General features: G+C 38.4%; 51 protein-coding genes (2 of these 51 cut by a window edge). 19 read left to right on the top strand and 32 right to left on the bottom strand.

Features of this window, described 5'->3' with window-relative positions:
• A protein-coding gene (locus I8T81_RS08930) for an MFS transporter (protein ID WP_198072654.1) crosses the window boundary here: on the top strand, positions 1–568 show its final stretch. The gene continues 773 nt to the left of window position 1, outside the view; 568 of the gene's 1,341 nt are visible here — the last part of the coding sequence; its start codon lies off the left edge, out of view; the stop codon is at positions 566–568.
• Between the two features lie 105 nt (positions 569–673).
• On the opposite strand, the gene I8T81_RS08925 is transcribed toward I8T81_RS08930, so the two are convergent.
• From I8T81_RS08925 to I8T81_RS08880, 10 genes are all read right to left on the bottom strand, one after another.
• Positions 674–1,807, bottom strand: coding sequence for an OmpW/AlkL family protein (locus tag I8T81_RS08925; RefSeq protein WP_198072653.1), 1,134 nt, complete (start codon positions 1,805–1,807; stop codon positions 674–676).
• 242 nt (positions 1,808–2,049) lie between these two features.
• On the bottom strand, positions 2,050–2,190 hold the full coding sequence (locus I8T81_RS08920) for a hypothetical protein (protein WP_002050829.1): 141 nt from the start codon (positions 2,188–2,190) through the stop codon (positions 2,050–2,052).
• Between the two features lie 590 nt (positions 2,191–2,780).
• Positions 2,781–3,476, bottom strand: coding sequence for a hypothetical protein (locus I8T81_RS08915; RefSeq protein WP_198072652.1), 696 nt, complete (start codon positions 3,474–3,476; stop codon positions 2,781–2,783).
• A complete protein-coding gene (locus I8T81_RS08910) occupies positions 3,473–9,778 on the bottom strand; it encodes a two-partner secretion domain-containing protein (protein WP_198072651.1) in 6,306 nt (2,101 codons plus the stop codon). Before I8T81_RS08910 ends, I8T81_RS08915 begins: the two co-directional genes overlap by 4 nt.
• 24 nt (positions 9,779–9,802) lie before the next feature.
• Positions 9,803–11,542, bottom strand: a complete 1,740-nt coding sequence (locus tag I8T81_RS08905; RefSeq protein WP_198072650.1) for a ShlB/FhaC/HecB family hemolysin secretion/activation protein — start codon at positions 11,540–11,542, stop codon at positions 9,803–9,805.
• Positions 11,543–11,799: 257 nt separating this feature from the next.
• Positions 11,800–12,342 (bottom strand): TetR/AcrR family transcriptional regulator, encoded by a 543-nt coding sequence (locus tag I8T81_RS08900; protein ID WP_198072649.1) that lies wholly within the window; start codon positions 12,340–12,342, stop codon positions 11,800–11,802.
• Positions 12,343–12,982: 640 nt separating this feature from the next.
• Entirely contained in the window at positions 12,983–14,206 is a 1,224-nt protein-coding gene (locus I8T81_RS08895) for an NADH:flavin oxidoreductase/NADH oxidase family protein (RefSeq protein ID WP_198072648.1), read from the bottom strand.
• A gap of 24 nt (positions 14,207–14,230) precedes the next feature.
• Positions 14,231–15,088 (bottom strand): metal-dependent hydrolase, encoded by an 858-nt coding sequence (locus I8T81_RS08890; protein ID WP_198072647.1) that lies wholly within the window; start codon positions 15,086–15,088, stop codon positions 14,231–14,233.
• A 13-nt stretch (positions 15,089–15,101) separates the two neighbouring features.
• Positions 15,102–15,848, bottom strand: a complete 747-nt coding sequence (locus I8T81_RS08885; protein ID WP_198072646.1) for an acetoacetate decarboxylase family protein — start codon at positions 15,846–15,848, stop codon at positions 15,102–15,104.
• The gene (locus I8T81_RS08880; protein ID WP_198072645.1) at positions 15,845–16,648 is read right to left on the bottom strand and encodes an SDR family NAD(P)-dependent oxidoreductase; all 804 of its coding nucleotides are present in this window, start codon (positions 16,646–16,648) and stop codon (positions 15,845–15,847) included. Before I8T81_RS08880 ends, I8T81_RS08885 begins: the two co-directional genes overlap by 4 nt.
• Positions 16,649–16,755: 107 nt before the next feature.
• Here I8T81_RS08880 and I8T81_RS08875 point away from each other — a divergent pair, with 107 nt between their 5' ends.
• The gene (locus I8T81_RS08875) at positions 16,756–17,805 is read left to right on the top strand and encodes an AraC family transcriptional regulator (RefSeq protein WP_198072644.1); all 1,050 of its coding nucleotides are present in this window, start codon (positions 16,756–16,758) and stop codon (positions 17,803–17,805) included.
• Between the two features lie 102 nt (positions 17,806–17,907).
• Here I8T81_RS08875 and I8T81_RS08870 read toward each other — a convergent pair whose 3' ends face one another.
• Together I8T81_RS08870 and I8T81_RS08865 are read right to left on the bottom strand one after the other, a co-directional pair.
• A complete protein-coding gene (locus I8T81_RS08870) occupies positions 17,908–20,004 on the bottom strand; it encodes a TonB-dependent receptor (RefSeq protein WP_191009960.1) in 2,097 nt (698 codons plus the stop codon).
• A gap of 52 nt (positions 20,005–20,056) precedes the next feature.
• The gene (locus I8T81_RS08865; protein ID WP_227602160.1) at positions 20,057–20,389 is read right to left on the bottom strand and encodes a DUF2946 domain-containing protein; all 333 of its coding nucleotides are present in this window, start codon (positions 20,387–20,389) and stop codon (positions 20,057–20,059) included.
• Positions 20,390–20,725: 336 nt separating this feature from the next.
• Between I8T81_RS08865 and I8T81_RS08860 the strand changes: the two genes are divergently transcribed.
• The 5 genes from I8T81_RS08860 (at position 20,726) to I8T81_RS08840 (ending at position 25,380) form a co-directional block, all read left to right on the top strand.
• Positions 20,726–21,454: a tetratricopeptide repeat protein gene (locus tag I8T81_RS08860; RefSeq protein WP_227602159.1), complete on the top strand. Its 729-nt coding sequence runs from the start codon at positions 20,726–20,728 to the stop codon at positions 21,452–21,454.
• An 83-nt stretch (positions 21,455–21,537) separates the two neighbouring features.
• Positions 21,538–22,107, top strand: a complete 570-nt coding sequence (locus I8T81_RS08855; RefSeq protein WP_198072642.1) for a TetR/AcrR family transcriptional regulator — start codon at positions 21,538–21,540, stop codon at positions 22,105–22,107.
• Positions 22,108–22,247: 140 nt separating this feature from the next.
• Positions 22,248–23,267: an MBL fold metallo-hydrolase gene (locus I8T81_RS08850; protein WP_151761210.1), complete on the top strand. Its 1,020-nt coding sequence runs from the start codon at positions 22,248–22,250 to the stop codon at positions 23,265–23,267.
• A 199-nt stretch (positions 23,268–23,466) separates the two neighbouring features.
• Positions 23,467–24,015, top strand: a complete 549-nt coding sequence (locus I8T81_RS08845) for an RrF2 family transcriptional regulator (RefSeq protein ID WP_198072641.1) — start codon at positions 23,467–23,469, stop codon at positions 24,013–24,015.
• A gap of 159 nt (positions 24,016–24,174) precedes the next feature.
• A complete protein-coding gene (locus I8T81_RS08840; RefSeq protein ID WP_198072640.1) occupies positions 24,175–25,380 on the top strand; it encodes an NAD(P)/FAD-dependent oxidoreductase in 1,206 nt (401 codons plus the stop codon).
• Between the two features lie 98 nt (positions 25,381–25,478).
• Here I8T81_RS08840 and I8T81_RS08835 read toward each other — a convergent pair whose 3' ends face one another.
• The gene (locus I8T81_RS08835; protein WP_198072639.1) at positions 25,479–26,171 is read right to left on the bottom strand and encodes a type 1 glutamine amidotransferase domain-containing protein; all 693 of its coding nucleotides are present in this window, start codon (positions 26,169–26,171) and stop codon (positions 25,479–25,481) included.
• 157 nt (positions 26,172–26,328) lie between these two features.
• Here I8T81_RS08835 and I8T81_RS08830 point away from each other — a divergent pair, with 157 nt between their 5' ends.
• Complete coding sequence (locus I8T81_RS08830) at positions 26,329–26,745, top strand: MerR family transcriptional regulator (RefSeq protein WP_198072638.1); 417 nt, start codon at positions 26,329–26,331, stop codon at positions 26,743–26,745.
• A gap of 77 nt (positions 26,746–26,822) precedes the next feature.
• The gene (locus I8T81_RS08825; protein ID WP_198072637.1) at positions 26,823–27,629 is read left to right on the top strand and encodes a type 1 glutamine amidotransferase domain-containing protein; all 807 of its coding nucleotides are present in this window, start codon (positions 26,823–26,825) and stop codon (positions 27,627–27,629) included.
• Between the two features lie 67 nt (positions 27,630–27,696).
• Here I8T81_RS08825 and I8T81_RS08820 read toward each other — a convergent pair whose 3' ends face one another.
• The 4 genes from I8T81_RS08820 to I8T81_RS08805 all read right to left on the bottom strand — a co-directional run bounded on the left by I8T81_RS08820 (position 27,697) and on the right by I8T81_RS08805 (position 31,790).
• A complete protein-coding gene (locus I8T81_RS08820; RefSeq protein WP_198072636.1) occupies positions 27,697–28,272 on the bottom strand; it encodes a dihydrofolate reductase family protein in 576 nt (191 codons plus the stop codon).
• A 203-nt stretch (positions 28,273–28,475) separates the two neighbouring features.
• Positions 28,476–29,543 carry a saccharopine dehydrogenase family protein gene (locus tag I8T81_RS08815; protein WP_198072635.1) on the bottom strand — a complete coding sequence of 356 codons (1,068 nt, stop codon included), beginning with the start codon at positions 29,541–29,543 and terminating at the stop codon, positions 28,476–28,478.
• Between the two features lie 15 nt (positions 29,544–29,558).
• Positions 29,559–30,797: an NADH:flavin oxidoreductase/NADH oxidase family protein gene (locus tag I8T81_RS08810; protein WP_198072634.1), complete on the bottom strand. Its 1,239-nt coding sequence runs from the start codon at positions 30,795–30,797 to the stop codon at positions 29,559–29,561.
• Between the two features lie 162 nt (positions 30,798–30,959).
• A complete protein-coding gene (locus I8T81_RS08805) occupies positions 30,960–31,790 on the bottom strand; it encodes an alpha/beta fold hydrolase (RefSeq protein WP_000542615.1) in 831 nt (276 codons plus the stop codon).
• Positions 31,791–32,109: 319 nt separating this feature from the next.
• Between I8T81_RS08805 and I8T81_RS08800 the strand changes: the two genes are divergently transcribed.
• Complete coding sequence (locus I8T81_RS08800) at positions 32,110–33,018, top strand: acetoacetate decarboxylase family protein (protein ID WP_198072633.1); 909 nt, start codon at positions 32,110–32,112, stop codon at positions 33,016–33,018.
• 90 nt (positions 33,019–33,108) lie between these two features.
• Here I8T81_RS08800 and I8T81_RS08795 read toward each other — a convergent pair whose 3' ends face one another.
• Together I8T81_RS08795 and I8T81_RS08790 are read right to left on the bottom strand one after the other, a co-directional pair.
• The gene (locus I8T81_RS08795) at positions 33,109–33,903 is read right to left on the bottom strand and encodes a TorF family putative porin (protein ID WP_198072632.1); all 795 of its coding nucleotides are present in this window, start codon (positions 33,901–33,903) and stop codon (positions 33,109–33,111) included.
• A gap of 81 nt (positions 33,904–33,984) precedes the next feature.
• Positions 33,985–34,899, bottom strand: coding sequence for a LysR family transcriptional regulator (locus I8T81_RS08790; RefSeq protein WP_019458833.1), 915 nt, complete (start codon positions 34,897–34,899; stop codon positions 33,985–33,987).
• Between the two features lie 100 nt (positions 34,900–34,999).
• On the opposite strand from I8T81_RS08790, the gene I8T81_RS08785 reads away from it, so the two are divergent.
• From I8T81_RS08785 to pcaD, 7 genes are all read left to right on the top strand, one after another.
• Positions 35,000–36,106: a muconate/chloromuconate family cycloisomerase gene (locus I8T81_RS08785; protein ID WP_039252198.1), complete on the top strand. Its 1,107-nt coding sequence runs from the start codon at positions 35,000–35,002 to the stop codon at positions 36,104–36,106.
• Positions 36,107–36,129: 23 nt separating this feature from the next.
• Positions 36,130–36,420, top strand: coding sequence for a muconolactone Delta-isomerase (gene catC, locus I8T81_RS08780; protein ID WP_060466463.1), 291 nt, complete (start codon positions 36,130–36,132; stop codon positions 36,418–36,420).
• A gap of 160 nt (positions 36,421–36,580) precedes the next feature.
• Positions 36,581–37,501, top strand: coding sequence for a catechol 1,2-dioxygenase (gene catA, locus I8T81_RS08775; protein ID WP_198072631.1), 921 nt, complete (start codon positions 36,581–36,583; stop codon positions 37,499–37,501).
• Between the two features lie 134 nt (positions 37,502–37,635).
• On the top strand, positions 37,636–38,307 hold the full coding sequence (locus I8T81_RS08770) for a 3-oxoacid CoA-transferase subunit A (RefSeq protein WP_198072630.1): 672 nt from the start codon (positions 37,636–37,638) through the stop codon (positions 38,305–38,307).
• 18 nt (positions 38,308–38,325) lie between these two features.
• Positions 38,326–38,979: a 3-oxoacid CoA-transferase subunit B gene (locus I8T81_RS08765; RefSeq protein ID WP_004792017.1), complete on the top strand. Its 654-nt coding sequence runs from the start codon at positions 38,326–38,328 to the stop codon at positions 38,977–38,979.
• A gap of 502 nt (positions 38,980–39,481) precedes the next feature.
• Positions 39,482–40,696, top strand: coding sequence for a 3-oxoadipyl-CoA thiolase (pcaF, locus tag I8T81_RS08760; RefSeq protein WP_198072629.1), 1,215 nt, complete (start codon positions 39,482–39,484; stop codon positions 40,694–40,696).
• A gap of 10 nt (positions 40,697–40,706) precedes the next feature.
• Positions 40,707–41,486, top strand: coding sequence for a 3-oxoadipate enol-lactonase (pcaD, locus tag I8T81_RS08755; protein WP_198072628.1), 780 nt, complete (start codon positions 40,707–40,709; stop codon positions 41,484–41,486).
• A gap of 63 nt (positions 41,487–41,549) precedes the next feature.
• Here pcaD and I8T81_RS08750 read toward each other — a convergent pair whose 3' ends face one another.
• The 13 genes from I8T81_RS08750 to I8T81_RS08690 form a co-directional block, all read right to left on the bottom strand.
• Entirely contained in the window at positions 41,550–43,037 is a 1,488-nt protein-coding gene (locus tag I8T81_RS08750) for an NAD-dependent phenylacetaldehyde dehydrogenase (protein ID WP_198072627.1), read from the bottom strand.
• 33 nt (positions 43,038–43,070) lie between these two features.
• Complete coding sequence (locus I8T81_RS08745; protein WP_198072754.1) at positions 43,071–44,288, bottom strand: hypothetical protein; 1,218 nt, start codon at positions 44,286–44,288, stop codon at positions 43,071–43,073.
• Between the two features lie 144 nt (positions 44,289–44,432).
• The gene (tynA, locus tag I8T81_RS08740) at positions 44,433–46,748 is read right to left on the bottom strand and encodes a primary-amine oxidase (protein ID WP_198072626.1); all 2,316 of its coding nucleotides are present in this window, start codon (positions 46,746–46,748) and stop codon (positions 44,433–44,435) included.
• Between the two features lie 208 nt (positions 46,749–46,956).
• Positions 46,957–47,871, bottom strand: a complete 915-nt coding sequence (feaR, locus tag I8T81_RS08735) for a transcriptional regulator FeaR (RefSeq protein WP_004701415.1) — start codon at positions 47,869–47,871, stop codon at positions 46,957–46,959.
• Positions 47,872–48,069: 198 nt separating this feature from the next.
• Complete coding sequence (locus I8T81_RS08730; RefSeq protein WP_198072625.1) at positions 48,070–49,026, bottom strand: p-hydroxyphenylacetate 3-hydroxylase reductase component; 957 nt, start codon at positions 49,024–49,026, stop codon at positions 48,070–48,072.
• Positions 49,027–49,071: 45 nt separating this feature from the next.
• Complete coding sequence (locus tag I8T81_RS08725; RefSeq protein ID WP_198072624.1) at positions 49,072–50,025, bottom strand: PDR/VanB family oxidoreductase; 954 nt, start codon at positions 50,023–50,025, stop codon at positions 49,072–49,074.
• A 34-nt stretch (positions 50,026–50,059) separates the two neighbouring features.
• Positions 50,060–50,797: an SDR family NAD(P)-dependent oxidoreductase gene (locus I8T81_RS08720; protein WP_198072623.1), complete on the bottom strand. Its 738-nt coding sequence runs from the start codon at positions 50,795–50,797 to the stop codon at positions 50,060–50,062.
• A 10-nt stretch (positions 50,798–50,807) separates the two neighbouring features.
• Complete coding sequence (locus tag I8T81_RS08715; protein ID WP_049066524.1) at positions 50,808–51,293, bottom strand: aromatic-ring-hydroxylating dioxygenase subunit beta; 486 nt, start codon at positions 51,291–51,293, stop codon at positions 50,808–50,810.
• A 10-nt stretch (positions 51,294–51,303) separates the two neighbouring features.
• On the bottom strand, positions 51,304–52,581 hold the full coding sequence (locus tag I8T81_RS08710; protein ID WP_033847177.1) for an aromatic ring-hydroxylating oxygenase subunit alpha: 1,278 nt from the start codon (positions 52,579–52,581) through the stop codon (positions 51,304–51,306).
• A 29-nt stretch (positions 52,582–52,610) separates the two neighbouring features.
• On the bottom strand, positions 52,611–53,144 hold the full coding sequence (locus tag I8T81_RS08705; RefSeq protein ID WP_198072622.1) for a nuclear transport factor 2 family protein: 534 nt from the start codon (positions 53,142–53,144) through the stop codon (positions 52,611–52,613).
• A 4-nt stretch (positions 53,145–53,148) separates the two neighbouring features.
• Complete coding sequence (locus I8T81_RS08700) at positions 53,149–53,508, bottom strand: IacB protein (protein ID WP_198072621.1); 360 nt, start codon at positions 53,506–53,508, stop codon at positions 53,149–53,151.
• Between the two features lie 28 nt (positions 53,509–53,536).
• Positions 53,537–54,685, bottom strand: a complete 1,149-nt coding sequence (locus I8T81_RS08695; RefSeq protein ID WP_198072753.1) for an acyl-CoA dehydrogenase family protein — start codon at positions 54,683–54,685, stop codon at positions 53,537–53,539.
• A 36-nt stretch (positions 54,686–54,721) separates the two neighbouring features.
• Positions 54,722–55,831, bottom strand: a complete 1,110-nt coding sequence (locus I8T81_RS08690) for an amidase (protein ID WP_198072620.1) — start codon at positions 55,829–55,831, stop codon at positions 54,722–54,724.
• Positions 55,832–55,980: 149 nt separating this feature from the next.
• Here I8T81_RS08690 and I8T81_RS08685 point away from each other — a divergent pair, with 149 nt between their 5' ends.
• Both I8T81_RS08685 and I8T81_RS08680 read left to right on the top strand, forming a co-directional pair.
• Positions 55,981–56,448, top strand: a complete 468-nt coding sequence (locus I8T81_RS08685; RefSeq protein WP_198072619.1) for a MarR family winged helix-turn-helix transcriptional regulator — start codon at positions 55,981–55,983, stop codon at positions 56,446–56,448.
• Between the two features lie 415 nt (positions 56,449–56,863).
• A protein-coding gene (locus tag I8T81_RS08680) for a spinster family MFS transporter (RefSeq protein ID WP_198072618.1) crosses the window boundary here: on the top strand, positions 56,864–57,671 show its 5' portion. 542 nt of this gene lie beyond the right edge of the window; 808 of the gene's 1,350 nt are visible here — the first part of the coding sequence; its start codon is at positions 56,864–56,866; its stop codon lies off the right edge, out of view.

Raw genomic sequence — 57,671 nt, 5'->3', positions numbered from 1 at the left:
CTTCGCGATTATTTATGCAGGAAGTTCAGCAACCAGCAATATTTTATCGTTATGGATGCCTCAGATTTTAAAAGCCTTCCATCTAACTGCCATGCAGACGGGTCTTTTAAATATGATTCCTTTTGGGTTAGCTGCCGCTTTCATGATTGTTTGGGGTGTGCATGCTGATAAAAGTGGTAATAAGAGCCTTAACACAGCTATTCCATTGTTTGTGACGAGTTTTGGTTTACTTCTTACTCTTTTCACATCATCTTTAACATTGAGCTTGCTTTTATTCTCACTCGTTTTGATGGGTAACTATGCCATTAAAGGTCCTTTCTGGGCGTTGGTTTCTGAGCGCTTACCACCTACTTTAGTTGCTGTAGGTATTGCAGCAGTAAATACGATTGCGCATATCGGTACAGGGCTTATGAACTCTATTATGGGTATAGTCAAAGATTATTCGGGTAGTTTCCCTGTGTCACTTTTACCGCTCTGCATTTTGACATTTATTGGTGCCGTGATTGCATTGTATTTGGGAAGAAAACCAACTTTACCGAAAGCACAAAAGGTTCAAAAAGCAGTTTAGGTAATCATTTATTTACTCTCATTCTTTAATCGAACCCTGCTAATAATCAATATTTAGCAGGGCTTTTTTTACCGTAATGAATACGGCTGATTTACAGAAAAAATATTAAAAGCGATAGCCTACACCCAAATAAGTAATTAAAGGATCAATATCAACTTTAGTTGATGCATGAATTAACTGCTTACCTGTTTTGCTATCAATCACATCAATATTTGCTCGGTTATTTAACTTTGCATAGGACACGGAACCAACAGCATACCAATTTGGTGTAATGTCATAAGTAGCACCCAAACTCACAATTGGAGCAATCGCATCAGTCGTTTTCACTCGAACATAAGGGTTTGCACTTGAAGTTTTACCATCTAATGCAGCGCCAGCATTATTGTCTAGCACATTCTGAATCATGTGGCCCGCAGCAATTAAGTCTGAGTTGATTTGGTCATTTAACTTAATATTGGAGAAGCGTGAATACATAACACCAGCACCAATATAGGGACGGAACTTATTTACACCCGACTTACCAAATTGATATTGGGCTTCTAATGCTGGGGTCCATGCACGTACCGTAGCAGCTTTCGATTTATTACCAAGATTGGTGATTGGAATATCTTGCAGTAAATCTAGTTTATCTCCAATGACTAAAGCTGCTAACCCTTCAGGATTTGCAAAACCAGATAATGGCGCGTTGATTTCTCCTTTCCCCTTAATATCAACTTTTGGAGGAATCCCACCGATTAACTGTAAAGACACGTTCTCGTTAATATAGTAATTGAACATTAAGCCCAATGTATCTACATCTTCTGCTTCAAGCCCTGTACCTTTTCCTTCCCATTGCTCTAGACCTTTGATAGTTGCCGTACCTGTTATATCAGATGAAACCATGTCATTTTCATCTACGAGTCCTAATAGTTGACCAACCGACTGCTCTTGATTGCCATTTTCATCGACTGGATGACTAAACACCATATCAAGAATTTCTTTAGCATTTTCACCCGTTGATAATTTTGCATTAGGGTCTATTGATTTCATAAATGCTGAAGTAGAAATAGTTCCAACTTTGGCAGTAGTTCCATTTGCTACAGCAGTATTTATGTTGAATGGATTTGCCTTTCCTTGTGGCATGACATGCAACCATCCAGCAGATACGGAAAACCGTTTAAATTCTGCATGTGCTGTCTGTGTTCCCGTTATAAAAGCCAAAGCGAGCAGATTCCCGCCGATTAATTTTAAAATATCCATTTTATTTCCTTTATTTTATTTAAGAGGTTTCCATTAACCTCATCATTTAAAATAAAGATTTTTTGAACTTTTGGTAAAATTTTCCGATAAAAAGTATTATAAAACAATATATTAATTTTAATTAATATATTTTAATTGATTGAAAAATATACAATATAAATGTCTTTTGTATGGAAATGATAGATTGAAAAAAAGCCCATCTTCCGATGAGCTTTTTATTTAACTAAATTTAAGAATATGCATTAGACTTTAAATTCTGCTAATACAAAGTTTTTTACGATTTCATCAAAATTTGGTTTCAGAAGAGTTGGCTTGCTATCTTTTATAGTTTTATACCAATAACTTGCTGCAACTCCCATGCTAATCAAAGCTAACAATTTCATTGCTCACCTCACTTATTGGGAAGAGTGGACTTCAAATTAGCATCCGCGTTTGTAGCGTTCCAACTCGTTTTAAAGAGGTTTGTGTATATATTTTAATCAACGTGTAATAAAAAAGCCTACAACTTTGAGAGCCGTCTTTAACACCAATAATAGTGCAATTTTCTTAGATTTCGATTTAGCATTTACTCTATATAGAATGAAATTCTCAATAAAGATAAAAAAGAATCTTCTAGAATAATGAAATATCTGATTATTCTTACCTCTACAAACGCATAAAACTTATTTTAAATATTAGAAGATCACTTTTTATTTGTTACTGATCTTATGAAATCGATTATGGGTATAGTGAAAGATTACTCAGGGAGCTTCCCTTTATCTTTTGTACCGTTATTCATTATGATATTTGTTGGTGCCGTGATTGCGTTGTATTTAGGAATAAAATAAACTTTACCGAAAGCACAAAATGTTTAAAAAATGATTTAAGTTTTCATTAAAAAAAGAGACCATTCAATGGTCTCTTTTTTTAATGCAGATCTTTGCTTTTTCATATTATGAACATGCTAGATGTTATATTTAATATGTTCATATCATTAAAAGAAAAAAAAGAACATAAACATAAAAAAACTACCGAATACTATTGCTACCCATGATATTAGCTTAGATATAAAACTATTTTCTTTAAAAAAGAATGGTAAAGTCCATTTTTTAATATCTATTTTTCTCAACCATGATAAATACCAAGGAAAAGTTAATGCGAATATAAGAGAACTTATTAACACACTGACAAAGGAAGTCCATTTATAAAATTCAGACGCGCTCATCTTAAAAAAAAATATCCAAAAAATCACTTCTAGAGCACATAGCAAAACGCATAAGTAGACATAAAATTTATTCTTCGGATTAGTGATAAAAATTGGTGTCAGCATCCAAATTGGATATATAAAACCGAACATAAGTCTAAAACCATATAAGTCATGCTTACCATCTAATAAATAATATCTAGGAAATACTATTACATAATAAATAAAAAATAGAATAAGACTTAAATATTTCACTCGATCGACATCATTACAATCAAGGTTTCCCATCATACTCTTAAATATAAAATACCCAATAAAATAAGTAATATAAAAATCAATTAGATAAATTATTGAAGAGTAATAGCTTTCAAAGTTAATAAGCCCATACCAAAGTAAAGATAATGTCCAAACCAACCCAAAAATAAAAAAACCTTTAACAATAATAGCAATTGGAGATTTTTTTATAATAATTGATGAATTAATCATGGTTTACAGCCTTGTGCTATTGTATATCCCATTTCTATACAACCATATTTTACACGGCTATTATAATCCAATAAGTTAACAGGATTATTACGAAATTTCGTAGGCACCCAAGTTTGAAGTACCCATAATTTAGAATTTTTAAAATACTTTTCATGTATAGGCTGCAATAGTTTTTGCTCTTGTTGCATTTGACCAATATTCCAAGCAACTATATCGGTTACTTTACCATCATAAAGCTGTTTGAAATTGTTGTAGCCAGCTTTCATCAATGCATAACCAGCCTCAGACCTCCAGTTATAAACATCACGTAAATTGACAGACCCCCCAGAAGTTATCGTGCCCAAAGCACCACCTAGTGCAAAGGTTACTCCTGAATATGCTCCTTCCGCTCCCAAGCCAACAACAGCGGCCCGTGAAGTTTCATTAGCAACCCTAAACCATTCAGCTCCTGTTTTAGCATACATGGCACTGAAAAAATCAGCTCTTAAATCAATATCATCTATCATGCTATACCAGTTATTAGTATCTTTAAATATATTTTTTAATACGAGCTCTCTACTTCTGATCTGATCAGCTTTTAAATTAGCCATTGCTGGAGAATTTATTCCATAAATTTGGTTAAAGTCACTACCTGCATAGTCTAACGCTGCTTGTAGCATATTATTGCAATCTCGACTTCGAGCCGCATTATTACAAACTGTTGCAAGTTCTATATCATTAGTTTTAGAAAGATTTTGATAATTTTGAATAATATTATCGCAGTTTGATGAAGATACTTTGCATTTTGCTAAATCTGCAACAAATTTCGCTTTACTATAATGAGTTAGATAATTGTTCTGTATAGCAATATCAGCAGAATTAGCTGCTGTATTTACATCATAACCAGCATATGCAGATACTGCACCAGCAACGACTTTCCCTACATTTTTAATTTTTACTTTTTCCTCATCATTATATTCAATTCCATTGATAGGTTTAGGCATTAAACTAGCAACAATTTCACCAATTCCAGCTCCTATTGCTCCTGCTTCACAACTAGATTTAGTTGCGGCTGCTGCAGCACACCCAGCTGCAGCATGAGCAATCTTATGTATTGTATATTGTAATATTGTTGGATCTGACTTATATAAACTATCTCCAATTTGGCTTGCTAATTCACCATGTAAAGCTCCTGCAAGACCAGAAAGTAGAGCAACTTTCAGATTTTCCTCTAAATCACCGCCCTTAATAGCTGTTTGTACTAGAGTCGAACCAACAGAACTGGTTATATTATTCAATAATCTATCAGGTAACATTGTACTATCTGGTTTTAAATTTAAAGTAGAACCAACTTGACTCATTAATCCAGCTGTCACCACTGCTGTCGCAAGATTTTTAACTGTATCTTTAGAACCTAAATCTTTTAAAGTCTGTGTAATATTACCTTGATTATTAATTAAACTTACACTTGCTTGGGTTGCTAAACTTGTAATAGCTGCGTTTGCCATCGCACCAAGTGTAGAAACACCTGTAATTGTTGTAACACCTCCAACGGTTGCTGTTGTAACACCAGCTGAGCCAATCATACTTGCACCAAGCCCAACAGTAGTACCACTTGCTGCTGTTCCACCAGCAGCGCCAGCTGCAGCTGCTGTACCTGAACCCATCGTAGCAATAGTTACAATGATAACAATAAGTGCAGCACCAGCCGCCGTTAACCCTTGTGACTTATAGTCCCAATCTTTTTGAGTAAGAAGGACCTGCTGCCAATCTACATCTTTACGATTAACTAATTCTTTTAAGTAAGCATTGCCAGGCTGATTTGCCAGTTTTAAAATTTCATCTCTTAATTCAGCTTTATTCGCATCTTTTTCACTAATAGGAACTTGGACTACTAAACCTCCTGCAGCATTAATGGTTGGTAAAACAGGCCCATTGAATCTTGGCAATTGAGCTGTTTCGGTAATTGACCCTTTATCTTGCATCGATTGCCAAACCACAGAATTTTTTTCTTTTTTCACGAGGTCTGTAATAGATGTTTTAGCAGCAATTAACTCTAACTTACCACCAGCTTCAATTGATGCACCTTTTAAATACTCAAACTCTGTTCCAACAAGTCTTGTATCAAAACCCGATTTAGTACCAATGTAATCAGCTTTTAAGGTTGCAGGTAACTCACTTACTTGAGTACGTGTTGCATTAGTTTTAGAGGTATTGTATTTAATACCAGCAAATGATGATTTTTTGGTAATATCTACATTACTGCTAGAACTTTCTTCTACTGTGTAGAAATTAAGATTACCACCAGAGTTAATCTTAATTTGTCCTCCCTCTGCGGTGAATCGACCTGAGTAAATATCAATATTATTATCTGGAGTATTCACATTTACAGATGGGTCTAATTTTTTCGTCTCAATGAAAATATTTTTACCAGAAATATCAACTGAGGCTGCATTAGTATTATTACTTTCGGCTATAGTAGTAATATACTTTTTCTTTAGGCCACCCCATGATTTTTTCTTTTCCGTAGTTAATGAACGGTCATAACTTTGTTCAACTGCAGCATCGAACAAAATACTTTTGTTCGATTCTATTTTTACATCGCCATTTTTTGAAGTAATACCTGTAGCTTGTAAAACTAAATTATCACTTTTGCTCTTACCTACAGTTCTTATATTAACCCCTTTATCACCATTAATAATAGTAGGACTAATTAATGTTCGCATACTATAATTTTGATCACTTTCATTACCTTTATCATAGAAGTCTGCATGACCATCAATAATAATACTTGCATTTAATACTTTAGGTTGTGCATTTGCACCTATAGTGGTTGCAGTTTTATATTGTTCATTTAAAGCACCACTTGCTTCCAAATTAACTTGGCCTAATTGAGAAGAAATATTACTTCCACTTATTGTTAAACCTTTGACAGATGTAATATTAATATTTCCAGATTTTGAAGTTAAATTAGTTTCCGCATGTTCGGTACCATTAATATTACTAGTAAGAAATTCCTTTGTTCTTAATTCTGTCTGTTTCTGAGACTGCAGCTTATTAAGCATATTCTCCAGATCTTTAATAGCCTTACTCTCATTTAAAGTTTTATATTTTTTTATTTCTGTTTTATAAGAATTTAATAGAGGCTCTATATAGCCTAATGAAGGTAAGAAACCTTGTATACTGTCATATGGACCAGTAGGAATCACTATAATATAAGTATCACTCGCTCCCTCTGATGAAATTGATTGGATATAAGCATTTTCATAGAACAAGATATTACTTACATTTACATTGGATAAAGCCCCAGCACCATACTCTCCATTTGAACCATTAAACAGATATGACATAGCTGATTCAAGATTATTTTTTGCCTTTTTGATATTATCAAGAAGTACTTTTCTTTCCTGAAACTCATTTCTATTAGACAAAATATTTATATTGTTATCAATTTCCTTAATATTATTTTCAATATTAAGTATATTCTTTGAATCAGCAGACCTATTTTTTAATGTATTTTTTATTCCATCAACTAGCACATCATCTTTACTTGAAACAATCTTAATATCTTTCTGTGCTGTTAACTGTGAACCTTGAATATCGACTTTGGCACCTTCTAAAGTAATACCGCCATTGGCTGTATCCAACTTAACAACTTGTTCAGATCCATTACCCGCAGTTCCTTCATAGCCTTTTAAAGTTAAAGTACCATTCTTGGAAACAAGTTCAATATTACTTGTTGCTTTTAAGTTGTGAACTTTAGGGTCAATCGTCAAGTTTGAATTCGTTTGAATACTTAAATTACCATTTAGATTATTTAATTTAGTATCATTCTTAAGTAAATCACTTCCTGTGGCGTTTAAGTCAACTGATTTTGCTGTATTTAAGGCATCACCTTCAATTAAGATTGCTCCACCTGTAAGTTTTGAATTCTGAAGATTTAAACCTTTATCACTGACTAATGACAGTACTCCTGTTGAATTCAGCTCACTGTTTTTAATGGAGCTAAAGTTTGCTGAATCATCAACATTAGCCTGACTATTGATATAAATATTCTTTTTAGAATTTAATGCAGTGTGCTGTTGCGATGTAGATTTAACACCATCTAGAGTAAGGTCATCTGTAGCAAATATTTCAATATTATTTTTAGCGTTCAATGTACTATCAGTTAATTTATTTTTGGCCCCACTAGTCGCAACAATATTGCCATTTTGGCTTTCTAAAATTGCATTCTGTACTGTTAAATTACCTATACCACTAGTGCCAATAGTAACACCTTGACTACCTTTTAATACTGTGTTGGTTGTTCCAGCATTAGTGAAGAGAGTATCTTTTGCACCTAATATTGAAAGTTTGCCTTGAGAAGACGTTGCATTTAACCCCGTTGCAGTAATTTTTCCATCTAAAGATGTAACGTCAATATTATTTTGTGCAGTTAGTGTTTTATTTAAATTTAGATCACTTTGAGTTGCATTAAGGCTTAAGTTTTTGCCAGCATTTAGATCTGTTCCTATATTTAGAGCCTTAGCTTGTAGTTTTAAATCTCCTGTACTCGATAGACTAGAGCCTTTCAAATCAATTATGTTGCCTGCTTCAACTTTTATATCGCCATTAATTTGTGGTAATGCTCTAGCGCTACTGTCCCAAACTAAATTATGGCTACTATAAGCATTAAAATTCTTGGAGCGAGTAATAGAGTTATCAAGTACAAATCCTAAATTCTTTAAAGTGAGATCTCCTGAACTATATATGTTAATATCTTTTCCTACATTAAAACCATTCCAATCTAATATAAGATTTGAATTAGCATTTGCAGTATTAAAGTTCAGATTTCCAAAATTAGCCCAAATATAAGTATTATTAAATGATAATAAGTTTCCAGCATATAAATTCAAATCATACATACTAGAAATATTTCTAACACGATCACCTTGTAAATTTTGCTTGGCCTGTAATGAAATTGCTCCATTTACACCTAAGTTTACATCATTACCAAGATTAATATTATTTGCATCTAAATAAAGGTCTCCACCCTCACCAAAGTTTTGAATGTTTGCACTATTTTTAATATTAATGTCATTTTTTGCGTTCAAAGAAACAATATTTTTATTATCAGCACCGTGTTTTTCTATTCTAGCATGATCGACTATTATATCTTTTCCAGAATCTAATATTAAATTACCATTTGTGATCATTGTTCCTGTATGAACAATATCATTTCCCTCACCTGAACTTAGGCTTAATAAGCTATTTTGAGGATTTTTATTGTAGAGCGCACCTGTATTTTCAATTTTACCTGCACTTGTCACAACAAGACTATTTAATGCTTCAAGAGTTCCAGCATTGCTAACACCTAAACCCTTTTCAGTGCCAACCAAATAAATATTATTGGCATACATTCCACCCAGCGCTTTAACGTCCACAGCTAATGTCGGTGTTGTTCCTGTACCAGTCTTAGCAGTTGTATCCTGTAAATCTGCACTAATATCATTTACGCCAGTAATTACCTGAATATCATTTTTAGCACGAAGCTCTGCACTGAGTTCTAATGCACGTGCATAGATATCTACATAATTTGCATCGTTATTATTTCCACCCAGTCCAAATTTAGAATTAGGGTTTGCTGAAACCGTAATTTTTCCTTGGTCTACAGTAAATTGCTTGATACTGCCATCAGCATTTAACTGAGGTTTACCTGTGGTAAAAATTGCCTTATTGGCATTAATAAAACCACCACCTTTAATATTGATACCAGACGGGTTGGCAATAATGACATCCGCCATTTGCCCTGCAACTTCCAAGTTCCCTTCAAAGCGTGAAGCGGCTGATGAATTTACTTCATTTAAAATAACTCTCGCTTCACCTGTAGCCAAAAATGGGTTGGCAGATACATTACCGACGGTTTGAGTAGCAGCACCTTGGCGACTGTTGTTCAATACAGCACCTTCAGCTAATACATCAAATTGTTTATAAATATTATGAGACACACCATTTTTTGGCGTTTGAATATTTACCACAGGAACAACTGTACCTGCCGAGTTCTTACCAGCACCAATCACTGCTCTATTCGCAGCATTTGCAGCACTGTCCGCTACAATATCGGCATATACAGGTGCTAAAGGCATCCATAGGCTAATGCTGGCAACCAACGCTTTTACTTGCCAGAGTTGATGAAATGCCTGAGATTCAGTATGCGCAATATTGTTCGGTGCACTTGCTTCACTTTGGCCCGAAGCCTTGGTTTGGCTTTTTACATTTTCAGCCACGGCAACAAACATTTGACGTGCTTTGCTATAAATAATGCGATAACTATTCTTGTTCATGAATTAAGTCTTTTCTAAAGTAAATTAATAAGAAAGGTTGATACTAAAACCGGTAATCCAGTCTTTTTTTATGCTGTCAGGTGCAATAAGCCCCCGACCTGTAAAGGCATCCAGATAAAAACTATTTTGATAGGTGCGTAGCCCTAAAACACTGCCGAGTAAATAACGCTGACCCGGTATGCTATTACGTCCATTTACCCAGCCCTGATCGACTGCCATATAAAACTGAGTGTTAGGCATAGGAGTATTTAGGCTAATTTCTTGCTGCAAATACTGTCCGTTATCCCCTGAAAGCATGAGTTCACCATCAAAACCACGCACGCTATAACGACCACCAATATAAAAACGATCGTTGGGTACTAAAATTTTCGGTGCATATTGTCCACGCCAATTAAGGCGATATTGCGCTGGGGTCTCCAGTAAAAGAAAAGGCATGGTAAAACGGAGGTCGGCATTCCAAAGTGGAGCACGAGAGTAACCTTCTACAGCAAGACGTTTACCATTAATATCGGTAATATTTTCTTCTGGTGCAGTCAGTGCATTTATTCCCATACCATGACGGTAATCAATACTGCCATCTAATACTGCATTTCCTAAATATTGACGGTGCTGGAGACCCAAAACCCAACCTGAAGTTTTACGGTGTAGGACATTAATCTCAATATCATCAATAAAACTTTGACTTTCTTTATGATAGAGTTTGCCATATACGCTGGTTTTATGTTGTCCACTACGGCTAATGACACGAGAGAGGTTTAGGTTGGCTTGTTGACTATTACCGTGATACAGCAATGGACCATTCGCCCCTATAACTGTTTGCTTATATTGATAATCGTTATAGCTAACACCTAAATCGTAATAAGCTAAAGGCACTTGATAACTAATGAAATAACTTCGGTTTAAGTTTTCATGGAAGTCATCTAATGAATGGCTCACGTTTAAAGATAAAATATCATTTAAATGAAATGGGTTATTAACTCCTACACCTATATTACCCATATAGGTTCCAGTTTCCTGATTACCAGAGTTATCTATACTTAAATTAAAATTAACCTTTTGCAGTGGTTGTAGTTTAAGTATTACGTCAGTAAAGCCCGTTAATTCTTTATCTGTAGAAACTGCTGGGGTAAGTTGCATATCTACAGCATAAACACGTTTTAAGTTTTCCAGTCCTTGATCTAATTTTTTTAGATTAATGATATCGCCTGTTTTAAATGGTAGTCCTGTTTTAAGCTGTAATGACGATATTTTTCCTTCTTGTATAACGACCTTATTCAATCGACCAATTTGTATACTTAAATATAAGTTACCCTGATTTAAATCTTGAGGGTTCACGACAATTTGACTGGTAATAAAACCCTTCTTTAAAAGCTCATTTTGGGCATAGTTCACAATGTTATGTAGGCTTTGCGTGCCAATACATTTTCCTAAAACAACCTGGGGGTATTTTTGAATGGCTTTTACTACAAAATCAAATTGCTGTAAGTCAGCAACAGACTGATCTTTTAACGATAAAAGACTAATTTTTGTAACCGCTACACAGGGACTCTCCTCAACAACCAGATGTTTAAAATCCTGTAAAGGCTTGCTGTTTTGATAAGGAGTTTGCTGAGTAAGTTGGTCTTGTAGTTGCTGACTCAGCTCTTTGAGTCGTTGCTCTTGTAGCACTTGCCCTGGTAAAGAGACATCTTCAATGGCATAAGCATATTGACTGAAACCTGCAAAAAAAATAATGGAAGAAGTTATAAAGTTTTTATTTAACATCTAATATACAGAATAGTACGTATAAAAACTTTATTTTACATAAAAATACAAACTATTCAATTTTTCCTACATTTACAGGTGCTGAACTTTTAAACAAACAGTCATTTTTTTATTTGATTGAATAGATATATATAATAATTACTCACGATTAATTAGTATAAAAAGATAATTAAACATTAACTTTCTTTTTAAATTCTAACTTAATAAAAGAGCGCGAGTTTAAGAAATAGAAATTAAAAAAGAATCATTATCTAACCCTAAAAAAACCTCTCCACCACCACATCCCTTTCATCCAAACTATTTGAGCTTAAAATCTGGAACATCAAACCATCAATTAGGTTTAAAACCAAGTCAGCATTTGGTTTTAACTCATGAGTTTCTAAACTAAAAATAAGGTCAAAAATCTCATGATGCAGCCATTTTCTATACTCGATTGCCATACGGTAAGCCTGTGGGTAAGCGATTTTAATTTCAAAATAGGCTTTAAGTAAAAGGTAGTACAGGCTATTAAAGTTGACATGTAAAACGACAATCTCTTTGAGTTTATCTTTTGAAGTACGATAACGGCTTGAGTAAATAATGGCGAGCACTTCTTCTTTAAGTTTGCTCTTTTGAAAAGCAATGCACATTTCAATAAGGTGCTCTTTCGAGCGAAAGTAGTTATAAAGGGAGCCTTTCGGTATTTTGGCTTCTTTGGAAATGAGGTCTACGCCTGCTGTGTGAAACCCATAAGTTGTAAATAGTCGTATAGCAGTTTGAACAACATGTAGTTTTTTCGAAGATATTTCTAAATTTGACATAGTTTTACCGTTTTAAGTTCTTGTTGTTTCTAAAAAAGATTAAAAAGCCTGTGCCTTTTCTGGGAGAAAAAGGCACAGCAAAGCCATAAAGACTGTGCTTGGCACATCTCAAGTTTTATTGTTGAAGCAAGTTTTTTAGACGTAGTGATTTAAAGCCTGAAAACCTTACGGCGATCGAGCTGCTTTAAAGTGATTTAAGTGGTGTCGATATAGATTTTGACAGTGACTGCCAATAATTTATGAATGTGCATAGCCAACTCCTTCTTTTGGGAGTTCTGCCAAAGCATTATAAATTATGGTGGCAGAACGGAAGCAGGTTGACGGACTGGGTTCGACATCCAGCACACCCGAAGGTGTCCCACTCCCGTCCTACCGCTACGGGAGGGAACGAGGTGTGCGCACATAATACTATCCCTCAGAAAGGAATAATCTGATGTGGTCGATCATCGGTCCGTCAAAACCGACTGGCAATGTAGGCCAGCCCGCAAATGGTAATCTCCAAAAATTAAGGTGTCAATGTGAAATTGGCTAGAAATTATTTAATTAATTATTGTTTTTCATTAGATTAGATATTCTTAACTATAGCCGCTCATATGTCGGCTATAGACCATGAATAAGATGAATTAAAAGGTCTTATTCATTATTTCTGAGTCAGAATGTTACATCCCATACGTGGACCAAAAGCAACAAAGGTTTTAAGTAATCCCTTAGCTTTGGGTTGTTGCCCACGGCTAATACGGCGGAATTGGGTAGCGTGCCATGCCAGTTGTAAATAAGCATCTACAGGTTTATAGCCAATTGAAGGCACATGAGCGGGTTCTATTATCGACTTCCCTGCCAAAAGTTGCTTTGCCAAATCTGGTTGTGTTGCAAATGGACGAGCCATTCCAACAAGGTCAACTACTCCATCCGCCACAATCTGATTCATAAAACTGGCTTTACGTAACCCACCTGTTAACATGAGTGGTAATTTGCTTTGTTTGCGAAGTGCGGTGGCATAGTCAATAAAATATGCATCACGCTGAGCAGAACGATCTGGTGCATAGCCTAACTGTGCAGGAGACTCATAATTTCCACCCGAAATTTCGAGTAAATCGATTCCCTCTTTTTCGAGTCCTAAAGCAATATCTATCGACTCTTCAGAGCTTAAGCCACCTTTTTGAAAATCAGCAGAGTTGAGTTTTACACTTAATATTTTGTCTTTGCCTATTGCAGCTCGCACAGCCTGAACTGTTTCAATGAGCATACGGCGTCGGTTTTCAGGACTACCGCCCCACTTATCTGCTCGAACATTGGCTAGAGGTGATAAAAATTGTGAGAGTAAATAGCCATGTGCTGCATGAACCTGTACTCCATCAAAACCAGCTTCAACAGCGAGCCTCGCAGTTTGAGCAAATCGATTGATCTGCTCATATATTTCTGCTTCGGTCATCGCACGAGGAATGCGAATAATATTCATAGCAGGTAAATCAAGCCCAACTGCTGAAGGCGCTATTGGCTTTTTCAAAAGTGGTAAAACTGCAACACGACCAGGGTGATTAATCTGCATAATAATTTTACTGCCATTGGCTTGTGCAGCCTGAGCCCATAATTTGTTTGCTTGCAGAAATTTTGCAGACTCTAAAACTACATTTCTTGGTTCAACAAAAGCACGGTGGTCAATCATCACATTGCCCGTGATTAACAACCCTGCTCCACCTCTAGCCCAAGCTGCATATAACTGTTGCAAGTCAATTGTCGGCGAACCATGCCGATCAGCAAGTTGTTCACTCATAGCAGATTTGGCAATTCGGTTTGGAATGGTAATACCACAGGCTAAAGTTAAAGGGCTTGCTAATGTGGGCTTTGGATTGGGTTTTGTCATTTTCTTTCTTCCTAAATTTAAAAATCATTCATTGAGATATATGTCTTTTAATTTCATCATTTGTTCACGGTTATCGTGTTGCCAAGGGTGAAAATCTTTAGAATAAAAATCTAAGTAACTGCGACTAATTTTTCGGATCACACCTTGACCACCAAGCAAATATTTCAAACCCACATATAGACTTTTAAAATCTCTATTTTTGCCAGAAGCCTTTAAAAGCTCTTTTGTTCCTCTGGTGGTAATGATGAGAAAAGAAAGCGTGGTTTCTAACATCACCAACCGTAAGAAATAAGGTCTATTCACTAAAGATTGGTAAACATCAAACGCCACAGCTTTATGCTCTGTTTCTTCAATCGCATGCCAAGCCCAAATTTTTCGCAAATGAACATTAAACAACTCTAAGTCTTCGGGCGCGATGCTAATAAAATAGTCCGCTAAAATTGCCGTTAAATGTTCCATACATACCGTGCAAGCCAACTGATGCTCTAAAGAAAATCGTTGCTGCAACATACGGTTCATCTTTTTAAAACGTTTATAAATGCGTTCAACTGGATAGCCTTTTTTAAGCATCGCAGCATTAAGCGCATCGTGCTCTTTGCCGTGATGGGCTTCTTGACCAATAAAAGCTCGGACTTGTTTAAGCAAAATAGGATCGCTAATTTTGTCCTGATAATTACGCACACTATAAATAAACTGCCGTTCACCATCTGGGAAAGCACTCGACAAGGCAGTAAATAACATGGTCAGCAAGGGATTATTTTTAAACCAAAACTCTGGTATTTCATCTGGAAAAGACAAATCTAATTGGCGCACTGTAATGTCAATTGATGCAGAAATTTTAGAAAAATCTTGAGCTGGCTTTGACTGAAAGAATGCATTCATATTTATTCTCCAGTTATAAAACGCGTGGATTAAACTGGCGTAATAAAAATAATGGCGTGCGTAAACGAGGTATTTGAATCGGTGGAATTAATCCTCCCGACAAATCAACGCGATGTAATCTGGCCTCAATAACTTCGCCTAACCCCATATCATGTAAAGGGTCGTTTGCTGTACCTGTAAAACGTAGGTTCATTTCAACCTGACGCACTTCAACGGGATGCTCTTTTGGGGTAAATCGGACTTCACGTGGTAAACCAATTCCTAATCCACCCGTAATATTCCGATGTGGTAATCCTAAAATTGGAGGTGCATCATGAATGACTTCACCCAGCTTGGCTTCCATTTCAATGAGTGTTGTACCTCGGCGTGAAGCTTTGCTTAAAATGCGTTTGCCATCATTTTCCCAGCTAATTTCACCCATCTTTTTAGGATAGCCTAACAATTCACGGCCAATAATCATGGCGCGGTCATCGTCCAAAATCATCCAAGGACAAAAGATTCCTGTTCTGTTGCCAACTTTAATATGAACAAATAAACCCGCTTCATGGTAAGCACCCGTATAGACATTTTCTGGGAAATACGCACAAAACAGATCGGCTCTGGCAGGTTTAACCAGTGTCATTCCAGACGGTAACCAACGTGCCATCGCTTTTTCATCAACTTCAACGACGGCAGTCAAATAGTGGGCATTGTGATAAAGCTTATTGCCAAGATTGGCTAAACCCACAGGCACACGTAAGTCATTAATTAACTGTTTCATGAGCTTAATCTCGAAAATACTTGTTTAAGGATGGGCAGTAAAATAATGCGTGGTGTGTAACGCCCACCAAAGGTTTGAGCCTGTGCCACGAAACCCGGAATCACAATTCGACAATTCCGATCCATTCCTTGAATGGCTTCTTTGGCGACGCGTTCTGCTGTTACCCAAACAAGACCGCCACCTACACCATCAATTTTTGTAATGCCTGCAACTTCATTAAAACCAGTTTTTGTTGGTCCCGGAGCCAGCAATGTACAGCTAACCCCTGTCCCTTTAAGTTCACTATGTAATGACTCGGCAAAAGAGTTGGCAAATGCCTTGGTTGCTGCATAAGTTGCGTTTGCTGGAGTTGGCTGATGCCCAGAAGTAGAACCCACAATGAGTATTGCCCCAGTTTTTCTTTTAATCATTTGTGGCAACACGGCTAAAGTCAGGTCATGAATTGCCACCGAATTAACTTCAACTTCTTCACGCTCTCGGTCTGCATCTAAGTCTTGTAGGCAACCAAAAGTTGCAAATCCCGCGTTATTACAAAGAATGGCTACTTCAATATTTTCTAAATAATCACGAAATTTAGCTCGCGCCGTCCGATCACCCAAATCACATGGATATAAATCTACGGATATTTGATATTCGGCTTTTAGTTTTTCTGCGAGTGTCTGTAGTTTGTCTACACGACGAGCCACTAAAACTAAAGAATAGCCCCGTACAGCAAACTGTTTTGCTAGCTGTTCACCAATGCCCGATGAAGCGCCAGTAATCACAACTCGAGAGGAAGTTTGTGGAATAGGTAAGCTCATAATTGATGCTCAAAATACAATAGTTTGATTATTCCGAACTTTTAACTTGAGCGTGAGATGTGGATCAGACATACTGATAATCATTTTCGGCCAAAACAAAAAGTAATATGAAAGATCCGTATGGGCTTTCCAAAGCCAGCATTCCTATTTCTTATGCGCATTTATTATTAGAAATCATGGTCGACAAAGGATTTTCAGCCCTTGAAATTTTGAAGAAAAGTAAAATTTCATTAAACCTTTTAGATCAACTAGATGCGCGAATTACCCCTGTGCAGTGGTCTAAGCTAGCGTGGGAAAGCTTGTTATTGTCGAAAGATTCTGGCTTAGGATATGAATATGGACTAAAACTGCGTTTAACTGCTCATGGCCCGATGGGATACGCCCTTATGAGTAGTCCAAACCTTCGTCAAGCCATTGAGGTTTCAACGCAATTCTTTAACATGCGATTAAAAGATTATCGTATTGCTTTGCTTGAAAATAATGAGTTTTCTATTATTGAAATAAATGAAACTCACCCAATTGTCAGCAATCAACCCGAACAAGCTGAAACGCTTAGACGATTTTTTTATGAATGCTTAATGATTGGGGTGATTCAAACTGGCCAATTTCTAATAGAGCATGATTTTGCTGAAATTGAGTTATGGGCAGATTGGCCTGAACCTATCTATCAAAAAGCCTATCAACAATTACTGCCACCTATTCGCTTTAACCAAGCGACCAATCAAATTCGATATAAGAAACAGCTTTTAGATTTACCCATTAAAATGGCAGATCCGATCGCTTTTAAACAAGCTCTGACGCAGTGTGAAGCTGAACAAATACGTTTTTCAGAACAAATTAAAGATATATGCCTGACCGTAAAGGCCGAACTAAACTTAAAACCACAGGTGGGTTATCCCTCATTTGATGAAATAGCGACTCGCTTAAACATGTCTAGTCGAACATTACGGCGCCATTTGAACCAAGTTGGTTCTTCATATATTCAACTGCTTGAAGAAGCTCAACAAAAAGAAGCTGAGCATTTGTTACTTCATAGTGATATGGATATACAAGAAATTGCGCTTTATCTGGGCTATATACAACCTACAAATTTCACACGAGCTTTTAAGAAATGGACAGGTCAAACACCCATTACATTTAGAAAGAATTCGATATAATTTTAAGAAAAGCACTCTAGCTAGTTAAATTATAAACTTAATAAAATGGGGCCTGTAAATACGCCCCATTTTGGTTAATCCTTTCTATTTATTAGTTTTTATTTAAAAATTCCAAGTCATAGATAAAGTTGCCTTTAAAGGTTCACCGGGTTGTACCCATTCATCTGTATAACTTGAAACGTAATAATCTTTATCAAAGATATTATCAACATTTAACTGCACCCTTAAATCTGGGCGCACTTGCATATAGCCACCGACATTAACCACTGTAAACTCAGGCAAACTTGTTCCATTATCAATATAGTTGGCACTACGTTTCCCAAAGTAATTGACGTTGCCTACTAAGCCAGCTGCCCTTCCAAATAACTCAAACTGATAATCTGCGTTTAAGTTTGCAGTGTGCTTAGGAATATTTTTAAGGCGAGCGCCTTTCGCATCGACTTCACTTTCTAAAACAGAAGCTTTCGTTAAAGTATAATTCGCGCCTACATTAAGATGATCGCTAAACTTGTGCTTTAACTCTATTTCAACACCATGACTTTGGACGCGACCACTATCTACATAACTGTCGGTTATACCTTCAGTCAGTAAATGTTGTTTATCTAAATCAAAATAAGTTAGACCAAACCAGCTTTGCGGTAAAAATTGGTATTTTGTCCCAATTTCCCAACTCTTGGTTTTCTCTGGGTCATACAGTCGATTATCTTTATTAAGACCTGTATTTAACTCAAAAGATTTCCCCCAATTACTATAGAAAGAAAGCTTTGTTGTAGGTTGATAGTTCACTCCAACACGTGGACTCAAAGGTGTAAATCTTTGCTGAGCCGATATTCCTGTTCTGTAGTCATCAATTTGTTGTTCAAGACGATTAAAACGCCCTCCAAGCAACAAATTCCATTGATCATTCAAAAAAATCTGGTTTTGTAAGTTCAGTCCCAGCATATTTTGAATTTCTTTGGTATTTTTGGTTGTTCTGGTCAAAGCTAAAATATTTTGTCCGTAAACTGGATTATAAATATTAATCGGGCTAGATGTACCGACTGCATTACGAAGCTGAGTTTGGTCAATGGTATAGTGCCCAGCTTCAATGTTTGCGACTACTTCGTGCCTGATTGTTCCTGTATTTAGTTTCCCGCGTAAAATCGATTGGAACTGAAATGTATCTGTTTCAAATTGACGGTAACGTCTAAATCGGTTTGCAGTTTGACCATCTGCTGAAATACTCGAAATTTCAGTAGAGGTTCCTTCCCGTTCGCCATGACCGTAGCTTAAAGCTGTCGTGTTATTCCAGTTTTCATTAAATTGATGATTTAACCGTAACTGGTACAGTTGATCTTTAACCTTAATGTCCCCATCTGAAGGCTCACCCAAAAAGGTCTTTTTATTGACAACAAATGCCCCGTTTACCATTGGAACACCGCGATCAAACACGCCTTGATGTTCAGAAAATTCTGTATCTAAATTAAGCTGTGTCTGATCCGAAATTTTCCATGCAAGTTGTGGAGCAATAAAATAATGCTGACTGTCGACATGGTCTCTGAAACTCTGATTATTTTCATAAGCCAGTCCAAGCCTATAGGCAACAGCATCATTTAATGCGCCTGTGCTATCTAGTGAAGCTCGATATTCTTCTAATGTACTGCCACTTAAACTTACTTCATTTTTTGGCGTCCATTCTGGTTGTTTGGTGGTAATGTTCATAATGCCACCTATAGCTCCTTGCCCATACATGGCTGCCATAGGTCCTTTTAAAAAATCGATTGCCTGAACATTCACCATATCTCTTGCAGTATGAATACCACTTAAAGAACTCAAACCATTACGTAAATAGTTTGTTCCCATGTTGGGGTCGGTACTAAAACCACGAAATGAATAGTTATCCCAAAAACCACCACCATAACTATCTTGATACACCACACCATTAACTAAAGCTAATGCATCACTCACACGTTGAATATTATTATTTTTAATATCTTGAGCCGATACATGAGACTTAGTAAATGGAACATCTAACAAACTATGGTCAAATTGGGTTAACGCTGTTGAAGAATTAGAGTTTTCACTGCTCTCTTCGGCTTTAACCGTAATTATTTCAAGCTCGGCAATCTGGCCCTCAGGTTGGCTTTGTGCCATGGCTGACATAGAAAATTGAGCAAATAAAATGCTCCACGCAAGTGGATGAAGTAAAAATTTAGACATGACAAACTCTGTTTAGTAATTAAATAGGAACAGACACGTACCTAGTAATAAATTAAGCAAAACAAAGTTGTTTAGGTGGGGCTCGCCCTTGCGGTGAAAGAAATAAGCGTCTTAAATAAAATAATATATAACTCAAAGTTGCCAGCATAATAAGACGAACAACGACACCAATTGCAAACAAGGTGAAGTTGAAGCCATCAATATTTGCAATGTGGCTATAGAGATAACAAAAATGACAGCTTAAGCTTGAGTCATGCTGAACGTTTTTGTTTAAGAGCTTTTCATGAGAATCATTTTTTATATGGTGAGATAAATGTCGTTCAGACTGCATAGTTGAATGATTCATCATTCCACTAATTTGTTCACATACCATTTGCTGATGCATTTCGCTGGGCAATAGGCTTTGCCAGAACACGAGGTTCTGTAGCAATATTGCTAGTAAGCCGATTAAGAGCCCAAACCGATACATGAAAAATTAGTCTCACCAAAGTGCTGTGAAAAATAGCATATTTTTTTATAGGCCACAAAGTAAGCCAATCTCAAAAAAAAAATTGAATATACTTTTTAAATCAATAATATATTAATCAAACATTAACTTATATAAGATAATCTGCCTAAGGTATAAGCTTTCATGATTTTTTTTCTTAATCGATTAATATTTTTAACTTTAACTATTATTTTTCTACAAAATACTGTTTATGCCGAAAGTAGAACGATTAATATGGAAAAAGTTTCAGCAGCTGTTGCGAAAGGAGATGTAGAAGTCATTCACTTCATGGGCAATTCATACTTTGAGGGATTATATGGGAACCCTAAGGATTATCATAAAGCATTTGAATGGTATGAAAAATCAGCAAAACTTGGTTATACCAAATCACAAATTGCAGTAGCAGATATGTATTTTAATGGTTTTGGAACTGATAAAAATCCAGCCAAGGGTGTTGAATGGCTTCAAAAAGCCATAAATAAAAATGATACGAATGCAATGGTCCTCTTAGCTATAATGTACTCAAAAGGTAATATCATTGAAAAGAATAATAAAAAGTATCTTGAACTATTAAAGAAAGCAGACGCTCTTGGAAATTATGGAGCTACATCTCTATTAGGTGTTGCTTACTTACAAGGAGATGGCTTAGAAAAAAATCAAGATAAAGGGATTGAGCTTTTAACCAATGCATCTAATCATGGCAATACTGTAGCTCAATCAATGTTAGGTTCTATTTATTATCAAGGTAAATTAATAAATCAAGATTATACAAAAGCACTTACTTATTTATTAAAGGCAGCTGAATCTAATGATAATTCTGCTGAATTTCTACTAGGCTATATGTATGAAAAAGGGCATGGCGTAGAAAAAGACAAAGTTAAGGCAAAAGAATGGTATGAACGATCAAAAGCGCATGGCAATAAAACAGCTGAATTAATGATTAATCTTTTGTTTTTATCCTAATTATTACGCAAATATTTTGATTCACTTGCACTTTGCTAATTTCGGTGTATGATTGAGTAATCACTCAATTAATGTGTTTGTATATGGCTCGTCCACGCAGTGAAGATAAACGTAATGCAATTTTAAGTGCTGCTATTGAAACATTAGCAGAGCTTGGCGAGCGTGCGTCTACCTCAAAAATCGCTAAAGTTGCTGGCGTGGCAGAAGGTACTTTATTTACCTATTTTAGTAATAAAGAAGAATTGCTGAATCAGTTATATCTTTCGCTCAAGGCTGAGCTACGTCAGGTCATGATGCTTAGTTACCCAACTAACGCTGACCTACAAACACAAATGTCGCATATCTGGCAAAGCTATTTGGACTGGAGTTTAGAAGCTCCGCTTAAACGTAAAGTAATGGCACAGCTTTCAACCTCGGAACAAATTACCGAGCAAAGCAAACAAGTTGGCATGCAAACCTTTTGTGACCTCACCCAAAACATTCAAGAACGTATTAACGATGGCAAATTAAGAGATTATCCACCGTTATTTATTGCTTCGATTTTAGGTGCGCTTGCAGAAGTTACTCTTAATTTTATTGCTCAAGACCCTTCTCAAACTGAGCGTTATCGCAAATCTGGCTTTGAAGCGTTTTGGCATGCAGTTTCAATTTAGATAAAAATAAGGATGCACGGCGTCCTTATTTTTAAATCAATTAATGAGTGAGTAAATACTCATTTTAATTAAATCAAAATAAGTACTTAGCCCAAGTTCTTATTTGCATATATAGGTTTGTTCCAATAAGGAAAAACAAGATGACGATTTCAAACACAACAGACTTGCCTTCTCCCTTAATGCCATCTCAGCAGCACAATGGCAAATTTAGAAATACGCGTCCAAACCAACACAAGCCTTCTTTTGGCAAAACACTTCAACTTATGTGGAAGTTTCTTTTTAACAAACCAAAAGATACAGTACCCAACAAAGAAATTCCTGTTTTAAGCTTAACCAAAGAACAGCTTTTAACTGCGCCTGACCGCTCGCTATTTCGTTTGGGCCACTCAACCATTTTGTTAAAACTGCAAAATGAGTTTTGGTTAACCGACCCTGTTTTCTCGGATCGTGCTTCACCTTTTCAGTGGATTGGTCCAAAACGTTTTCACCAGCCACCAATTAGCATTGCCGAGTTACCACCGATTAAAGGCGTGATTTTGTCGCATAACCACTACGACCACCTCGACTATCATGCAGTGATGCAACTGAACGATAAAGTTGAGCATTTCTTAACACCACTTGGTGTGGGTGACACGCTCATTAAATGGGGAATTCCAGCAGAAAAAGTTCAACAACTCGACTGGTGGGATACTACACATGTGGATGGACTAAAATTGGTTGCCACCCCTGCTCATCACTTTTCAGGCCGTGGTATGGGCGATAGTAATGCGACGCTTTGGGCTTCGTGGGTAATTATTGATAATGACTTACGTGTATTTTTCAGTGGTGACACGGGATATTTTGATGGGTTTAAAGAGATTGGACACCGTTATGGTCCGTTTGATTTGACCATGTTAGAAACGGGTGCTTACGACCCTGAATGGCCCGATGTTCACATGCAACCAGAGCAAACTTTGCAAGCACATATCGATTTAAAAGGTCGTCATTTATTACCTGTTCACAATGGTACTTTTGACTTAGCGCTCCATGCTTGGGATGACCCGTTTGAACGTATTGTCGGTTTGGCCCATGAAAATAATTTAGCGATTAGCACACCGCAAATGGGGCAAATACTCAATTTAAATGAACCAAATGCAGAAAATTATTGGTGGCGTTCGTAAGTTTTTCGATAATTTTTTTAAATTATTTATATCCTTCAATTGTACTTTAAAGGTATTTAAATTCAGTTATATATCCTCTACTTCTGCCATCTATCCCACTACAAAACAAAACTAGGACTAACTTTGTCTTAGTTTCACTATTGACTAAAAACACAGACTACATTAGTCTGTGTTTGTAGTTGATCAATTATGAAATTAAATGGCTTATATCACTAGTAGCGTCGAGTATGCGATTCACTGTCTTCTTTTTCTTGTGAACAATGAAGATAAACCTTTGAGTAGTAAGGATCTTGCTGAATTACAAGGAGTCTCTCCAAGTTTTATGGCCAAGATTTTTCCTAAACTTGAAAAGGCTGGTCTCGTTATTGCTCAAGAAGGTGTTCGTGGTGGGTATTTACTCGCCCGATCTGCTCATGAAATCAGTTTTTTAGATATTGTGAATGCGATCGAAGGTGAAAAACCGCTTTTTGAATGCCAAGAAGTTCGTGGTAAATGCGCGGTCTTTAATCATGCTCCACCAGACTGGGCAACCAGTGGTGTGTGTGCAGTGCATGCCGTCATGCTACAGGCCGAAAAAGCCATGCGAGACGCTTTAAGTGCTCATACACTTGGTGATATTGCTGACCGTTTTAGCCGTTATGCACCCGACGTATTTTTTAGTGATGTAAATGGCTGGATCAATGAACGCATTGAAGGAAGAACAGCAAAAATGCGGAAAAATAAAATCTCACAGGATACCTCCGACTAATGAGCTTAAAGGGTCTTAAACCCTAGAGCAATAACACCCCCTAATCGTTTTAAACGCCTTCTCAGATTTTTCGGACAATCAGGGAAAGGATTCGCTCACCCTAAATTTAGTGATGAGTTGGAATGTATTGTCCGAAAAATCGATCAAAAGGATAATTAAATGAGCAAGCGTATTATTATTGCAGGTTCTGGTTTTGCTGGTTTGTGGGCTGCACTTGCTGCACAAAGAGCAATTTACTTAGCGTCGCAAGAACAAAATATTGAAGTAGTGATGGTTTCCCCTAGCCCGAATGTTGATATTCGTCCTCGTCTTTATGAAGCTGTACTAGAAAACATGAACCCTGATATTTCAGATTTATTAAGTGTAGTTGGGGTTAAATTTCTAGCAGGTTGGGTAAATAAAATTGATGTCGACCAACAGGCAATTGAAGTTTCCACCACCGATGGCAGCAAACAAACCTTAAGCTATGACCGTTTTATTCTGGCAACCGGAAGTACTACGTTTATGCCGCCTATATCAGGTCTTACCGAATATGGCTTTAGCGTAAGCACACTAGAAGATGCCGAAAAACTAGATCAACATCTTAAAAACTTAGCCCATAAACCTGCAAATGCAGCGCGTAATACGGTGGTCGTTGCAGGTGGTGGTCTTACCGGGTTAGAAACCGTTACCGAAATGCCTGAACGTCTGCGTAGCATTTTAGGTGAAACTGATGTCCGTGTAGTTTTAGTTGATTCCTCAACAGAAATTGGTGCAGCAATGGGTGACCAAGCTGCTACAGTTATTCGAGAAGCTCTCACAGAACTCGGTGTGGAAGGTAAAGCTGGGCTACGCGTTACTGCACTTGATGCATCAGGGGTAACGCTTTCAAATTGCGAAAGAATTGAAACAGAAACCGTGATTTGGACTGCGGGCATGCGAGCTAACTCGCTCACCTCTCAAGTTACGGGTGAAAAAGATAATTTAGGACGTATTTTAGGTGATGCTTATTTACATGCACCTGAAGCAAAAAATATTTTTGTGACTGGCGATACGGTAAAAGTTCCAACCGATGATTTAGGTAACTTTAACGTGATGTCTTGCCAACATGCCATGAGTCTAGGTCGTGTAGCGGGTTACAATGCTGCGGCAGAACTAGTTGATTTACCACTTCATCCATACAGCCAACCAAAGTATGTGACATGTGTTGACTTAGGTCCTTGGGGCGCACTTTATACTGAAGGTTGGGATCGTCAGGTTCAATTTGTGCGTGATGAAGCTAAAAAAATTAAACAAGAAATTAATACCGTCTGGATTTATCCACCAGCCGCAGACCGTGAAGCAGTTTTTGCAATAGCAAACCCTGATTTTGTAATTGTTCCTTAAAAATTAGCCGTGCTACATCAAACCACTTTATTTAAACAACAGACAAGCAAAACCGTCACAGGTTTTGCTTGTCTGGTTCATATTTGAATCATTAACAATTACGACTTTTTTAGCTCTTCTACTATTGCTAAAGCCGTCTTTTTAGCTGAAAACGGGTTTTGACCAGTAATCAAATTATCGTCCTGAACCACATACGGCGCAAATGGGATGAAAGCTTTTTCATAACGAGCGCCATATTCTTGCGCTAGCTCTTCGGCATTATATGGGACTTTTTTCGCAACCCCTGCCAGAACTTCTTCACTCCAAGCAAAGCCTGTTAACTTTTTGCCTTCTATTAGTCGTTTGCCATTTGAAAGTCTGACGTTGAGCAAACCGCAATATCCATGACAAACACTCGAAACGATGCCGCCATTTTCATAAATGTTTTTAGTGATTTCTTGCAGTTCAGGATTATCTAAAAAATCCCACATCACACCATGACCACCCGTATAGTAGATCACGTCATAGTCTTGCCAATTGATATCTGAAGGCTTAAATGTATTGGCCAGCAGCATTATAAAAGATTGATCTTTTTCTCGATCTTTAACAGATTTATCTGCAACTAAAGGCAAAAGTGACTTAGGTTCAATCGGTGGTTTACCACCATTTGGGCTAACAATATCTTGTATATAACCTTGCTTTTCAAACTCATCATAGGCATGGGTAAGTTCGCCTAACCATAGCCCTGTTGGTTCATCAACATCCTTATAGCGTGAAATATTAGTCACGACATGTAATATGCGTTTAGACATTTTTTTTCACCTCATTTCCATATTTATAATTCTATTCTTATATCTATCAAAGCATAGAAAGCTGTTAATGAAAGTGTGTGCTTGGTAAAGTTATGAACCTTGCTTTTAAGTGACTATAAGTCTAAAGTTAACTCGAATGTCAATAGAGTCTGTAGCTATGAATATTAGCGAGTTATCTAAATTAAGTGGCTTAAGCACCCCTACAATTCGTTATTACGAGCAAATCAAACTTTTACCTAAAGCAAAAAGAAAATCGAATGGTTATCGTGAATATAACGATAATGATTTGAAGCAGCTTTCTTTGATTCAGCAAGCCCAGCAAGTTGGTTTTTCTTTAGCAGAAATTAAAGCTTTTTTGCCTTCAAAAGTTGCCACTTGGAACCATGACGCACTCATCCAAACAATTGAATTAAAAATTCAGGAAATAGAACTTTTAGAACAAAAGCTAAAGGTGAGTAAGCAAAACTTACGTACCATGATTGATGCAATCAACAACAAACCCGATGAAATTACCTGCGAGCAAAATGCAGAACGTCTTATGAATCTCTATTTCGACAAAGCAAAAACACCGTAATTTTTTAACAACTCTATTGACCTTAAAGTGTGCTTTAAACATACGATTGGCTACAGGTGATAAATGAGGAGCCTGTGATGTTTAAAGTTTGGAATTTTCAGCGTTGGTTAAGCATTATTTTTGCCATTTTTTTGACTACACATGTGGTACATGCCGCAGAGTCAGATAAAGCTCAAAGCCTTACCAAAGTAAATGGAAAAATTCTAGTCGTAATGACCAATCACTCGGCTTACCCTTCCCGTTCGGATACAACAGGACTTTGGCTGACTGAACTCACTCATTTTTACGATGTGGTCTTAGCTGCTGGCTATGAAATGGATTTTGTAAGTCCTTTAGGTGGTCAAGTACCACTAGATGAACGTAGCTTAAAGTCTATTTACTTAGACAAATCTGCTCGTCAGCATTTAGCTGACCCGGCCTTTATGCAGCGCTTAAAAACAACATTAGCTCCGAGCGCGATTAATCCTACTCAGTACAAAGCTATTTACTATACTGGCGGACACGGCACCATGTGGGATTTCCCAAACAATAAAGCTTTGCAAAACATTAGCGAACAGATCTATCGCCAAGGTGGAGTCGTTTCAGCGGTCTGTCACGGCGTGGGTGGTTTATTGCCTTTACAGGATGAAAATGGCAAACCCTTAATTGCAGGTAGAACTGTTACAGGTTTTGCAAATATAGAAGAAACACTTTCAGGTATTAAGTCTCAAGTTCCATTTTCTTTACAAAATGGACTCATTGAACGTGGAGCAAAATACAAAGAAGCATTTATTCCGTTTACGTCGTATGTGGTTTCAGACGACAGAATTATTACTGGACAAAACCCTCAATCAAGTAAAGAAATTGCTGAAGCAGTGATTAAGCGTTTAAGTACAATTCAATAAATCTAAAAAGACGAATTACAGACTACCCCTGTAATTCGTCTTTTTCATATAAATATTATAGAAAAAATTAACTTATCTTTTGATAGTGAAGAGCTATCGCACCAGAAGCAAACGTTTTATTTTCAATAAGCTTAAGATTGGTCTTTTCCTGAATACCTTGGAATAGTGGCAAGCCACTACCAATTAAGACAGGCGAAACCGTAATTTTATATTCATCAATTAAATCAAGTTGCATCAGGTAGTGCGCGAACCTTGGACTCCCCAGAATCACCATATCCTTCCCCGCTTTTTGTTTCAGCTTATTAATTTCTTCTTCGACATGGTCTTTTACCAATCTGGAATTATTCCACTCCACTGTATCTAATGTGGTTGAAAAAACGATTTTTTCAGTCTTTTCAATCCGCTTAGCGTGATTGCGTTCATGCTCTGAAGCTTCCGGATTTGAAAGCATGGTTGGCCAGTAATTATGCATCATTTGGTAAGTCGCACGTCCCCAAATCACCGTATCGGCAGTGCTCAAAATTTCTTTGGCATGATTTGCCAAATCGGCATCGTAAGCAATCCAGCCTATGTCCATTGCCCCATTTGGACCTTCTACAAAACTGTCTAGCGATGTATGAAGAAACAGTATGAGTTTTCTCATTATTCTCATTCCTTTGTTATGAAAAATATTTATCACTTTTTAGTATATTCAATTTGAATTATTTCTTATGGGGTGTTTTGTTTTCTGTTTTTCTTTTTATCTATAGAAAGCTATATTTACTTGAAATATTTAAAAAATAACCCGAACAAGAATGACTCCTTATCCGGGTTATCTATAAACATGCTGTTTTAATAAAGACTTGGTTAAGTAATGACTAGCGGACCAGAACCCGGTAACTCAGTCACTAGCTTATAACCCATCAATTTTGCTGGCGTATATGTACCGCCTTTCACGGTATTTTTGAGTAAATAATTCACCACAGTCAGTGAACCATTTACGGTAAGGCTATAAGCGTTTTCCGTTTGGATACGGGCGGTTTTGATTTCCCCACGCGTATTTCTTACCTCACCCCAAACATAAGTAGGTACTTTCGCGCGGAGTTCCTCATTTGGCCCAACAACTGTTTTTTCAATACGCGACTTAATAAACTTCTGCACAGCATTAATTTTTAATACTGGGCGTAAATAGTTCATCATTTTGGCGCCAAAAATCATTTTAGGAAATGCAGGTACAAACACTTCAATGTTTGGAATGCCGGTTGTATAGAACGCTGTAGATACGTCTCCCCACGGAACACTCATAGCACTTTTTTTACCGTCACCAAAATCAATGACTCGAACATAATGTGCTAATGGAACGGTGGTAATTTTTCCGTTCTTACGAATTTTTCCGCCTTCGGCCATGCCTTCTGTACTTGTTTTAGCAGTACCCGGTGAAAACCCTGTTCTAGAGTCAAAACCAAGTGCTAAATGGGTCGCATCTGGCAATGCTTCTTTGAGCGCGGCAGCAACACAGTCTGTCGGGATTACATCGAAACCAACACCCGGACAAAGCACAATATCGGCTTTTTCAGCTTGGCTGTTAAGTGACTGTGCTAATTCAAATACAGCAATTTCACCGGTAATATCTAAATAGTGAGCGCCGACATTTATACAAGCTTCCATCATGGGTTTTGATGTTGCAGAAAATGGCCCTGCACAGTGCATGACCAGTTTAAAACCTTGGAGTTGCTCACTGACCGCATTTACGTTATCAAGTCCAAAAGCTTTATAGTCAAGTCCCAACTCTTGAGCAAGTGCTTCAACCTTAGCTTTGTTACGGCCAGCCAAAGTCGGTTTTAGACCTTGGCGTACAGCTTCACGAGCGATTAACTCGCCCGTGTAGCCATTTGCTCCATAAATTATCCAGTTTGAATCGTTAGGATTTGTCATAACACAACTCACTTATTAAGAAGCAAATGTATAGTCACGCATGCCTTTTTTGTATTGGCGGGTACGGCATGACATCGCTGATTGTTGCAAAATTAAAGCCCAAGCTGGTGAAACATTTGGTTTTGTTTTTTTACCAGCGCTTACATTACGTAACTGGAATTTGACCACTGCCATATTGGCAAGTGAAGCCAATGTTTTATTTTCCCATGTAATTGGTTTTAACTCAGGAGTAAGATTCTGGCCTTGTTTCCAAGCATTTGGCAAATTAGGTTCAATTGCTAGAGCTGTGGCAATACCGACCATATCTACACCACTTTCAATCACTTTCTCTGCCACTTGTTTACGGCGTATGCCACCTGTCACCATAACAGGCATTTTGGCAACTTTACGAATTTCTTGTGCAAATTCTAAAAAGTAAGCTTCGCGAGCAAGTGTGCGACCATCACGTGCTTGACCTTGCATGGCTGGCGCTTCATAGCTACCGCCTGAGAGTTCAACTAAATCAACCGCATGCTCATTTAACATTTTAACCACTTGTTGAGCATCTTCAGCGCTAAACCCACCACGTTGGAAATCGGCTGAATTGAGTTTTACCGCTACAGTAAACTGAGGCGAAACCACTTTACGAACAGCTTCCACAATCTCAATTAAAATACGAGCACGGTTTTCTAAAGAACCACCCCATTGATCTTGGCGTTTATTGCTCAGTGGAGAAAGAAACTGACTTAACAAATAACCATGCGCTGCATGAATTTCTACACCAGTAAACCCTGCTTTTTCACCTAAACGCGCTGTATTTGCAAAACGCTGAATCACCTCTGCAATCATAGATTCAGTCATTTCGATTGGCGTATTAAAGCGATTTGACATTTTTCCTAAATCTAAAGCAACAGCAGAAGGCGCCCATGTTTGTTGCCCTAAATTTGACTGCATTTGACGCCCCGGATGGTTAATTTGAAGCCAAATCTGAGCACCTTTTGAGCGACCAATTTGTGCCCATTTTTTAAAAGTATCTAGATGCTTTTCATCTTCAAGCACTACACCGCCCGGTCCGGTCATCGCTCGGCGGTCTACCATCACATTTCCGGTAATAATTAGACCGACACCACCATTTGCCCAAGCTTGATATAAACGCATTAATTCTTCTGATGGTGCATGGTTTAAATCAGCCATGTTTTCTTCCATTGCTGCTTTAGCAATACGGTTCGGAACATATGAGCCATTTGGTAATACTAATTTTTCGAACACTTTCATTGGAATGACCTCATTCAGTATGGCTTTACTTTAAGGTTAAAGCTAACTTTAATGTCAATACCTTTTAGCATTTCTATATTTATTACTTTCAATTTCATTTATTTATAAATAAAAAAAAGAGGCACTTAATAGGCCTCTTTTTTTAAAGTCTAAAGCTTTAAATTATTCGCGAATAAATGCCAACAAGTCCGCATTAATCACTTCATGATTCACAGTTAACATGCCATGAGAAAAACCTGGATAGATTTTGAGTTGGCTATTTTGAAGTAACTCTGCAGATTTTACGCCAGACGTTTTATAAGGCACGATCTGGTCATCATCGCCATGCAACACCAAAACAGGAATGGTGATTTTCTTTAAATCTTCGGTGAAGTCAGTTTGTGAGAACGCTACGATACCATCATAATGCGCTTTTGCACTGCCTGTCATACCCTGACGCCACCAGTTAGCAATGATACCTTCAGATGGCTTTGCATCTGGTCGGTTAAAACCATAGAACGGGCCAGATGGAAGGTCTCGGAAAAATTGCGCACGGTTTGTGAGAACCTGATTTTGCAGATCGTCAAAAACTTCTTTTGGTAAACCTTCAGGATTATTTTCAGTTTTAACCATAAGCGGCGGTACTGCACTAACAAGTACAGCTTTCTTAACATTTTCCTGACCATGACGTGCAATATAGTGAGCTACTTCACCGCCACCTGTTGAGTGGCCAATATGAATTGCATTTTTAATATTCAGATGTTTAACCACTTCTGCAACGTCATCTGCATAATGGTCCATATCATGACCATCCCACACCTGACTCGAACGCCCATGTCCACGGCGGTCATGGGCAACTACACGAAAACCTTCTTTAAGGAAAAAAAGTAATTGAGTATCCCAATCATCTGAACTTAAAGGCCAACCGTGATGAAAAAATAATACTTGGGCATCGCGTGGACCCCAATCTTTATAAAAAATTTCTACGCCGTCTTTTGTGGTTACATATCCCATCTTTGTTCTCCTGATGAAAAACTGCTTGTTGATTCGTTATAACGGGTTAGATAGTTATACTAAGCTTAAAGTTAACTTTAAGGTCAATTACCTTAATGGTATTTTTAAAAATAAAATTTATATGAAAGTACCTTCTTAAATTCTTCTCATCTTTCCCCTTTTTTATTTCATTTAAATGTCAAAGACTTTCATCTTCAAAATTAAAATCTTGACTTTAAAGCTAACTTTAAACTTATAGTTTCTGAACTGGCTCTAAATTAACACGTCTTGAAATATACAGCATTAGCTACTCGGTCAATTAATGTAAAGGTGAACTTTCATGAATACAAAACAACAGTTTACTGAAGTTGAATTTGGGCAACAAAAAGTCAAAGTACCGAAAGGTGGTTATTATGACCGTTTCAGAATGAACCCCGATTTAGATGAAGTCGCTCAAGATCCTGCTGTTGGTAACATCGACTTTTTCCGTCATATTCCTAAAAAAATTGTGGAATCCCGAGTAGGTCCTGTCTGGGCACCTAACTTTTATTATCGTAGTGCAAATGTGCAACTGCTCATGCTTGCGCCTATTAAACATATTAAAGCAAAACTTCCTGCTGACTTAACACCATTACAACCATTTCCAGGTTACGGGTTGGTCGCTGTTACGTTTTTTACCTATTCTATTTGTGACAATGACCCTTATAACGAAGTGTCGATTGCGATTGTTGTACGTCAACCTAATGCTCGTGGGCCACATATCGTAGAGTTAATAAAATCGATGCGTCAACGTCATTTTTATGCACATGTTTTAGCTTTGCCAGTTGATACTGAAATCGCCAGAGTGCGCGGTGTATATGGTTACCAGCTACCAAAATGGTTAACTAAAATTGATGTTGAGATTAACTCAAAAGAAGTGCAAGCCAATATTTCTGATGTTAATGGAAAATTAGATTTAAGTTTAAAAACTGCTGTTCCTACTTTAAAACATGTCGATTCTGAAACACATATTAATAAAGCAACTATGCTACATGTAGTTGATGGAAAATGGCATCAAACAGAAGTTCAATCCAATATTCTTTCTTTTGCGCAAAAGCTTTTTCCAAAGAAAGTACGACTTGTGAAAAATGAAGGTCCTTTAACAAAGTTATTAAATGAACTAGGTGCTTCAAAAATTCTACGCTTAGATGTTATAAAAGATGCACAAGTCGTCCTTAATTTGCCTACCTTAATTAATTTAAAAGCATAAATAAAAAGTCCATTTTAACTACGTTTGAAATTTCGAATTTAGAGATATCTTTTCAAGCGTAGTTAATTAGACATTACTTATAAATTTAACTTAGAACACCTTTTTTACAGACACTGTAAAAGTCGAATCAATCGGATTTGAAACAGGTGCACCTACCTCACCATTACTATACTTTTTATAGTAACTATTTTTATCCCATGCCTTGGTATAAGCGAGTCCTGTAGTCCAGCCATCACCTAAATCTTTAATAAGTTCGGCTTTAACATCCTGAAAATTCGACTCTGAAAAGTTTTTGATTCTTTCATAGCCATAGTGAGCGCCAAAAGTCCAAGTATCACTGATAGGCTGGGTAAAGTTAAGATCTAAATAACTTGATCCTCTCGACCTTTTACCAGCAGGTCCCCCCATGGTTTTAGAGTTATAACCAGCATAATCTGGTGTGTAAGTCACAAAGTATTTAAGGCTTAAAGGACCATAGCCAATTTGAGGTACGATCTCACCATAGTTATAACTGCTACTCCCCGTTTCTGGTGTACTTTTCGCACCTGGGTAGTAGTAGTAAAAAACCGACATCCCAATTGAAAATTTATCGATTGTTTTTAAATAACCTGTATAAAAATCCCATTCAACCGAGGCATCTCGCAGATAGTTAGAGCTGACACTTGATGCCCAAGTCCCTACAAAAAAACCATTAGGATTGGCATAATCCAATCCACCTTGTAAGGCTGGTTTACTCCATGTTTGTTGGAAACCACGTGAAATATATTGACTAGCAAAAGTAACATTTGCGCTATATGGAGAGGTTTTTTCTTGTTCTTTTAATTGTTCTGCATGTACAACGCTAGTAGACATAATAAGTGAAACTAAACCTAAAATTTTTCTCATTCAATAATTCCTTTTACATATTACCTATAGGTTTAAAGTTTTAAAATAACATGAAATATCCACTTTAAGAACCTTAAAGATTTATAAATTCAAGTTTCTAGACACATCTTCTTCGCTATAAATCTCTTCAATGCAATCTAAAATTTTAGGAATATAGGAACTTTGATCCATGTTGCGCATGGATAGAGAGATTGGACTATAGGCTTCTAAATCCAAGATATTTAAGTAAGTTAAATTCTTCATACCAATATCACAGGCACTTTCCGGAATAATACAAATACCTTCGCCAGATGCAACTAGTCCAAGTGCCATATGAATTTCTCGGACTTCTGTCAGTTTGGCTGGAACTAGACCTAATTTGGTAAATAAAGCTTGAATAGTGGTCGAGAAATTCGGTTTAGGTGTAGTTGGATAAGAGAAAATTGTCTCATTAATAATTTGAGATAAATAAATTCCTGACTCTTGGAACTCACTTAAAGGATGTTTTTTATGAATCGCGAGTTTTAATTTTTCTTTGCGAAGTAAAAGCCTTTTAATGGCAGGGTCACTAATTGGCAAGCGACCAAAACCTAAATCGATTTTACCGAGTTTTAATGCTTCAACCTGATCTCGTGTACCACACTCAATAAGCTCAACATGAATGTCAGGATTTTTTTGTCTAAATAGATAGATGACCTGTGGTAATCGTCCATAAAGAAGTGAACTCACATAACCCACTTTAACAACGTTCTCAACTAGCTTCATTTTTTTAGCCATCGAAGCAGCTTGAGCCGTATGCGTCAAAATTTGCACCGCATGTTGGTAAAAAAACAGCCCTGCTTCCGTCACTTTTAATGGACGAGAGCCTTTTTCGAATAAATCGATCCCTAATTCTTCTTCTAGTTTTTTGATTTGGCGTGTTAAAGGCGGCTGGGCAATAAAAAGCTTTTCTGCGGCTTTGGTCAGGCTCTGTTCTTCAACCACGGTAACAAAATAACGTAGATGTCTTAATTCCATTAATATACCTTTTTAGTATCTTAAAATACCGTTCTATATCTATTTTAGGCTATTACATTCTTCTATGGTATACAAACAAGTTCGTAATAGTTGAAACTTCATGTATAGAACCATAGAAACCATACTTGTGGATATTCCAACTATCCGTCCTCACCAGTTGTCTGTGACTACTATGCGTACCCAGACTTTGGTACTCGTTAAAATTACGACCACGGATGGTATTGTCGGTTGGGGTGAAGCCACCACCATTGGTGGGCTGAACTATGGTGAAGAAAGTCCTGAGAGTGTCAAAGCCAACATTGATACTTACTTTGCACCATTACTGACATCAGTTAAAGATTTAAATGTTGCACAAACGCTAAAACTGATTCGTAAAAATATTAATGGTAACCGCTTTGCCAAGTGTGCCATTCAGACTGCCCTACTTGATATTCAGGCCAAACGTTTAGGCGTGCCATTAAGCGAAGTTTTAGGTGGACGTCTGCGTAATAGTTTACCTGTACTTTGGACGCTCGCGTCTGGTGACACAGAAAAAGATATTGCTGAAGCTCGCAAAATGATAGAGCTGAAGCGCCATAACACGTTCAAACTTAAAATTGGTGCACGTCCTTTACAGCAAGATGTTGACCATGTGATTGCGATTAAAAAAGCATTAGGTGCTGATGTTAGTGTACGTGTAGATGTAAACCGTGCATGGTCAGAACTTGAATGTATTCATGGTATTCAACAGCTCCAAGATGGTGGAATCGATTTAATTGAACAGCCATGTGCAATTCAAAATACCGAAGCACTTGCTCGCCTCACCCATCGTTTTGATGTAGCCATTATGGCGGATGAAGCTTTAACTGGTCCTGACAGCGCATACCGTATTGCAAAAAATCATGGTGCAGATGTATTTGCCGTGAAAATTGAACAATCTGGTGGCCTGATCGAAGCTTGTGAAGTTGGCAAAATTGCTGGTTTAGCTGGAATCGACCTATATGGCGGTACCATGCTTGAAGGCCCTGTAGGAAGTATTGCTTCTGCTCATGCATTTGCAACTTTTGAAACGTTAGCGTTCGGTACTGAATTATTTGGTCCTTTATTACTGACCGAAGAAATTTTAAAAGAGCCGCTACGTTACGAAAACTTTGAATTGCATTTGCCAACAGCTCCGGGCTTAGGCATTGAAATTGATGAAGATAAGATTGAGAAATTACGTCGTTAAGGCAACAGGATAAGGAGTTTCCCATGTTATTTCATGTACGTATGGATGTGCATATTCCACTTGATATGCCAGCCGACAAAGCAAATGAAATTAAAGCTGTTGAAAAAGCTTATTCGCAAGAATTACAACGTCAAGGTAAATGGCGTCATATCTGGCGTATTACAGGCCAGTATTCAAATATCAGTATTTTTGATGTTGAGAGCAATGAGGAATTGCACAACATTTTACAGGGCTTACCTCTCTATCCATATATGGACATTGAAGTGATGGCACTTAATCGCCACCCTTCTTCTGTTCGTGATGATGATTCGTAAACCAAAAGAATTTTTTAAATGTGATCTCTGAAGTCCATTTAAAAACCAAGCAGATTATTCAGAAGGTAACAAGGAACGTGGCGGCACTTATTCGCTAGCAAAACAAAATGCCCGCAGCGCTGCCACCCAAAACCGTATTGCATACTTAAGGAGTTTTAGTATGAACCGTCAACAAATTGATGCGCTTGTAAAACAAATGAATGTCGACACTGCTAAAGGTGAAGTCGATGCACGTGTTCAACAAATTGTTGTGCGCCTTCTCGGGGATTTATTTCAAGCCATCGAAGATTTAGACATCCAGCCTTCTGAAGTTTGGAAAGGTTTGGAATATTTTACCGATGCAGGCCAAGCAAACGAACTTGGACTTTTAGCAGCTGGCTTAGGTTTAGAACACTATCTTGATTTACGTGCAGATGAAGCAGATGCCAAAGCTGGTGTTACGGGTGGCACACCACGTACCATCGAAGGCCCACTTTATGTAGCTGGCGCGCCTGAATCTGTTGGTTTTGCGCGTATGGATGATGGTACAGAATCTGGCAAAATCGATACCTTAATTATTGAAGGTACTGTAACCGATACTGAGGGCAATATCATTGAAAATGCTAAAGTTGAAGTATGGCATGCCAACAGTTTGGGTAACTATTCATTCTTTGATAAGTCTCAATCTGACTTCAACTTACGTCGTAGTATTTTGACTGATGCAGATGGTAAATATGTTGCATTAACCACGATGCCTGTTGGTTATGGATGCCCTCCTGAAGGTACAACACAGGCTCTTCTTAACAAGTTAGGCCGTCATGGTAACCGTCCATCTCACGTTCACTACTTCGTTTCTGCACCGGGTTACCGCAAGCTGACTACTCAATTCAACATTGAGGGTGATGAGTACTTATGGGATGACTTTGCCTTCGCTACTCGTGACGGTTTAGTGGCAACAGCAGTAGATGTAACAGACCCTGCTGAAATTCAACGCCGTGGTTTAGATCACGCTTTCAAACACATCACATTTAACATTGAATTGGTTAAAGAAGCCGCTGCTGCTCCTTCAACTGAAGTTGAACGTCGTCGCGCTAGTGCTTAATTGAAAGTGTATGTGAGTTAAAAGTTCGCTTTTGACTCACAAAATTTACTCCATTTATTACTACCATTAAGAATTTCAATAAATTTTTAGCGGTAGTAATACATCACGTTACCTCATGCTCTAAGGTTTCTCAAATGATTGACAAAAGTAAGTCCTCACTAAGCGAGGTTTTATCGCAGATTAAAGATGGTGCAACCATTCTGATTGGTGGTTTTGGTACCGCAGGACAACCCGCTGAACTCATTGACGGTCTTATTGAACTGGGTGTTAAAGATTTAACGATTGTCAGCAATAACGCCGGTAACGGCGATTATGGTCTGGCTAAACTGCTTAAAGCTGGTTCAGTTAAAAAAGTGATTTGCTCTTTCCCACGTCAGTCAGACTCTTATGTGTTTGATGAACTGTACCGTGCTGGGAAAGTTGAGCTTGAAGTGGTACCACAAGGTAATCTGGCTTGTCGTATTCAGGCAGCTGGTATGGGTTTAGGCGCTGTGTTTACCCCAACAGGCTTTGGAACACTTTTAGCTGAAGGCAAAGAAACCCGTGAGATTGATGGGAAAGATTATGTACTTGAATATCCAATCAAAGCAGACTTTGCCTTGATTAAAGCCTATAAGGGCGATCGCTGGGGCAATCTGGTTTACCGTAAATCTGCACGTAACTTTGGCCCGATTATGGCCATGGCTGCGGATGTCACCATTGCTCAGGTTTCTGAGGTGGTTGAATTGGGTGGATTAGACCCTGAACATATCATCACCTCAGGTATCTTTGTACAGCACGTTGTGCAAGTACAGCCCGCACAGTAAGCAATAAGGAGAAATAACATGAGCTACCAGAAACTCAGCCGTGACCAGATTGCAAAGCGTGTGGCACAAGATATTCCCGATGGCGCCTATGTGAACTTGGGTATTGGTTTACCAACCAAGATTGCCAGCTACTTACCTAACGATAAAGATATTTTCCTTCATTCTGAAAATGGCCTATTAGCCTTTGGCCCACCACCAGCGGCAGGTGAAGAAGACCCTGAACTGATTAATGCGGGTAAAGAGTTTGTAACCATGCTTGAAGGCGGTAGCTTTTTCCACCATGGTGATTCCTTTGCGATGATGCGTGGTGGCCACCTTGATATTGCGGTACTTGGAGCCTTTCAGGTTGCTGCGAATGGTGACTTGGCGAACTGGCACACAGGTGCACCGGATGCGATTCCTGCTGTTGGTGGTGCGATGGATTTAGCAGTTGGTGCTAAAAAAGTATTTATCACTACAGACCATGTAACCAAGCAAGGTGAGCCGAAGATTGTGGCTGAGCTGAGCTATCCGGTTACGGGTAAACACTGCGTTGACCGTATTTACACCGACCTTTGTGTGATTGATGTGACCAAAGATGGTTTAAAGGTGATTGAGAAAGTGGAAGGTCTTAGCTTTGATGAGTTACAGGCTTTAACAGGTGCAACTTTGATTGATGCGACTCAAGGGTAAAGTTTACACAGTAAAGCCCTAATAGCCAGTGCTACTACCGTCATTGCCTGTAAATGATAGTGATCTTCGAAAGCCCTTTGTATAGGCAATACCTTACTTTTGAAAGGTCAAAAGTAACAAAAACCTTTGTTACTCAGACACAACCTCCCTGTTGTGCTGAGCAACGAGGCGACATCCATGTCGCCAACGCGAAACACTGAATGGAACTCTTTAAATACGGTTCTTGCTTATTAATTTAGATTTTACCGTAATTTACTATCGTGACAGGCGACATGGATGTCGCCCGTTGGACAGGGAGGCATGGAAGCCTCCTCTGTTCAACAAAGGTTTTTGGTTACTTTTTTAAAAAAGTGACAAGAATTAGCTACTGGCATTTGACTCAACACGATAAGACTCTGTCATGACTACTTTTAACTTAGTAACCATGATGATCGCCAGCAAAATCTGGAAAGTCTAACAATGTGGCAATGACAGCAACAGATTTCAAAATGGAAATGTAAGAATGAAAAACGCTTATATCATCGATGCCATCCGTACTCCATTCGGCCGTTATGCCGGTGGCCTTGCACCTGTCCGTGCCGATGACCTTGGCGCTGTGCCTATTAAAGCCCTCATGCAGCGTAACCCAGGTGTAGATTGGGAACAGGTCGATGATGTGATCTATGGTTGTGCCAACCAAGCCGGTGAAGATAACCGTAATGTTGGCCGTATGTCAGCACTGCTTGCTGGGTTACCTTATCAGGTGCCAGCAACCACCATTAACCGTTTGTGCGGTTCATCACTCGATGCCATTGCCATTGCTGCCCGTGCTATTAAAGCAGGCGAAGCAAACCTGGTGATTGCAGGTGGTGTGGAAAGCATGAGCCGTGCACCTTATGTGATGGGTAAGTCTGACAGTGCTTTTGGCCGTAGCCAGAAGATTGAAGACACCACCATGGGATGGCGCTTCATTAACCCGAAACTTAAAGAATTGTATGGTGTAGACACCATGCCCCAGACTGCCGAAAACGTGGCTGAACAGTTCAACGTCAATCGTGCAGATCAGGACCAGTTTGCCTTGGTGAGCCAACAACGCACCGCAAGCGCGCAAGCCAAAGGCTTTTTTTCTAAAGAAATCGTGCCAGTTGAAATCCCTCAGCGTAAGGGTGAGGCTGTTGTGATTGATACTGATGAACATCCACGTGCATCCACCACACTTGAAGGTTTAAGCAAACTTAAACCTGTTGTGAAAGCAGATGGTACAGTTACTGCGGGTAATGCTTCAGGTATTAATGATGGTGCAGCAGCTCTACTGATTGCTTCTGATGATGCAGTTCAGGCTTACAACCTCAAACCACGTGCCAAGATCATTGCTTCAACAGCGGTGGGTGTAGAACCACGCATTATGGGTTTTGCTCCAGCACCAGCCATTAAAAAATTACTGAAACAAGCCAACCTGACTTTAGAGCAGATGGATGTAATTGAGCTCAATGAAGCCTTTGCTGCACAGGCTTTGGCAGTGACCCGTGATTTAGGTTTGCCAGACAACTCTGACAAGGTCAATCCAAACGGTGGAGCAATTGCATTGGGCCATCCACTTGGTGCCTCGGGTGCACGGCTAGTTACTACAGCTTTAAACCAGCTTGAACAAACAGGTGGTCGTTATGCCTTGTGTTCAATGTGTATTGGTGTGGGACAAGGGATTGCACTCATTATTGAACGTGTTGAAGCACTTTAAGGAGAAACAAATGCCATCTTTTCAATCTGCCGATGCACAAATTAACTATCAAACTTTTGGCGAACCTTCTTCCCCTGCTCTGGTGTTTTCCAATTCTTTGGGCACTAACTATGGCATGTGGCAAAAACAGTTTAATGAGTTAAAAGATCAATTTTTTGTGATCTGTTATGACACTCGTGGTCACGGTTCATCATCTACGCCTGACGGTCCATATACTGTAGAGCAATTAGGTGAAGATGTTGTCCGTTTACTCGACCATCTAAATATTAGCAAAGCTGCTTTTTGTGGTATTTCAATGGGCGGTTTAACAGGTCAATGGCTTGCGATTCACTACCCTAACCGTTTTAGTCATGTCATTGTTGCAAATACTGCCGCTAAAATCGGACAAGAACAGGCATGGCTTGACCGTGCAAAATTAGTACGTGAGCAAGGTTTACAGCCAATCGCAGCCACAGCAGCTTCGCGATGGTTTACAGATCCCTTTATCCAAAGTCATGCTTCAATTGTCAACAACCTGTGTAACGACTTAAGTGCTGGCAGCGCAATGGGTTATGCCAATTGTTGTGAGGCTTTGGCTAAAGCGGATGTCCGCGAACAGTTAAAAGACATTAAAATTTCTGTATTAGTCGTTGCTGGAACTCAAGACCCTGTAACAACCGTTGCAGATGGTGAATTTATGCAGCAACACATTCCACAATCAAAACTTGCAGAAATAGACGCATCTCATATTTCCAATGTAGAACAGCCAGAAGCTTTTAATAAAATCCTAAAGGATTTTTTATTAGGTTAATTTAATGATTCAAAAAATGGCCTATAGAGGCCATTTTTTTATATCTGCATTTACTTTTTAAAATTAATACCGAATCATGACCGATTTTAATTCGGTGTAATCTTCAATAAATGCATCAGAAAACTCTCTGCCAATTCCTGAAGCTTTTACCCCGCCAAATGGAACAGATGGATCTAAGAACGTATGCATATTGACCCACAACGTCCCTGCTTCAATCTTAGGAATTAAACGCAAAGCTTTAGATAAGTCATTTGTCCAAATACTTGCGGTTAAACCAAAGCGCGACTGATTCATCAGTTGAACGAGTTCTTCATCAGTTTCGAATGGCATTACCCCGACCACTGGACCAAAAGTTTCTTCTAAAAATAAAGGATCATCCGTATTTTTAAAGGAAATTAAAGTCGGCTGTACAAAATACCCTGTCTGATCTAGAGCCTCACCACCTGCAATAATCTGGTTATTGGCTTTTGCCATATCTAAATAATGTTTCACTTTATGAAAGTGTGGCTGATTAGAGAGTGGACCAAACATACTTCCTTCATCCATAGCCGATCCAATTTTGAAACTAGAAAGTGCTTTAGAGAGTTTTTCGACTAGTTCATTATGTTTTGTATGGTGTACAAAAAAACGCTCTGGGGATGCACAAACTTGACCTTGATGTACAAAAGTTGCTTGCAACAAAGTCGGTAAAATCTCATCAATATTTGCATCGGCTAAAACAGCTATGGCATTTTTACCGCCCAGCTCCAGACTTACACGGGTTAAATCACTACTCATCGCAAGTTTACCGATGGCAATACCTGTTGGTACCGAACCTGTAAATGAAACTTTCTTAACGAGTGGCGACTCAATTAAATATTGCCCTGTATCGCCCTTACCTGTAACCACATTAATCACACCTGCCGGAATACCTGCCTCAATGGCAAGTTCAGCTAAACGTAATAAAGATAAGCTGGCAAACTCACTTGGTTTAAGCACAATGGTACAGCCAGTTGTTAAAGCTGAACCGATTTTCCATACACCAATCATGAGTGAAAAATTCCAAGGCACAATCCCTGCAACCACACCCACTGGTTGTCTTAAAGTAAAGGCCGTATATTTTTCACCTTGCATAGAAGGAATAGAAGGTTGCATGGTTTGACCATTAATTTTGGTTGCCCAACCAGCAAAATATCTTAAGAAAATAACGGATTGTGCGACTTCAAGATGACGGGAAATATTGATAAGCTTTCCGGTGGATAACGTCTCAAGCTGAGCAAGTTCTTCACCATGTTGCTCAATTAAATCTGCCAACTTATTTAATTTAACGCCACGTTCATACGGTGTAGTTTCGGCCCAAGCATTTTGAAAAGCATGTTCAGCACTTTTGACGGCGCTTGCGACATCTTGTTGACTACCAATACTAATTTGAGCAACCACTTGTTCAGTCGATGGATTTACAATATCCACTTTATCTAAAAGCTCGGCAGCAACTAATTTTCCATCAATAAAATGTCCATGTTGACGTGCCATAAAATGCTGCACGCTTTGTAAAATCTGAACTTCACTCATTTTTATTTCTCTCAATTCATTTAAAAGGATCTATTAATAGATGTATTGCAGAATCAACTGCGCATATACATTGGTCTTGTCATCGTAGTTTTGAGTACCGCCACTATGGATATCGTGTTTTGGTTTATAGAGTCCCATTAAAGGAATAACATTGAATTTTTTATTGACCGACCAGACCGAAAAAACATCCAGCTCATGTCCATCTACATTAGTTAAAGATTTATTTACTGTTTTGAACTTATAGGCCAAAGCACCCAACATAAAGTTTTCTTTTAGATTCATCGTGTAAGAGACTTGATGAATATCTGCATTTTTATTAAATGGACCAGCATAGTTTCCGGCAACTTCGCCCTGAAACCACGTACCAAAGCCGACTGTATTTCCATAAAACATAGGGTCGTATTGGTCTGAAAAATGACTAAAACGGTAGCCTAATGAGGGCGTATATTTTGAAGATAAAAAGTTATAGTTCAGCGCTAAGTAGCCAGCATTTTCGTGGCTATCTTTTTTATCTTGAACCACAAACTCAGTTTTAAATTGCAGCTCTGGTAAGAGTTGATAATTCAAACGTAAAGCATAATTTTTAAGATCTTGTCGCCCTGAAACCTGTTCAGCATCTTTAAGGTCTAATACGTTTAAATAAGTGAACCCAACTCCCTTATCTTTAAGTTGATACATCAAATCAGTTACAAACAGTTCAGGTGAAAATTGTGCTTTATTGTCTGACTTTAAATAACCCAGCTTTAGCGTTGTATTTTCTTGCGGTTTGTATTGAAGCAAACTTGTAAAATCAAAGCTTCGACGAGCTGCTAGATAATATGCCCCGCCCCGATCTAGGGTGCCATCCGCAGGAACTTTACCGAGATTTAATGCATCACCCGCAATGAAGAACCCGTCACCAATCATGATATTTTGTCGACCGATACTTAAATCATAGGTCGTTAACTCATCTTTATTGGTGCCGTCTTTAAAACCAATGATCCATTCATTCACATCCGTTTTGCGTTCTTTACCATTACTATTTTGGCCAGCATCGCCATCACCAAATGTTGCCGAGCTAATACCGCTCAAGCTTGCATAGAGCTGATTGTTTTTAAAGGTGTAGTTTCCTTTCGCACCATATTTAAGATGACCTTCTTGCCAATTGACTCTTTCATCCTCTAGGTTTTCGCCGTTATAGCTTTTACCGCTACTAAAAGCCGCAAAAGTTGCTTCAAAAGTCGGTTTAATTTCAATTTCACCAGCATGCACAGTTGAAAAAAATGAGACAAAGAGAGTCCCTCTCACAACCTGAGAAAATAAATTTTTCATTGAGAAATTCCTTTTTTGCGAACGGTCTAACCGTGCTCAAGTGTGGGTAACCGATTCGTTACCCACTCTAGATCATGCACCCGTTTAGTGATGGTCGTGCTGTGTGTTTTGCTCGTCTTCACCCAAGTTTAAAGTTGGGGTACTGTCAAAGAAGTTCCAAGGTTTGATTAGGGTATAAACCCATTCTGTCGGCATAATTGGCCATTCTTCAGCACGTGCCACATGGGTTGTTCCTGTTGTCATCCACACTACAAGGTCTTTATTTTCAATATTTTCATTGTTGCCAATGAATTGTCCTAATCCTGTGTCATGAGTTGAGCGGTTTGAATATTTCCCTTCAGGGTAGCGTTCATCTGGATTGTACTGTGTCACCCAAATTTGCTTATCCATAAAGTTCAAACGTTTAAATAACCATTCATCTTTAGCAAAATTGGCACCCTTCGCCACAGGGTGTGTTCCACCTGCAAAAGGAATAATTTGATAAGAAACCGGATTGCCTAATTTATTTTCCTTGTTGAAATTGGTGAGTAAGCGAATAGTGGATGGATCAAATTTTTCAGCCGCATTTTGCTCATTGGTAATGACTTTACTGTCAATTTGCATTGAGCTTGTACGAACACCACCTTTGTCATTGGCTTTCACCACAGGGTCCATATGCATAAAGCTGTTATTTTCACCATCGACATCCATATCTAAGCGGAAGTTATAGATGTGCTGATGCGTTGTGCCCACAATATTATGGTCAATTAAAGTTCCATATTTGGTATCTTCTTTGGCGGTACTGTCATGCATAGTGCGTGATTTAACACCTTTAACAGCTTCAATACCGGTTGCACCCGCATTAATTCCAATTACACCATTTTGGGCAAATACCCAGTCAAACATGTAATCGTAGTTCCCCACTGTACTAATCCAGCGCACGACAAGTTCACGGCGGGCTTCACTGGCATCTTGGTTACCAAAAATTTCGTGATGTTTATATTCAGGTCCAGCATAACGTTCAAATACAGCAATGGCATTTGGAATTACTTGTGGATGGCCTTTATAGTCTGCAATCACAGCATCAAGCAAAACTGCATTGTCGGGTGCATCTGTTCCAGGAAGAATAGATGAGGTAAGTGTTCCCATACCATATTCGCCAGAGTCCAAATAAGATTTGAAGTACCATCCAATATCAGGGTCACCATATGGAACCACCATTCCACCCAAGTTACCTTCATACATGACTTTACGCTTCACGCCTTTATCTTTATAAGTCACAGTTGAAAGCTGTAAGCCAACACGAGAGTCTAAAGCCACATGTAAACACCAGTTCCCCCAATGTATGGTTTGACCGGTAATGCTAAAGTTCTTACCCTCAGGTTCAGTAATATTGAGTGGTTTTAGCTTACTTGCTACGGGCTTATTCGACATATAAGGTCGATTTGCCATCGGCACAGGAATGATTGCGCCTTCTTCAATCTTGATAATTTTTTCTTTATCTAAATCAACTACAGCAACTAAATTTTCAATTGGATGCGCCCAGTAGTTACCATCGCCGACATCGAGATAAGCGACGACTTTTAATATATTGAGTTGTTTATCAAGCCCATCTTTACCGCCAAAATATCCAACCGTTAGCGGTGTAGCAATCACTTTCTTCACATCGGTAATGCCGCGTTTGCGTAACGCTTCCTGATATTCTTTACTTGTCTCAATTACACGCTGTACGGCTTCAAAATTATCGAGCAGCACCATTCCATGAGTGTCTTTAAGTACATTCCATTTGGTGACTTGTTGAGTGTTGAGGTTAACTTCACCTTCAATCGCTTGACTCCCCTTTAACAAAATAAATGAGGCAATACGATCTTCTTTAAATTCTATGTGATTAATAAAGTAATCCCAGACTTTGGCTTTTTCCGGTTCTTTAAGCTTTAACTCGGCAAAACGCATATTTTTATAAGCGTATTTCGAGCGGTTAATCACATCAAAGGTCTTTTTAATTTCGTCAGAGTTTAGGCTATTGAGCGGGTGAAACGTATTTTCAATTTTAAAAGTTTGATCTAAACCAGACTGGAATACTTCATTAAAAAAATCTTTTCCAATAACAGGCTTACCATCCTTAATTAATAAAGGCACGCTGAGTTTGAAAGGTTTGCCATTCACCAAAACCTGATCCGAATTGGGTTTGGCCCGAACTACCATAGAACCTTTGGTGATCATATAAGTATTGGTAAAATCATCTTTGACAACTTTAGCGCCTTGCTCACTCATGTTTTGATAAAGTGAGACCATTTCGGCATGGCCACCATGCGCAAATGCTTGAGTATTGAGTCCCCAAAAGCTTGCAGCGATTGATAAGTTAAGTGCCAGTATTTTTTGTATGTCATTCAATAATCGTTGTTTACGCATTGGTTTCATCCTTTTCATCTATCCCTGAACTATCTGAATCAGATAGTTAAAATGCACTTCCTGTGAGTGAAATTCATTAGACCAACTTAATAGTTTTATGGTTATTAAGCTTATCTAACCTGCTCTAATGAATTTAATTTCAACACAGTTACATAGGGCTAGCTTGTTCAAGAATGACGTCGAACTTGTCTAAAAATGACATTGTGAGATAAAAGATTTAAACCGACATCCCCTCTCTAAATTCTTTAGGGGAAATACCATAAGTCTTTTTAAAGATTTTTGAAAAATGAGCGCCATCCCAAAAACCCCATTTCAAGGCAACTTGGGTAATTGAGCTTTGTTTGTTCTTTTTATCAAGCAAATCTGCTTTAACTTTTTCTAGGCGTTTGAGCTGTATATATTTGTTAATAGATAAATTTTCTTGAAGAAATAGACGGTAGAGATGACGTAGCGACACTCCAATATGCTCTGCAATTAATTTAGGTGTTAAATCTGGTTTTGCTAAGTTTTCTATAATATAACGCTCAGCCTTTTCCATTAAATTATTTGAACTATTAATATTTTTATAATTAATTGTCGGTTTGATTAAGGCTATCAGTGCATCTTCAAAAGCATTGCCATCTTCGGTTGCGTACCAAAGTTTGATGTTTTCAGCAGACATGTTTTTCAAAATATTTTTGAGTAAAAAACCACTCATATTTTGCGTAATCAGTTTTCCAAAATATTCGGTACTAATATTTTCTTTAAGTAATTTTTCACGCGACAGATGGACTGAAATCTGGCTCACCAAGCCTTGCGGATACATCGAAATGGTTTCGACCGGGTCCACCAACACAATATCGCCTTCATTTAGGCTTAAGGTTTCATTTTTATACTCAAGCAGCATTTTTCCCGAATACTGCAAAATCAAAAAACAAAAACGATTATTCACTCGATCGATTTCATCGGCTTTTCGGACAATTTTATTGGCATTGTTTTTGATAAAAGCAATTTCGGTATCGCCCAATAAAAAGCATTGAACTTCACCAATGAATAAATTACGGGTTCCGTCAAAATCGGTTTCAAAATTGCCACACACACTTTTAATATGGTGCGTCCATGTGAGTAATGCATCGCTTACATATTGGTTCATCCCTTACCTCTCTATACATGTGCCACCGCTCAAGATTTTGCGCTTGTGGTGGTGCACTGTCTTGGCTTATTTGCAATCTTGTTTTATTGATAAACAAATTGTGTGCCAAAAATTCCTTATCCTTGGAATTGTTTTGATGATAGTCAGCTAGATGTAAAGAAGCTGATAAATCAATTCAATTTATCAGCTTAATGGGACTTATGCTACTCCTGCGAAATCTCGTAGCATGGTAATAAAAATATCCTTTTGTTCATCAGAATACTTTTTAAACACCTCATTTTGATGGCTATCGGCAATATCAAATAAATACTGCGCCGTTTGTTTACCTTTTTCCGTTAGTGCGTATAAATTATCGTGATCAACTAATAATCCTTCAAATTTTAGAATTTCAGCCGATCTTTCAACTTCCTGCATTGGCATAGCAATATCGCGTGGTAAATCTTCTTTACTTGAAGCAGTTCCACTTGCCAAAACGAGCAAAAGACGTGATTCACTGGTACGGAACCCTGAAGCCATTTGCTTAGGAATATAGTCGGTTTGATAAGCTTTAAAAGCACGACTCATCAAGTAGCAGACATTATTATATAAGTGCCCATAATGAGTCTGGTCTACGCCGTTCTGTTCAGTTTGCTTAACTTGAAGGCTCGGATGCGGCATGACACAAGAATATGCACCTTGATGGTAGACCAACGGGCTTCTGCCTTGGTCATGGAAACGAACCACTTTACCAACAATAATCCAGTGGTCGCCCCCTTCAATCACTTGATAACGTTCGCACTCAAACACCGCAGAACAATTTTCTAAAATGGGTGCGCGTCCTGCGCCAAGTTGAAAATTGGTGTCGGCAAATTTATCAATATTGCGTCTCGAAAACTTATTAGACAGCTCAATTTGCGTGCCCGATAAAATATTGACTGCAAAATGTGTTGCTTCTTCAAATACTGAAAAACTTGAAGACTTTTTATCAATACTCCACAAAATAAGTGGTGGATCGAGTGACACCGAGTTAAAACTATTTGCGGTTACACCGACTTTCTCACCTTGTGCATTTTGTGCAGTAACAATGGTAACACCTGTTGCAAAATTTCCTAATGCTCGTCGGAACTGTAGTGGATCGACCGTAAACTCATCTATTTGTTGTAATACATTCATCATCTTTCTCCTAAACCTTCTCTTACATCCATATAAATCGCGAGAGCATTAGATATCTAAAACTAGTCTCGATGTTTTAGAGCGTGAACAGCACACCAATATTTGTTCATTGCTGGCTTTTTCTTCGTCAGTAAAATAAACATCTCGATGATCAGGTTCACCTTCAATCACATCGCACATACAGGTTCCACATACGCCTTGCTCGCAAGACATTTCAATGTCGATGCCTTCTTTAGCTAAAGCCTGCAGAATGGTTTCGCCAGCTTCAACCATAATGATTTTTCCGCTACGCTCAGCCACTACCTCAAATGAATCTCCAGAAGTATCAGTTTCAACTTGGAAATATTCTTTGTGGATTTGCTGCTCAGGAAAATTGTGAGTCGTGGCAAGGTTAATCACCCAGTCCATGAAACCGACTGGACCACAGGTGTAAATGTGGCTCTCTAGGTCAATATCTTTAATGGCAGATTCAAAAAATGCTCGGTGGCTTGCACCTTCAGATTTAAAATGGAAGGTTGTGTATTTTGCTAACTCACCATTTTTAATTTCATCAACAAAAGCACAATGTTCAGGACTAGCCCCACAGTAGTGAAGCTCAAATGATTCACCTTCATGTGCAAGTTGATACGCCATCGTGATTAACGGCGTAATTCCAATTCCACCGCCAATTAATACACTGTGTTTGGCTTTTAAAAGTGGAAATAAATTTTTTGGTTCACTGACCTGAATTTGCATGCCATCTTTAATTTCATCAAAAGCCGAGACTGAGCCACCACGTGATTCAGGGTCACGTAAGATTCCAAGGCGGAACTTTCCTTCGTCATTTGGATTTTGGCAAAGCGAATATTGGCGCACCATGCCATTCGGTAAGTGCACATCAATATGCGCACCCGCTTCAACTTTTGGCAAGGTTGTAGAAGTTGCAGATTCAAATTCCATGACTGCAATATTTCCACCTTCCACATGGCGATTTTTAACGACAACATCATAAAGTGTAGTCATGATTTAACTCCCTTTTCATGGTTAAGCGATTGGCTTAACGCATGAATAAACCACCGTTAATATCCCATGTTGCACCAGTCACAAACCCCGCATTTAGACTCGCGAGCAACCCACAAGTTTCGGCAATAAAATGCATACTTCCTAAGGATTTAACCGGAATATTCTGGATGAACTGTTCCATTTTTTCGTCAGACACCACACTATGAACGATTGGTGATTCCATCGGTCCCGGCGCAACCGCATTGACCGTTACCCCTTTTGCCGCAAACTCTTTGGCAAAAATTTTGGTTAACGTCACAATCGCGCCTTTGGTTGCCGCATAGTGTGCACCCGTTGCCGTACCGCCATTTTGTCCCGCTAAAGACGCCATATTAATGATACGTCCATAGCCTTTTTTAGCCATATATTGGCCAATAATTTGACAAGCTTGAAAGGTGCCGCGTTGGTTAACTTGCGTGATCCAATCAAAATCAGCTGCGGTAATTTCTAATACTGGCGTTGCTTTGGTGACGGTTGCGTTGTTAATTAACACATCAAGTTTAGAAAATTTCTCTTCAATCCATTGCACCGCAGCATGAAAATCTGCCTCAACTGAAATATCTAATTTCAAGGGAAACATATTTTGTGCATATTGACTTTGTACCTTGGCATTTTCGGCTTTTTCAAGCGTACTTGCTGACAAAATCACTTGATGGCCTTGGCTCGCAAAATATTCAGCAATCACATTACCGAGTCCAGAAGCAGCACCTGTCACTAAAACAACTTGTTTCATGTTACCGCTCCTAAAGAATGTAGCTAATACCAGCTAAGGTATCGGTTGAGTTAACCAAGTTAATAATTTTACGGTTAATCTTAAAACCTGTAGCCGCATCACGAGTTAGATGGTAGGTAATATCAGCTGTGTAATGCTTGAGGTTTTCTTTACGGAATTCACGTAAGTTTTGAGCACAACGTAAAACGATTTCATTATCTTGGTCTTGAATAACTCGTACACGAGAAATGCTACGCACAGTATTTGCTTTAGGCGCTGTAGAAATCGCTTCACCATTTTCAAGACGCTGTACACGTAAAGTACGCATATGATTATCGTCATAGGCATAATTTAAGTTGTTTTCATAGTCCGTTAGGTTTGGGTCAATTGGAATGATATAAACGCCCTTTTCATTCCATAAATTGAGCCATTCACGGTATTCGCTGTGGTCTAACATATCTGCTTCGGCCCAGATGAAAGCAGTGACTTCATTTAATAATTGCAGATTCATATTCATTGCTCTCTCCTTAAGCCGTCATCATCTTTTTCCACTGCTGATATGCTGCACGCATACCTGTTTCAGCACTGACATCACTTTTTAAGCCATCTTCGGTTTTGACTTCGCCCGGTAAACCACGATTGAGCATGATCCATAAATCATTACCCGCATTGGCACCATGTTGTACGCGTTCCCAAGCTTCCGAGTCATCTGGTGTACCAAAACCAAATGGACCTTGGAAATGTTCATGTAAACGTAAGCGGTATTGGTTGGCAATTTGTGGACCGCCGTCCATCGTAATCACCGAGTGATGAATTTCTGTTTCAGCGACTGAAATTGGCTGTAACACACGGAAGAACGCCATTGAACATGCGATGTTCGGGAATAAATTTAAGTTAAAGCCAGAACCACCAACTGCTCGAACAATACGGCGTACTTCTAATTCTTCATGACCTTCATCACGCAAAGCTTGAGCCAAGTCTTCAAAACGCTCTTGAATTGGACGCTCCATGAGCTCTTCGTCTAAATCAACCAGTTCAGGAATCATCACCATCACACTGTGACCGTTTCCTAAGTCCTCAACAAACCCCGGTTGGTTTTCGAAGTTAAAGAGTTCTTCTGTTTTTTCATCTACAGAACTTAAGAATGACTTGTGAACTAATGGAAAGTGATAAGCATCGGTCGTATTTTCAAGCTGAATTTTCCAGTTACCCGGAAAACGGAAACGGTGTTCACCTAACACTTTAATTGGATAACCCGCGCCCTGTTTCATAAACAGGTCAATCCATTTTTTTGCTGGTCCAAGGAACTCTTCAAGCGGTTGAATATCTTCTTTAAATGAAGCGAAGATCATGCCGTTATATTCTTCTACACGTAGGCTCACCAACGGTAATTCTGACTTATCTAAACAATCGCCGTAACTTTCCGGAGATGGCACACCACGTAAACTACCATCAAGTGCATAACTCCAACCGTGGTACGGACATACAAAACTATTGGTTTTTCCTTTTTTATGTTCGCATACGGTTGCGGCACGGTGACGGCAACGGTTTAAAAGTACATGGACTTTCTTTTTACGGTCACGCACCACAACCACAGGCTGTTTACCAATATTAATGGTTTTATAGCTTCCACCTTCTGGAATTTCACTCGCATGTGCAACCCACACCCAAGTGCTATAAAAGATTTTTTCCATTTCTTCATCAAAAATGCGTTCATCTTTATAAAGAGAAGTATGGGCACGGTCACTTTGAACCAAAGCATCGTAATCAGTGCCAATGTTATGCGTCGGGATAATACTGTTCATATCAATAGTCCTTTTAAATATGTCCTGGGTCATTCCTGGGAAGGTACCGGCAGTTCGGCTTCACTGTGCCAATGCGATACGGGACGACTGAAAATATTCTGTGTTTGGAAATGTTTAATTTTCCATGTTCCATCTGCTTGCTTTTGGAACTTCACGTTGAGCTTTGCTGTATTCAGATGACTACGGCCATCTTTAAACGTTGAAGTTTGCAACATCAGCCATGAAGCATTTGCATCATTTTGATTTACATAAATTTGTTCTGAATTTACAAAGTGTGCATTCATAACAAAGTGAGATTCTTTTTGGGTATAGCTTTTAAACATGTCATAAATCGACTGCCAAGAATCATAACAGCCAAAGGATTTGGCATATTTCTCGCCTACACCTTCCCAAATACAGTCTTGATCAAAAAGATTCATCAGCTCGTCAAGGTCTGTATTTGCATTGAGCTCGTCGCAGATTTCCATATAACGGTTCAAACAATTACGAATGGCGTTGTGCGCTTCTAACTGTTCTAGTCGCTCTATGATTTCTGCAAAATTCACTTTGTCATTCATTGCCATCGCCTTAACGTTGAATAATCAATTCGCGCCCAACACGAGCTTCAACTTTGCAATATTTCCAAAGTTTGTATGGACCTTCACCCACCACCGTCGTTCTAAACAAGTTACAAGCTGCATGTACTGTTTCAATATCTGGAACATCGGCAAGCAAGTACGTTGTCCAAGGCCAGCCAGCACTTGGGCCAACCATGCTTTGGTCATCATCAAGATTTCCAAAAACATGTACGCCCGGTAAGTCATGAATGCCATTCCACATTTCACCAAATGCTGCCCAAACTGCTTTTGCTTCAACAGGTTCTGCATCAAAAAAGTTTTGATTAATACCCATGCAGAACAAAACGCGTAATGATTTTTTAGCTTCCATCTCAATATTCCTTTTTTAAAATTAAAACTTATAGATAACCTGGGGTTGGCTTTAACCCGAAACTGATTGAGCCTGCATTTTGTAAAGTTGCATCGCCCATAAAGGCATGCTGAGTCACCACGTTGGTGTCATTCACAAAACGGCTAAATGGATTGTTGGTATAAATTGCTGTCATACCCGCGAGCATTTGTATTTTTCGGGTGACTTTGGCGCAAACTCGCGCTGCATGAGTACATGCCAGACGCATATCGCTAATTTGTTCAGCAGTTGCTTCACGTCCAGCAATAATTTCATTCCAGACAATATCCATGGTTTGATAAAACCAAGACTTTGCAGCCTGAAACTCTGCATCAGCTTGAGCAAACTCATATTGAGTCACTGGGCGGTTGGCAATTTCTGACCCACCCGTAATAGATGCTTTACCCGGCGCCAATTTTTCAAATTCTTCTAATGCGGCAGCTGCAACCCCAATACCCACCACGGTTAATACTTGCGTCGCTAAAGAAAGTGACGGATATTTAAAAAATGGCTCGCTGAGTTTTGAAGGTTCACCACGGACAAAGGTCCATTTCTTTTCGACCAATACATCTTCGACGACTAAGTCATGGCTTCCCGTGCCTTTTAGGCCAACGGTGTCCCAAGTCATTTCAATTTTGGCTTTTTTGGCAGGCATCACTGCCATGCGAGGTAAGCCCTGCATTTCATTATTTTTAAGCGGTGAAATTCCCACGCCAACAATGTCTGCTCCCATACAGCCACTTGAGAATTTCCAACGTCCACGGACTACGACACCTTCATCTGTAATTTCAGCAGGTTGTGGCGGGAAAATACCTCCGGCAAACACTACATCTGGCCCGTTTTGGTACAATTCTTTAAGTGTTTCTTCTGGCAAACTTCCTAAATACGCAGGGCTCATACCGAAACTTGCCACCCAACCGACTGAACCATCAGCCTTAGATAATGTCTCGATTAATTCACAAAACTGTCGTGGTGAACATTCATCACCACCAAAACGTTTCGGAACCAAAGCACGGTAAACACCGATTTGCTTAAGCTTTTCAATAACGTCTTGGCTCACATACGCTTGATTATCAAACTCACCTGCACAGGCACGCTCACGAATTTCTTGGCACAAAGCCTCTAAGTCAACTGCTTTGTCTTGAGAAACAAACTCCATTTTAGACAACTTATTCATCATCTAACTCCTTGTAATTTATTGCATTGCATCAACACAAAATTTAGCTATAGCGCATAATTGCTCATCTTTTTGATGCTTTGATACGATCTGTAAGCCCACTGGTAAACCTTCACTGGTTTCAAGTGGCACTGAAATGGCTGGATGACCTGATAAATTAAATGGTCGAACTAAACCCGTAAGATTTAAAAAAGCGACCGTGTTTTCAGCTTCAGAAACTTTTGGTGGAATTTGTGGAAGTGACGGTAGAACCAATGCATCATATTTTTCTAATAAAGCATCGAGTTCTTGGGTCAACTGTGCTCTCACAACTTCTGCTTGTTTCACTTGCTCTAAAGTTGTTGCGGCTGCTTTTAATAAACGACCATTTACATCAGAACCAATTAAGCCCGTTTGAGTTAATTCACCAAAAGCTTGCCAATTTTCATAATTAATAATCTGCATGCCTGCATCATAAGCCGCTTCAAAATGTTCAACTTTTTCTAAAACGGTCTCTAAATTCGCTTTTTGAAGTACCTGATGAATACCATCCCAAATAACGTCATCTGCTTTTACATCTAAAACAGCAATTTTTGGTGTACGAGTAAATTCAGTAGGTTTAAAAGTTGGATCAATAATTTGCATGGCCTTTTCAATCATCTCGACTGAATTTGCAAAAGGGCCAACGCAATCTAAAGAACTTGACGGCGGATATACGCCTTTTCTGCTCACACGACCAAAAGTTGGTTTTAAACCAAAAACTCCGCAGCACGCAGCGGGCATACGGATAGAGCCGCCCGTGTCGGTGCCTAGAGTAAAGTCAGCTTGTTTAGCAGCAACTGCCGCAGCCGAACCACTCGAAGAGCCGCCTGGAATAAGTTCAGGATATTTAGGGTTGATGGGTGTACCAAAAGCATGGTTAATGCCTGTAATACCAAAAGCCAATTCGTGCAAATTTGTTTTGGCAATAATTTCACAGTCAGCTTTTAAAATGTTTTTAACCACCTCAGCATCATCTTGAGCAGGTTCAACATTTAGTAAAGCTCGACTACCAGCAATGGTTTTTAGACCTTGAATATCAATTGTGTCCTTGACCATCACCTTGAGCTTGCCACTTCCTTTGTGCACGCTTTGGCTAACAATATTCATTCACTTTTCCATGTATTTTTATTCATTAATTAAAATATCGGAAAATTTAATGGAATTGTCAAGTATTTTTTATAATTTGTTCTCAAGGAAATATCCAAAATTTTGTTTATAATAGGATTACCCTTTTTTCACTAAGTTATTGCTTAGCTATGCTTGATCATTTAGAACAATTTCTTCCTAATAAAGAACCGTCGAGTATTCAAAACTTCCCTTTTTTTTGGGTTTCCCAAGTTAACGGAAAATATTCACAACTCATTGAAAAATCAATAAAAAAACTAGGTATTGATAATACACGCCGTAAAATCATTTTAAGTGCTAATGCTTTGGGTGAAGCCAGTATTACCGATATCGCTAATCTTTCTACCTTAAAGTTAACTACGGCAACAAAAGCTGTATATCGCTTAGTAGAAGATGGAATTGTCGAGGTCTACTCTTCTACCACCGATGAACGAATTTCGATGGTGAAATTAACGGCCAAAGGTGTTGAGCTGGTTGAACAAATTAATCAAATTAGTGTGGTTACCTTGGCAGGCATCCTAAATGCTTTTTCAGAAGATGAGCTTCACAATTTAAATCACCAGTTAAAAAAATTATTTGATCTCATGCCATCAAGTTAATTATTTGACTTGATATCGGGTTCAATGCGCTCAAGAGCAGCATGAAACAGTTCTTCTTTTCTCGCTGCTCTTTATTAAAATAAGTTTCAATATTAAAAAATAAATAAAAATCAGTTTCTTAATCCAATAAATTATTACTATCTGTTTACTTAACATACTTTTTAGGTATTCTAACATACTCAATAAGTAATGGAATTTTACATATAAAAAGAAAATAATAATTCCATGATCTTTAAAAACCCATTAACTCCTAATTGGGTTTAGACGCACTCTTCCAGTCTATACGAGACCAAATTACTCATTTCTAGCCTATTTATTATTCTTATCTAAAAGGGGGAAATATCGAAAACTTCAGAGGAATAATAAAAGTTAGATATCAATTTCTTTAAGCGTTTTACACATAAGGATTAAGTGTATGAACCAAAGTAATATCGCTGTTGAAAGGACCCAGAAGAAAAGCAATGCATATGCATGGTATGTGGTCATACTTTGTATGTTGGCATATATATTTTCATTTATTGATCGCCAAATTCTGGCGCTGATGATTGAACCCATCAAAGCAGATCTCCAACTTTCAGATACACAATTTAGCCTGTTACATGGGCTTGCCTTCTCACTGTTTTACGCGGTTATGGGGTTACCCTTAGCCTATATTGCCGATCGTTTTTCACGACCAAAACTAATTTCAATCGGGATTATTGTTTGGAGTCTAGCAACGGCAACTTGTGGTTTAAGTAAAAACTTTATTCAACTGTTCTTGAGCCGCATGGCAGTTGGTGTGGGAGAAGCTGCGTTATCTCCAGCCGCTTATTCAATGTTTAGCGACATGTTTAGTAAGGACAAACTAGGTCGTGCTGTCGGGATTTATTCAATTGGCGCTTTTTTAGGTGGTGGTATCGCCTTTTTAGTTGGCGGTTATGTCATTAACTTACTTAAAGGCGTGACACTCATTGAAGTTCCACTATTAGGTGCACTCAAGGCATGGCAAATTGGCTTTTTAGTAGTCGGTTTACCTGGCATCATTATTGGTCTGCTATTTATTCTGACCGTTAAAGACCCTGCACGTAAAGGACAACAGCTCAACCAAAATGGACAAGTTGACCAAGTCAAATTCTCACAATGCCTTCAGTTTATTAAAAAGCATTCGAAAACATTTGCTTGTCATTATTTAGGTTTTACCTTTTATGCAATGGCACTCTACAGCCTTACCAGTTGGACACCTG

This window comes from Acinetobacter seifertii (assembly GCF_016064815.1).
In the GTDB taxonomy this organism is placed as follows: domain Bacteria; phylum Pseudomonadota; class Gammaproteobacteria; order Pseudomonadales; family Moraxellaceae; genus Acinetobacter; species Acinetobacter seifertii.
Note: the sequence above shows the minus strand (reverse complement) of the source record. Positions and strands in the feature narration are given on the sequence as shown.

Coding starts and splice junctions, on each gene's coding strand:
- I8T81_RS08925 (WP_198072653.1), bottom strand. CDS start 1,807: ATGGATATTTTAAAATTAATCGGCGGGAATCTGCTCGCTTTGGCTTTT.
- I8T81_RS08920 (WP_002050829.1), bottom strand. CDS start 2,190: ATGAAATTGTTAGCTTTGATTAGCATGGGAGTTGCAGCAAGTTATTGG.
- I8T81_RS08915 (WP_198072652.1), bottom strand. CDS start 3,476: ATGATTAATTCATCAATTATTATAAAAAAATCTCCAATTGCTATTATT.
- I8T81_RS08910 (WP_198072651.1), bottom strand. CDS start 9,778: ATGAACAAGAATAGTTATCGCATTATTTATAGCAAAGCACGTCAAATG.
- I8T81_RS08905 (WP_198072650.1), bottom strand. CDS start 11,542: ATGTTAAATAAAAACTTTATAACTTCTTCCATTATTTTTTTTGCAGGT.
- I8T81_RS08900 (WP_198072649.1), bottom strand. CDS start 12,342: ATGTCAAATTTAGAAATATCTTCGAAAAAACTACATGTTGTTCAAACT.
- I8T81_RS08895 (WP_198072648.1), bottom strand. CDS start 14,206: ATGACAAAACCCAATCCAAAGCCCACATTAGCAAGCCCTTTAACTTTA.
- I8T81_RS08890 (WP_198072647.1), bottom strand. CDS start 15,088: ATGAATGCATTCTTTCAGTCAAAGCCAGCTCAAGATTTTTCTAAAATT.
- I8T81_RS08885 (WP_198072646.1), bottom strand. CDS start 15,848: ATGAAACAGTTAATTAATGACTTACGTGTGCCTGTGGGTTTAGCCAAT.
- I8T81_RS08880 (WP_198072645.1), bottom strand. CDS start 16,648: ATGAGCTTACCTATTCCACAAACTTCCTCTCGAGTTGTGATTACTGGC.
- I8T81_RS08875 (WP_198072644.1), top strand. CDS start 16,756: ATGAAAGATCCGTATGGGCTTTCCAAAGCCAGCATTCCTATTTCTTAT.
- I8T81_RS08870 (WP_191009960.1), bottom strand. CDS start 20,004: ATGTCTAAATTTTTACTTCATCCACTTGCGTGGAGCATTTTATTTGCT.
- I8T81_RS08865 (WP_227602160.1), bottom strand. CDS start 20,389: ATGCATCAGCAAATGGTATGTGAACAAATTAGTGGAATGATGAATCAT.
- I8T81_RS08860 (WP_227602159.1), top strand. CDS start 20,726: ATGGAAAAAGTTTCAGCAGCTGTTGCGAAAGGAGATGTAGAAGTCATT.
- I8T81_RS08855 (WP_198072642.1), top strand. CDS start 21,538: ATGGCTCGTCCACGCAGTGAAGATAAACGTAATGCAATTTTAAGTGCT.
- I8T81_RS08850 (WP_151761210.1), top strand. CDS start 22,248: ATGACGATTTCAAACACAACAGACTTGCCTTCTCCCTTAATGCCATCT.
- I8T81_RS08845 (WP_198072641.1), top strand. CDS start 23,467: ATGGCTTATATCACTAGTAGCGTCGAGTATGCGATTCACTGTCTTCTT.
- I8T81_RS08840 (WP_198072640.1), top strand. CDS start 24,175: ATGAGCAAGCGTATTATTATTGCAGGTTCTGGTTTTGCTGGTTTGTGG.
- I8T81_RS08835 (WP_198072639.1), bottom strand. CDS start 26,171: ATGTCTAAACGCATATTACATGTCGTGACTAATATTTCACGCTATAAG.
- I8T81_RS08830 (WP_198072638.1), top strand. CDS start 26,329: ATGAATATTAGCGAGTTATCTAAATTAAGTGGCTTAAGCACCCCTACA.
- I8T81_RS08825 (WP_198072637.1), top strand. CDS start 26,823: ATGTTTAAAGTTTGGAATTTTCAGCGTTGGTTAAGCATTATTTTTGCC.
- I8T81_RS08820 (WP_198072636.1), bottom strand. CDS start 28,272: ATGAGAAAACTCATACTGTTTCTTCATACATCGCTAGACAGTTTTGTA.
- I8T81_RS08815 (WP_198072635.1), bottom strand. CDS start 29,543: ATGACAAATCCTAACGATTCAAACTGGATAATTTATGGAGCAAATGGC.
- I8T81_RS08810 (WP_198072634.1), bottom strand. CDS start 30,797: ATGAAAGTGTTCGAAAAATTAGTATTACCAAATGGCTCATATGTTCCG.
- I8T81_RS08805 (WP_000542615.1), bottom strand. CDS start 31,790: ATGGGATATGTAACCACAAAAGACGGCGTAGAAATTTTTTATAAAGAT.
- I8T81_RS08800 (WP_198072633.1), top strand. CDS start 32,110: ATGAATACAAAACAACAGTTTACTGAAGTTGAATTTGGGCAACAAAAA.
- I8T81_RS08795 (WP_198072632.1), bottom strand. CDS start 33,903: ATGAGAAAAATTTTAGGTTTAGTTTCACTTATTATGTCTACTAGCGTT.
- I8T81_RS08790 (WP_019458833.1), bottom strand. CDS start 34,899: ATGGAATTAAGACATCTACGTTATTTTGTTACCGTGGTTGAAGAACAG.
- I8T81_RS08785 (WP_039252198.1), top strand. CDS start 35,000: ATGTATAGAACCATAGAAACCATACTTGTGGATATTCCAACTATCCGT.
- catC (WP_060466463.1), top strand. CDS start 36,130: ATGTTATTTCATGTACGTATGGATGTGCATATTCCACTTGATATGCCA.
- catA (WP_198072631.1), top strand. CDS start 36,581: ATGAACCGTCAACAAATTGATGCGCTTGTAAAACAAATGAATGTCGAC.
- I8T81_RS08770 (WP_198072630.1), top strand. CDS start 37,636: ATGATTGACAAAAGTAAGTCCTCACTAAGCGAGGTTTTATCGCAGATT.
- I8T81_RS08765 (WP_004792017.1), top strand. CDS start 38,326: ATGAGCTACCAGAAACTCAGCCGTGACCAGATTGCAAAGCGTGTGGCA.
- pcaF (WP_198072629.1), top strand. CDS start 39,482: ATGAAAAACGCTTATATCATCGATGCCATCCGTACTCCATTCGGCCGT.
- pcaD (WP_198072628.1), top strand. CDS start 40,707: ATGCCATCTTTTCAATCTGCCGATGCACAAATTAACTATCAAACTTTT.
- I8T81_RS08750 (WP_198072627.1), bottom strand. CDS start 43,037: ATGAGTGAAGTTCAGATTTTACAAAGCGTGCAGCATTTTATGGCACGT.
- tynA (WP_198072626.1), bottom strand. CDS start 46,748: ATGAAACCAATGCGTAAACAACGATTATTGAATGACATACAAAAAATA.
- feaR (WP_004701415.1), bottom strand. CDS start 47,871: ATGAACCAATATGTAAGCGATGCATTACTCACATGGACGCACCATATT.
- I8T81_RS08730 (WP_198072625.1), bottom strand. CDS start 49,026: ATGATGAATGTATTACAACAAATAGATGAGTTTACGGTCGATCCACTA.
- I8T81_RS08725 (WP_198072624.1), bottom strand. CDS start 50,025: ATGACTACACTTTATGATGTTGTCGTTAAAAATCGCCATGTGGAAGGT.
- I8T81_RS08720 (WP_198072623.1), bottom strand. CDS start 50,797: ATGAAACAAGTTGTTTTAGTGACAGGTGCTGCTTCTGGACTCGGTAAT.
- I8T81_RS08715 (WP_049066524.1), bottom strand. CDS start 51,293: ATGAATATGAATCTGCAATTATTAAATGAAGTCACTGCTTTCATCTGG.
- I8T81_RS08710 (WP_033847177.1), bottom strand. CDS start 52,581: ATGAACAGTATTATCCCGACGCATAACATTGGCACTGATTACGATGCT.
- I8T81_RS08705 (WP_198072622.1), bottom strand. CDS start 53,144: ATGGCAATGAATGACAAAGTGAATTTTGCAGAAATCATAGAGCGACTA.
- I8T81_RS08700 (WP_198072621.1), bottom strand. CDS start 53,508: ATGGAAGCTAAAAAATCATTACGCGTTTTGTTCTGCATGGGTATTAAT.
- I8T81_RS08695 (WP_198072753.1), bottom strand. CDS start 54,685: ATGGAGTTTGTTTCTCAAGACAAAGCAGTTGACTTAGAGGCTTTGTGC.
- I8T81_RS08690 (WP_198072620.1), bottom strand. CDS start 55,831: ATGAATATTGTTAGCCAAAGCGTGCACAAAGGAAGTGGCAAGCTCAAG.
- I8T81_RS08685 (WP_198072619.1), top strand. CDS start 55,981: ATGCTTGATCATTTAGAACAATTTCTTCCTAATAAAGAACCGTCGAGT.